The sequence below is a fragment of the Pedobacter sp. BAL39 genome (assembly GCF_000170795.1).
Classification (GTDB): Bacteria; Bacteroidota; Bacteroidia; order Sphingobacteriales; family Sphingobacteriaceae; genus Pedobacter.
In genome coordinates, this window is sequence record NZ_ABCM01000019.1 from 1 (window position 1) to 57,671 (window position 57,671).

Sequence of the window (57,671 nt, forward strand, 5' to 3'; positions counted from 1 at the left end):
GTGCCCTTCTGTAAATAATTCAATGCGCCGCTCCTTTTCTACGGCATTAAGTAATGCCAGCTGGTCGCCTGCAGGGCTCTCACCAAGATTGGCACGCCCTCTGACCGCATTTATGTCCTCACGGGCTCCGGTAATATTGTTCAACATGGCACGTGCTTCAGCACGGATCAAATACTGCTCAGATAGCCGAAACCGTGTAGAATATTCTTGTGTCGGCACATTTTCGGATCCAATTTTGTATTTGTAGGCAAAGTAGTATAAGTTGCCATTAGCGGATACTGAATTGATCCAGCTGCTTACCCGCGCATCGCCGGGCTCTGCCTTGAACGCATTTACCATTGTTTCATTGAGGAAAGTACTCTGGTCTTCCATGTAGGTAACCGGCCCACCTGCAGTTAAAACGAAATACCGGCCTTCCGCAGCATTCCTGTAAGTATTTGAATTGGTCGGTTGAATTTGCCATATCGCACCTCTACTATTCTTCAGAAACTCCCCATTTACTGGTATGAGTTCAAATCGTGATGATTGGTCAATTACTGCTGTAGCAGCGCTGTCTGCCCGCTCATAGTGCTCCGTGTATAAACTTGCCCTGGCAAGCAGGGCAAGGGCAACCCATTTAGTTGGACGTACCCGTTCTTCTGTAGCCTGGTCAAAACTTGCATTCAGAAAATTTTCGCTGCATAGTAAAGCGCTTTGCTGCAGGTCATTGATGACCAGACGCCAGACCTCTTCCTTCGGAGACCGCGGTAAAGTGGCATTCACCCTGTAGTCTGTTGTCAATGCCAGTGGCACGTCTCCAAAATAGTTTAGTAGATAGAAGTAACATAGCGCACGCATAAATCTCGCTTCACCTTCAGTTGTCTGATCACATTTGCAGATAGCGTGGTGTGCCCTCTAAGTTACTGAGCACCGAATTGCTGACATAAATGATCTCATATAGTCTGTTCCAGCTCCTTGTAAATACATTATTTGTGCTCACATAAGCATTTCGGTACACGTCATTCCGGTCTATAAGCGTTGTGCTAAATAAAACAGATTCATCCGAGAGCAGCGCCGGTATGGACGAGGACAACCCCATGATTCCCTCGCTTACCGATCCATAGCCGAGATCGGCATAAACATCCGTCATAATGGCGATTGCAGAGGCATCGTCTTTATAGGCTTTTTCAATAGTGGTGGAAGTAACTGGCGGATCGATCTCTATAAATTTCTTACAGGAATAGAACGAACAGCTGAACACGATCAGCAACATTCCCATCCGACTTCCTGCAATCATACGATTGAAAAAAAAGTAAATATTTTGGTCTAATTTCATGTCTTGTCAGATTATAAGGTTAATTGAGCGCCGATGGTGATGGTCCGCAATGGCGGTAAGCTGGTGCTGGATAATGTCTCTGGATCCAGGCCCGGGAACTTGGTGATGGTAAAGATGTTTTGTCCCTGCGTATAGATACGAAGGCCGTTCACCCTCATTTTATTCAGCCACATAGATGGCAATGACCAGGACAAGCTGATATTTTTTAGCCTCACGTACGATGCGTCTGTAACCACTCCTTCACTCACACCATAAGCACTCGAGGCCAGATACAGTTCTGAAGGGTAATATGAACTTACCTTCTGATAGTGCTTACCTTGGTCGCCGGGGGATTTCCACCTGTCCAATATCGCGACAGACTGGTTTCCGCCAGCAAACCCATTGTAGGCCGACCCTGGCGAGAACCCCGCCACATTCTGGTCTAACCCCTTCTGTTTTGTAAATTGAAAGAGTACATCCAGCTGAATCCCCTTATAACTGAAAGAGTTCTGAAATCCACCGTAAAAATCAGGCGTCAGATCTACAATTTCTACGGCATCATGGTTCTCATACCAGATATACAATGGGTTACTGGTCAGATTGCCATTCCTGTCAAAAAACTGAAAAAGGCCTGTTGTGGGATCCACACCATTATACCTGTACAGCCTCAAGAAAGACAGTGGCTGACCAACCTCATACGTTGTAGCATAACTGGATTGGCCCAGGTCGTCAAATCTGATCAGTTTGTTGCCAGCAACTGTAAAATTCAGGTTGCTCTTCCAGCTGAACTGCTGATTTTGTACAGGCACCGTATTCAATGAGATCTCCCAGCCGGAATTCTGTATCGTGGCAGGCATGTTTTGTGTCACCGAACCAAAACCGGTGGTGTAAGGAAGGTTGTAGTCCAAAAGCTGATTTGACGAGCGGTTGCGATAGTAGTTCAGGTTTAATAGAATTCTGTCCTTAAAAAATCCCAGATCAATTCCGGCTGATAGCTTTCTTGTTTCCTCCCATTGCAGGTTGCGATTGGCAAGCGTCAGGATGGACAAGGCATTCGCCTGCTGATAGGGAGTAAAATAACTGCTATTCGCCAACAACTCCATAAATTGATAATCCCCGATCTGATCGCTTCCAGTTGTACCATAACTGACTTTCAATTTACCAAAACTCAAAGCCGGCAACAGCTCATCGACAAACTTTTCATTGGAAAAAATCCATGCACCAGCTACGGAAGCAAAATTATTGAACAGATTCTCGGGGCCAAAACGGGATGATCCATCTCTTCTCGCTGTAGCATTGACGATATACTTATCATTCCAGTTATAGTTAACGCGTGAAAATATCGCACTGTACTTATAACGTGAGGCAATGGTCGCATAATCATAAGATGCCAATGCAGTAGCAGCACTCATGTTCTCCAGTACATCATCACTGGCGTATCCAACGCCTTCAGTTTCCTTTTTGTTCATATCCCGTCCCAGGAATGTCGCACCCACCAGTACACTTAATGTTCCCTTACCAATTGTTCTATGGTAGTCGAGCTGAGGTTCTACCTGCCAGGTGCTTTGGTTTCCATAGCCATAGGTTGCATACCGACTCGTTGTAGAACGGTATTCCGGACGGACTCGTGTTAAAGGCATGGTAAACAGGTCATCAGAATCCATATTGGAATATCCAAATGTACTGGACAGGTTTAAGTGCTCCAGAATCTTATAACTCATTGATAAACTGCTAATCAGACTCCCCAATGTCCTTTGGTTCTTCACCAGTAAATAAGACAGGGGATTGTCCCAGGTTGAGGTTGTGTACCCTCCCGATTCGATACCCGCCCAGTTGAGTGAACCGTCTGGCTGATACAAAGCAGGTGCATTCGGCGGAAGGCGCATGGCAATCGAGGTGAGCTCACGGGTAGGCAGTTTGGTAATGCTCCTGAGGTACTGCAGATTCAGTTGCGTCTTAAATCGTCTGTTTGCAGAAGTATTGGTGATCACACTACTGATGGACGCTTTGCTGTCCGAATAGTTGTCGCGATAAACCGTGGTCTGTCTGTTGTAACCACCGGAGATCCGGAACTGCGTCAGCTCAGTTCCTCCCGAGATTCCCAGCTGTGCGTCAGTGTACCCTGCAGTATTACCCAGCAGTTCGTCCTGCCAGTCGGTATAGCGGTTTCGGTCCCAGGTACCATTGATATCGTAATCCTGCGGCCCGGCAGTCAATCCATCATTCTTCAAAGCTTCCTCCCGCAACTCGATGTACTGTGCTGTGTTCAGTAGCTCCAGTCGCCGGTTCATCCGGGCCCAGCCGTGCTGAATGTTCGCCTCCACCTTTGTGTCTCCAGCTTTTCCCTTTTTGGTAGTGATCAGGATTGCGCCAGCCGCCGCACGGGAACCATAAATGGAAGTGGCATCCGCATCTTTCAAGATGGTGATCGACTCAATATCTGAAGGATTGATCAGGTTGATGGTGCTGCTGGCACCAGAGGGGCTCACCCCTCCATCGGCCCTGCCTGATCCTCCCTGGGGACTGTAGGAGTCGGGCAGCGTTTGTGAAGGGTAGGGTATTCCGTCGACGACATACAAGGGATCGCTCCCACGGGTTAAACTGCTCTGCCCCTGTATACGTACAGTGACACCAGTTCCCGGGAATCCCCCGGCTTGCACAACAGTCATACCCGGTACCGTTCCCTGCAATGCCAGTAAGGCATTGCTGACCGGTTGTTTCTCAATATCGTCAGCTTTCACGGTTGTGATATTCCCAGTACTTAACCTGCGACTGGTGGTTCCATAGGCGATTACTTGTATCTCATCCAGCTTAGATGTAGCCGGCTGTAAGGCAATCACTCCCATATCGGGCCTGGCCGGAATCTGAACGGTCTGATAACCGATATAGGAAAAAGACAGAATATCCCCTTCATTGATCCCTTTGATTAAAAACCTACCATTCCTATCGGTAACTGCGCCCGCATTTGAATTCTCGGCCCTTAATGTAACTCCAGAGAGTGGCCTCAACTGGATGTCTACCACTCGACCTGACACATCAAATGACTGTAGTCGGGCAACCAGTGACTCCAGGTAACCGGGTCGGCTTTTAGCTCGGATGGAGATGATTTTACCTTCAATTTTGTAAACCAATTCGACGTCTTTAAACACGGTGCGCAGCGCTTCTTCCAGACTGGCATGAGCTAAGCTGATGTCTACCCGCTGTTCCTTCGGGATGATTTTACTATCGTAAAAAACATCGTATCCACTTTGTTTCCTGATCTCCTTCAAGACGGATTCAAGAGGCATGTTTTTCCGATTGATCGTAATGCGCTGGCCAAATGTCGCTGCACTGACCTGTAAAAGAGATGCTAGTAATATAACGGCGGTGAGTCGCATAATTAGCAATAAGTTGTGGCATACCTGCCGGGATACGACAAATTTCCTGGTATATTTTTTATACATTTGCTTGGTTTGGTTGAGCAAGATGCCTCTTCTTTCCACGGACAAGGCAACTGCGGTTCTAGTTGATTTCTTTGACTGACGCCAAACTTCAACCAGATCTTTCTAAGGTCTGGTTGTTTTTTTTATAGCTATCGTAGGGTTTTCTTCATCTGTTGATGTTTAGTAAATACTTCTATTAATTATCACATTGTTATCGGAAATGATGTCTTATTTGAAAACATATAGCTTTTTTCCCTCCATCCGGAACTTCACAAATCCGGTATTTTCAATGGACTTTAAAACGGTTGATAAATTATTGCTCCTGGAAATCCAACCTCCTGACTCCAGCTCTTCTGGTACTGAGGGATCATAGATTACCTCTACGTCATACCAGCGCGCTATTTTACGCATGGCAGTTTTAAAGTTTACCCTATTCAGGTTAAAATCACCATCCTTCCAATCGGTAACGCTTTCCACGTTCACCCGGCCTACTGTAATGCCAGCTCCATTGCTCCTGCTCTGCTCTCCAGGTTGGATCACCCGCTGTGTACCATTTGCGCTTACCTTCACTGCCCCCTCCACCAGGGTAGTAGCAATTGAAGACTCATCCTGATAGCTATTGACATTAAAGTGTGTGCCCAATACCTCGACTTCCTGGTTACCTGTTTTCACAATGAATGGGTGCTTCCTATCCTTGGCCACTTCAAAATATCCTTCACCACTCAACCTGACAATTCGCTTTCCAGCCTCATTCAAGCCCATGCTATAGGTCAGACTGGAAGCAGCATTCAGGTATACCAATGAGCCATCTGGCAGACGAACGTTGTAAGTTTCCCCATTTGCGGTCGACAAAGTATTGAGCCTGGAAGGGTCAATACCAGATCCCGTAGATGCATATTCCAACTGACCGTTTGTAGATTTACGAACTACCATACCAGATTCTTCTACCAGCATTCCTTTTACTGCACCATTTAGACTGATCTTCCTGCCATCTGCTAAAGTCAGGGTCGCACCAACTTTACCTGGGGGAATGTCTTTTGTGACCACCACGCTCTGGCTGACATCGACATTTTTCCAGTGGTCATGGAAGAGCCATACGCCAGTGAGCATAGTTGCTATCACAGCTGCAACAGCAAACCACTTGTAGTTCATTCTATTTACCGGTACAGGGGCTCTGCCATCAATCACATGGATGACCTCTTTAATTTTCAGCAACACCTGGTCCCTGCGCTTTTGATCATCTTCATCAGCCGCAGCTAAATCGGCCAGCTCCATATCGGTTTCCAACAGCCTGATAAAGACTGCATCATTTTTTTCTTCCCCAATTAATTGGAACAGTGCTCTCACTTCTCCTTCAGAGGATTCATGGTGGATGAACTTTTGTAAAAGAATTTCAGAAGATAATGGTGGCTGCGACATCTCGTTATTTACGCTTCAATTGTGCTTGCTATTCAGGGATAAGAGTATGCCCAGCGAAACTATAACTATCCAATAAACAGAATAAATTACAACTTACTGTCTGTCAGCAATATAATTATTGAAAGACTGAGTATATCCGCGCGATTTTCCAGACTTTTACGCAGAAACTGCATGGCGTGGCCCAACTGGTTATTCACTGTGCTTGTCGAAATGCCCAGATGCGCAGCGATCTGTTTATGGCTAAGTCCCTGGTTCCGGCTAAGTTCCCAGATCAGACGACGCTGCTCTGGTAATTGTGCTACCGCCATCTCGATGACCCGCTTGCTTTCCTTCACCATCAGCTGTTCCTCAGTGTCATTGCTATAAGTCGCCTGGCCCATAGCCATCTTGTCGACAAGCTTATGAGTGTTCGCTATTTTTTTAAGGTAGCTCAGTGTTTTGTTTGCTGCGATATTAAACAAATATGAGGTCGGAAATTTTACGTCCAGCAGCAGATGCCGGTTGATCCAGAGCTGCACAAATATGTCCTGTATGATTTCTTCTGTCAGCGCTTTTGATCGGACCATTTTGTCAACATAGGGAAAAAGCCGCGCGGAGTAGTGATGATAAACGGCTTCAAAACAGCGTTCGTCACCTTTAGCCAATCCAGCGAACAATTCGGCTTCATTGATGAGTTTCTGTCTTCCTTGCCCCATTTCCCTTTATAAATTTGATGGTATGATTGTCTTATAGCTCAATTACGAATGCAATCTGGCGCAATATTCAAATTATTTAGCAAATTTTCCGAACGGAACAAATATTTCAGATGTTGTTGCACCAACATTTCCACTGTTCTATTAAAAATATTGCCAACTTTCCCTGGATTGGGCTGTCCAACCGCTTTCCTGTGTAATCCTGTATTCTTTAAGCCGTCATGATGCTAAAAAGTCCGGGTTAACAGATATATAAAGATCTATTCTATATTTACGATATAATTGAATGATCATACCGATGCGACAACTAAACAGACAAACTAAAATATTGACCTATTTCTTTGGAACTATAGTCATCTTCGGGCTCCTTACCTGCATCTCCTATGAAAATGGAATGGCGTATGATTCGGAGACAGCCATGGGATTTCCCCTTACATTCTATAAAATGGGCGTAGGTCAGAGTTTGAGAACGGGAGAGATGGAACAATTTACTAATTTTGATCCGGTGTCGCTGTCCATTGACCTGCTCAGTTCAATACTGATTTTTTTAAGCCTATACTTTCTGTTTAATATGTTGCTGCGAAACAAAAGAATGTTTTAATTCCTTTACATGAAAACGACTGTTTACCAGGCACTACCGTAAACCAATAAACAAAAACACCTGAAGAAACTATAGTCCTTCAGGTGTTTTACAATATTTGTCAAGCAGGGATATCTGGCGATTTAGTAAGCGTTTTCCTCGCCTCTGAATACATTGATGATGGTCATAAAGATGATCTTCACATCCAGCATACCAGTCCAGTTTTCAAGATACCAGATGTCATGCTGAACACGTTTCTCCATGGCACCATCTTCTTTAGTCTCACCCCTAAAGCCATTTACCTGTGCCCAGCCTGTAATTCCTGGTTTCATGAAGTGGCGCACCATAAACTGGCTGATCAGTGCTTTATACTCTTCGGTGTGGCTTAACATATGCGGTCTTGGACCAACAACGGTCATGCTACCAGCAAAAACATTGAAGAACTGAGGCAATTCATCGAGACTTGTCTTTCTAAGGAACTTTCCGATGGCAGTGATCCTGTCATCGTCTTTCGTTGCCTGTTTCTTGTCGCTATTGCCGTTCACCTTCATGCTTCGGAATTTCAGACACCAGAAAGGTTCATCATTACGTCCACTGCGGAGTTGTTTGAATAAAACCGGCCCCGGGCTCTGCAGTTTAATCAGCAACGCGATGATCGGATATAACCAGCTCAGTATAAAAACAATTACCAAACCGCTGAAAACAATATCAAAGGCTCTCTTCTTAAACCTATTGCTCATGAGCTCCAAAGGCTCGTTACGTAGACTGATGATGGGAAACTCACCACCCATATAAGAAATGTTATAAGGCGTAGCTAAAGATCCGGCAATATCAGGTATGAACTTCAGGCGCAGACATTGTTTATCAGCCTCACGAACCAAGGTATGGATTCCAGAGAACTTTTCCGGTGGAACAGCTACATATAGATCTTCTACCCCATGTGCAGCAGCAGTCTGCATTTCTGCAATCGCAAAATCAGACAACATCCCGGTTTGCTCACTGTAGATGTTTTTGTCAGACTTGGCAATCACTCCATAGAAGTCAACGTTCAACTGTTTGGTAAGGTAGCTGGCCAATCGGTTTCCAGTAGGATTTTCACCCATTACCGCTACTTTCTTGGTCACACTGAATTTATTGATCAACAGAAACTGAAGTGCTGTTCCGATAAAACGGTTAAGCAGGAACGACGCACTAAGTAACAGATAGAATATGATTAAAAATGTTTTCGAGAATGCCACATCTTTCTCAAATAACAGGTAAACCGAAAACAATACCGCGTGCATCAGGATACTTCTCCATGTTCCGCGATAAATGCGCTCCAGGCGACGTGCCCCATAGTCCGTATACAAACGGAAAAACAAAGTGTTGAATAACCAGATCAGGTTACATACAATCACATAATGCTGAACAAGATCATAAGAAACTTCTTTTCCAAAATACCCAGTCACATAATAAGAAAGAAAGTAAACCAGGTTCAGCATGAGTATATCTGTGATGGGCAGAATATACTTGAGGAGATACAAATAACGTGTTTGCATAATGGGTATATTTAAGTAGGATGAACGATGTAAGGCCTTGCGGCTACCCAATTGTTACAATAACTATTCCAGTTGAAAAAATACTGTGCCGAGAAGATTAAATTCATGTTAACGAAAAATGAAAATAAATCCATGATCGGCCCTCTTGCTCACAAAAAGTATCAAAAACAGGAATGTTTTTATTCGAAAAAAAATTCGTTACCTCTTTTTTGTAGTAAAACTTGGAAAATCAGCAAAATAACATCGTTTTAATCGATAAAACACTCGGAATTTTACCTAAAACGCCTCAGTATTAAAAAAAACGGCTTATTTGAAGATAAATCACCTGATCGTCAAGGAAAAACATAAAATTCAAATTAATACGGCTTGTATATTTAACAATTCACTCTGAGGCTTAGTGTCCAAAATACACACCAGTTATAACCGAGCTTAAAGGCGCCTCAGAGTGGATTTTTCAAACCTTCCTGCAGATTGTACTGAAAATGATACAAACAATTATTGCTACAAATACTATCGCTCAGGCTACAGATAATTATTTGATTAATTTCAATAAATACTGTCCATATCCGCTTTTTACTAGAGGGGTAGCTACAGCGGCCAGCTGATCCTTGTCAATATACCCCATTCTATACGCAACCTCCTCTATAGCACCTATCTTCAAACCTTGCCGTTCTTCAATTACCTGCACAAACTGTCCAGCCTGCATCAATGAATTAAAGGTTCCGGTATCCAGCCATGCAGTACCTCTGCTTAGCACGCCGACCTTTAATTTTCCTTGTTCCAGATAGACCTTATTTACGTCGGTAATTTCATATTCCCCTCTAGGAGAAGGCTTTATATTTTTCGCGATCTCGACTACGCTATTATCGTAGAAATACAGACCTGGTACGGCGTAATCAGACTTCGGGGCCACTGGTTTCTCTTCGATGGAAATGGCTTTGTTCTGCCCGTCGAATTCCACCACACCGTAACGTTCCGGGTCCGAAACTTGATAGGCAAACACGACTCCTCCTTCTGGGTTTGCACTGGCTTGCAGCAACTTAGACATACCCTCCCCGTAAAAAATATTGTCACCCAATACCAATGCTACCTTGTCCCTGCCAATGAAATCTGCCCCAATGACAAATGCCTGAGCGAGTCCATTTGGCTGCTCCTGTACAGCATAAGAAAATTTACAGCCCAGGCTACTTCCGTCACCAAGAAGTTTTTCAAAATTAGGAAGGTCATGTGGTGTGGAAATAATCAGTACTTCTTTAATCCCAGCAAGCATTAATGTAGATAAAGGGTAGTAAATCATGGGTTTATCATAAACCGGCATCATTTGTTTACTCATTGCAAGTGTCAGCGGATGCAGGCGCGTACCGCTCCCACCTGCCAGAATTATTCCTTTCATATAATATATTATAATCTTATTTAAGTGTAAATTGAATCAATACGTGAATAGATGAGCAACACCTCAATTTGAGGAGATGTGCAACACTATTTAGCGCTCTGCATACTGTTTTTCGTAATAGGATTGATAGTTAAATGAGGTTACATCATCCAGCCATTTTTCATTCTCCAGGTACCAGTCCACAGTTTTCTTTAAGCCCTCTTCAAACTGAAGACTTGGAACCCATCCGAGTTTTTGCTGCAGCTTGGACGAGTCAATGGCATAACGTAAATCATGGCCTGCCCTATCCGTCACATAAGTAATCAGTTTTTCAGAAGTTCCCGCTTCGCGGCCCAGCTTTTCATCCATGATGCCACACAGCAGTTTGATCAGGTCGATATTCTTCCACTCGTTATGACCACCGATATTATAAGTTTCGCCAGTTTTTGCTTCATGGAAAATGACATCTATCGCTCTTGCATGATCTTCAACCCATAACCAGTCGCGCACATTTTCCCCCTTACCATAAACCGGAACAGGTTTGTTGTTCTTAATATTGTTGATGGCCAATGGGATCAGCTTTTCAGGAAAATGATGAGAGCCATAATTATTGGAACAGTTGGAGATCACCACATCCAGGCCGTAGGTATCATGATATGCACGCACAAAATGATCTGAACTCGCCTTAGAAGCTGAATAAGGACTATGTGGATCGTAAGAAGTGCTTTCGGTAAACATGCCTGTTTCACCTAGTGCGCCATAAACCTCATCTGTGGATACATGATAGAAACGTTTTTTGTCATAAGCTCCTTTCCAGTATTCCCTGGCCGCATTCAGCAGGTTAACCGTACCAATCACATTGGTCATCACAAAATCCATTGGACTTGCAATGGAACGGTCTACATGAGATTCAGCTGCGAGGTGGATAACGGCGTCAAAATCATGAGTCCTGAACAAGTCATTGATAAATTCAGCTTCTACGATATCCCCTTTGACAAATTTGTAATTGGCAGCATCTTCAACATCCGTTAAATTCAGCAGATTGCCCGCATATGTCAATTTATCCAGGTTAAAAATGCTGTAATCAGGATATTTTTTTACAAACCGACGAACAACATGAGAGCCGATAAAGCCAGCTCCTCCAGTAATTAAGATTTTTTTAGTCATTATTCTTGTTTTAAATAGTTAGTGCAGCGGAAACTTATATTCTTAACATGTTTACATTCAATAATAATACCATAATCATAAGTACAATGAGGTCCTACGTCGCTAATGCTACAAATGCTGTCGGCAATTACAATAATCTTCGGAAAAACCGTTTAAATAACAGTTAGCCTCATTATTTTATCATCAAATAATTGTTAATTAATGCATTTTATCTTTTTTCATTTCACCAGACAACCGCTTTTTCAGCACTTAATTAGTTATAAATTCAGGAAACAACCGCGCGGAATAAGTTGGTATCAAATTTGACTTATAGCATTAGGTTTTATTTCCTAAAGCCACCACCTTTACCACGAAGCGCACGTTAAAATTTGCAGCACTAAAAAATGACGAATGGAGAATAACAACTTTGTACTAATTATGGCTGGCGGTGTCGGCAGCCGGTTCTGGCCTAAAAGCCGAAATGCATTCCCTAAACAATTTATAGACATCCTGGGAATAGGAAAATCATTACTTCAGCTGACTTACGAGCGTTTTTTGAAACTTTGTCCCGCAGAAAACATTTTCATTGTCACCAATAGTCAATACAAGGACATCATTTGCAAACAACTTCATGGCATTGATCCAGGCCAGTTGATTTGTGAACCCAGCAGGAAAAATACCGCTCCCTGTATTGCCTATGCTTCCTTTAAACTGAACGCCATCAATCCCGATGCGAATATTGTTGTTGCGCCGTCTGACCACTTTATACTCTATGAAGATGTTTTTATTGAGAAAATACAACAGGCATTAGATTACACCAAACAGCATGAAGCGCTGGTGACGCTTGGCGTCAATCCTACAAGGCCTGATACAGGTTATGGATATATTAAATATGCCGAAGAAAGTGAAGGTGGGATCCATAAGGTAGTCCGTTTTACTGAGAAGCCATCACTGGAGAAAGCGGAAGCTTTTCTTAGTGAAGGCAATTATGTGTGGAATGCAGGGATTTTCATCTGGAAAGCCAGCTCTATCCTGGCTAGCCTCCAACGCTATGTAGAAGAAATTCATACCTTATTTAATAAAGGAAATGAGCTCTATAATACCGCTGATGAACAAGCTTTTATTGATGAACACTACCCAACTGCGCCAAGCATATCTATAGATTATGCCATCATGGAACAGGCGGAAAATGTCTATACGATCCCGGCCGACTTCGGCTGGTCTGATCTCGGTACCTGGGCTTCCCTTTACGAAGCGGCACCGAAAAATGAGGAAAATAATGTGGTCTCTGCCACTCAAGCAAATATCAGGGACACCAGTAACAGCATCATACACATCAACAATGATAAACTAGCCATCATCAGGGGCCTGGATAACTTTATTGTTGTCGATGAAGGAAATGCATTGCTCATCTATCCAAAAACTCATGAGCAGGAAATCAAAGAGGTTGTCAACCAAATGAGCATCAGCTTTGGAGAACGGTTCACCTAAATCAGCGCTAAAACTAAATCTTCTACCTTAATCGATCCTATGAATTATAAACGCACCAAGCTAACCAGGAATAAGCGCCTCATTATCCTTTCATCCACCCTACTGTTGCTCGCAGCAGAAGCGCGGTCGCAGGGCATAAGAAACATCAGCGCCGAATTAGAACTTCAGGCCATCGGAACCACAAATAGTACCGTTCCGTTCTGGATGAGGTCTAACCAATATGGATCTATCCCGCTGTCCGGGGCCTCTGGTAGTTTCCTTGCCAGGATGCGTAAAGATTACGACACCCTGTCTACTGCAGATCTAAACTCCGGAAGAAAAAAGGCGTTCGACTGGGGATTTGGTTTTGAAGGCCGTGCAAATGGTGGTAAAGATGCCAATCTCCAATTGATTGAGGCTTATGCAAAAGTGAAAGCCAGCATCTTCCAGCTGAAAGTCGGCCGCACAAAGGACGTCATGGGACTTAATGGCGATACCACCCTGAGCTCGGGAAACTTCGCCGTATCCGGAAATGCCCTGGGCATACCGAAAGTCGAAATCTCTATTCCTGAATATTATACCATTCCTGTATTCAACGGACTATTTGCCTTCAAAGGAAACTTCGCTCATGGTTGGGTAGGCAAAGTATTTATCCTCGAGTCCGTCGGGTCCTCGACGAATGGAGGTACCGCTTTCCCCATCAACAACAGATACCCGCAAACCTACCTGCACCAGAAGTCTTTGTATGTGCGACTTGGAAAAAAGGACTGGCGACTGAAGCTTTATGGTGGGTTCAACCATCAGGTATACTGGGGTAATGAAAAAGAAGCTTACGGACCTAACTTTGATCTTTCCACACTGGAATCTTTGTTTTATGTAGCCACAGGTAAAGCTTATGGCGCCAGAGGGGTGCCCACCTCTAAAATAGGTAACCAGCTGGGCTCACTTGATGTGGGTGCTGAATATGAGTTTGATAACTTCAAGCTGATGTTATACCGACAAAACCTTTATGATGTGGGTGCGTTGTCAAAACTGGCCAACATCGCCGACGGACTGAATGGAATTAGCATAGAAAACAAACATTTTGACGACAACAACCGCGGGTTCAGATGGAAAAAGGCTCTTTTTGAAGTATTCTATTCTAAGGACCAGGCGGGTTATCCTTGGTCCAAGCCTACGAAATCGGGTGATGAGGATTATTACAACAACTTCTATTATCTTGAAGGATGGTCTTATAAAGACCTCGGCATGGGTAACCCCTTCATTACCGCCAGAAATCAGGCCCGGGAGGGTCAGGCTTACCGCTACGCAGATTACTTCATCAATAACAGGATCATCGCATTACACTTAGGCCTCTCCGGAAGTTTAAACCAGTGGAACTTTACCTCAAAAGTTTCCTACTCCTGGAACTATGGTACTTTTGGAACAAGCGAATATGGTGGCTCTACTGGTTCAATCAGAAACCCGCAAACCACCAACCTTTTTGTGCCGGTACAGCAGTTCTCTGTTTTCCTCGAAAGCATGAAACAATTTAATAAAGGCTACAGAATGGGATTTGCTACTGCCCTCGATCAGGGAAAATTACTGAACAACAGCTTCGGACTACAGCTTAAAGTCGTCAAAAGCCTTTAATAGCAGCGTTCAAAATCTGACCTGCCTACTGACAAGGCATAATACACCGCCCCCAAAGAAATCTGGGGGCTTTTTTATAGATGAATATGCTGCAGCACCATGTCAGCCAGGATTTAGATCTCGCTCATTATTTCTACCTGTTCACGACTCTAAACACCTGCTTCATGTTATTGACAAAAATGGATTGAACAAGGCTACCTATTTTCAACCAACATTAAATCAATTCGTTATGACTTCATCTAAACTTCTGACAGCGATGTGCCTGGTGTTCATGTCCTGTACAATTCTCTATTCCTGCAAGAAACAAATGGGCCTGCAGGGGGAAAAAGGAGATTCAGGTATAGCCGGGCCAGCCGGGAGTACGGTACTGAGCGGCAACGCAGTACCTGCAACCTCGATCGGTGCCGTAGGCGACTTCTACCTCGACCTGAGCACAAGTAAATTTTACGGACCTAAAAAGCCTGATGGCAGCTGGGGTACCGGCTTTTCCATGCTGGGGGCCAATGGAATCCAGGGACCCGCCGGTCAAAATGGTGCAAACGGCAGCAATGGCACGAACGGAAATAAGATCCTGAATGGATCAGGCGCCCCTGCAGCCAACATCGGGGCCGTCAACGACTACTACCTGGACAAGACCAGTTACACCCTGTATGGCCCTAAGCTGACCGCAGGCTGGGGTATCGGTGTTTCACTAAAAGGTCCTGCGGGAACCTCCGGAATCATGTATTCGGGATGGCAATATGCCAAGGCTTTCAGCGACACCACTATTGACAACTCCAAGTTAAAGGTGGGATACATTACTGCCAAGTCAATCAGTACTTCAGTTCTGAATTCTGGAACGATACTGGTATATTTCACCTATGGAGGAGGAGTCATGCCACTTCCTTACACCAGTTTTGCAGGTGGAAAAAGCAATATCATCAATTTTATGCCGCTCTTCAACCGGATCGTCATCACCAGGTTTACAGCCGACAACTCAAGTAGTGTCGCACTATCGACGTTACTGCAGTATCGCTATGTCATCATCCCAGGCGGAAGCCTGATCTCCAGCCTTCCAAAAAAAGACCTGGAAAACTACGAACTGATGAAAAAGAAACTTAATATACCCGATTAACGCGCTTTACCGCTCCCATCATCAATAAAAATCCCCTGTCAATGTTTTCATTGCAGGGGATTAATATTAAAAAGATAACCCTTTGATCTCAACCTCTCTCTTACTTCAATTCCAAAGAAGCAGACTGGGAGTGATACTATCTGTTGATGATACCTTTCACACTTTCGAAATGTGCGGCGTATTGATCCGTGATGATCTCCCAGTCGTAGATGTCATTGATTTTAGCCATGTTGTTCTTTAACATCTTTTGATAGTGTTCCTCATCATATACCACGCTCAGCAAATGCTCCCTTACTTCTTGCGCAGTTTGAAAGTAGATTGCATCCCCTTCCAGAATATACTTGTTAAAAGGGTTGTCATTTGCACAGATCAGGCTGTTGGACGCCATAGCCTCCAGTAAAGAAGGATTCGTACCGCCAACAGTATGTCCATGAAAATAGATGTTGGAGTAATACCTCAGGTTGTTCAATATGTTGATGTTATAAATCCCACCTATAAAACGAATCTGAGTATATGCTGCGTATTTCTGTTTCAGGTATTCACCATATGCTGTCTCATGTTTGCCCACAACCAGAAAAGGCCGATCGAGACCTGCCAGGGATACCCCCTCGAGGATTACGTCAATGCTATTTTCAGGCTCGAGCCTGGCAATGAGCATGTCATACTGCTGAGGGATCAGCCCATATGCATCCAGGTCGCTCACATCAGGCTTCTCAAAAGCTGTGGCACCATAGGCAATAAAAGTGGAATCCTTCTGATACTTCTCTTTGAGATAATCCTGGATGCCAATAGAATCCGAGATCAGGTGGTCACTGTACTTGACGCCCAGGCTTTCGGCATACCGGAGAAACTTCTTCACTTTCTCCGAATACTTGGTACGCTTCCATTCCAATCCGTCCATATTGGTGGTGACCACAACCTTTTTCGGCAACATCCATCCCCAGATAGAGCTGCTGGTATATCCCAGCTGGAGGATGATGTCACAATTCCTTTTTCTCACATCAACGATGCAATTGAGGTCATAAATGAACTGCCCGGCAGTACCTATCTTATTTTCAGGATCATAACAATGGATCAGCTTCACGCCGTTCCATTCTTTCTCCTGATATGGATGGTTATGAGAATTATAAACAATCACTTCATATCCCCGTTTGACTAAACCCAGTGCCAGATATTCTGCACACTGTTCAAAGCCACCATAATAGTTGGGTATCCCTCTAGTTCCGATTATCGCTATGCGCATATGTGGTTAAATTAATTGTGGTCGTTAATGATGAGATGATAAAAATTTTCTGCAATAACCTGCCAGTTGTACTTATTCGTGATGGCCTCTTTAATTTCCTCAAAAGGATAATTGTCATCTGCCAGCACGGCCGCCAGTTGGTTTTCAAATGCAGTCTGGTCATTGGGATCAAACAGGTACTTGAAAAAGCTGAACTCGGACATCGCCGTCTGGTTTGAACTCAACACCTTACAGCCATTCATCGCTGCTTCTATCGGCGGAATACCGAAACCTTCAGCAAGCGACGGGAATACAAAACAGTCTGCCTGCTGGTAGAATGCATTCAGGTCCGGCCAGCTCAGCTTTTCCTTGAAATGAATAAAAGGACGGGCATCTGCGTGGATCAGCTTCTGAAGTTCCTCATAAGCGTTCAGCTCTATTTGTTCTTTTTTGCTGCCTATAAATACCAGATGGTAACCCTGCTCGTACAGCTTCAGCTTTAAATAAGCCTGCAATAAACCGATGTGGTTCTTACGGGGCTCAAAGCGGCTGACATAAAGAAGGTATTTCTTAAGCCCATATTTTTCGAGGATGTTTACATCAGAGGGCTCCGCCGGACTTACGGCATTTGGCGTCACATGGATATCGGATATTTTGATGCCAAATTTTTTGGCCACGTCGATCCTCGAATAATCAGAAACTGTTAGTATAAGGTCTGATCGTTTTGCCGAAGCATAAAACATCAGTTTCCTGCTGACGCGGTATGACCATGGGAAATACTGTTTGAACTCCAGAAAGAGCAGGTCGTGGACTGTATTGATGAATTTGCAGTTTTTAACAAAGGGGACGATGTATTGAAAATGTGCGTAATCATAACCTCCTTCTTTTATGATCCTCGGGTACTCTGTCATCAGCCTTTTCATACGACCAGCGGCATTGAGCTGAACAAACTTAAACCTCGGGTCCGGGAACAACTGTTTGAGGTTGTCAACATCATGGGCACAGAGCGTAATCTCCAGTCGCTCGAAAGCAACCAGCGCAGTGTACAAACCATAGATATAAGTCGCCGTTCCCTGAAAGGAATGGTCAAAAATATGTGCATCCAAAAGGATCTTTATGGGTTTTGGTGTTGCATTCATTTATTTTTCTTTTAAAGCTTTTTGTACGCCGCGTAACAGGTTATCATCTCCCTCCTGAGAAGGGGTCAGATAGGCTCCCTCCCCGTTTTCATTCCATGCATATAACAGGCCGATCCTTTCCTTGGGAGTCTCCCACTTGTTTTTATTAATCCAGTCAATTAATGATGAAACCGACTTATAGACCGATTTCTCAGAATATCCCACGAAATAAGGAGCCTTATCATACCCGTTACCCGCATTGGCCCATGGCCGTGGGTCCCAGTTTAGGGTGGCTACAGGAATGAATTTTAATGGGCTAACGTAAGCAATGTTGTTCCACATCTGGTTTTCTGCTGCCTGCATATTGGAGATCGGGATCTCTGTAGAACCGGCTTTAAACCCAGAACTGTGGTAGTTATAACCTGTAAGGATATCAAAGCCGCAGTTTTGGGCTTCTACAATGCTGCTCCGGTATCCTGAAACGCATGCGGCAATCGTCACCCCTGGTAATCCATTTTTGATGGCGTCATTGCGAAGTGACTGCAATGCTCTTTTCACATTGACCTCCGAACCAAATTTGTTCACCAGGCTGGGTACCGAAAACAAAATCACCAGCGGCTTTCCGTCAACCTTCAGGTAATTGCTTTTCTTGAACTGAAGGATCCATTCTGCCTTCGCATCCACCCATTCGTTTGGGCCAATGAAAAACCCCTCATGATTGGCAACCATCAGGCAAAACTTCAGCTTCGACTTATATTTCGAAGAGTTGTAATAACGCAGGGCATTGTTGAGTGGCTCAGATTGAAACTTCTTCTTACCGCTATAGTACCAGCAGAAGCTGAAGAACGACAGTCCGGCATCCGAGGCCATCATGATCTGCTCGTCTACAATCTCCTGCGAACTGGTTACCCAGCCCCATTTCGGCTTTCTGTTGGCAAAAGATTCTTTCAAGTGCGAGGTGATGTGCTGGGGGTACTCCCCTGTCCAGCCATCAAAGTAGTAGGCGCCGAGTTGTATTTTGTTGTTTGCAGGCACATCATCTTCATCATTTTTTGCGGTTGTTGAAAAGAGCGCTGTTACGGATAGTATAAACATTAAAATAAAACGGTACGGCATAGCTAAAATTTATTGGTAAATTATTGAAAAACAGTATAGTCTTCACTGAAGTACTCCTTCAGGCGACTGTAGATATAGTCGAATCTTTTCTTTTCTTTTTGTTTAAGTAAGTCAATCACGCCCGGTGTCAGCAGAGAGATCCCTTTTACGCCGAAAAATTCGTTGGCATAAATGATGGTATTGGAATAGATCCCCACCACCTCTTTGAATTTTCCGCTGAGCAGCATAGACTCCGCAGGGATGCCATAGTCTTCAAAAAACTGGACATGCTGGGAAGTCAGCGTCGTAAGGGCCTGGATCTTCTCAGGATAAGACCTCGGGTGTGGTTTGATGATCACACTAAGATTAAGATCATTGCAACGCTGAATGAACTTCTCATACAGTTTCATCTCTTCTTCGAGAGACATCACCTTATCCTCCGAAAGCGATTGTGTGATGAGGAGCACATCTTTATCTTTAAAGCCAACCTCTGCTCCTCCAAGGGCGTATGCCTCTTTTAATACAGTAAGAAACTCCTTCTTCAGGCTGGTTAAGGGCACATACTGGTCACCGCTCACTTCCGTCATTTTACGGAACATGATCACCTTACGGAAAATGGGAAAATAACTTTTGTACACGTAGTACTTGGTTTTTGCCCCCATCAGCAGATAACCGGCAATCTTCTTCGTCACGCCATGGTGTTTCAGCTTAGAAAGATAGTCGAGGATGCCATCTTCAGATTTCAGATAAGTTTTTGTATCGCCAAAAACATCATAAAAGATTTTGAAAAACACCGTTTGCTCGGAAAAGACAAGTACCGTCTCTACTTTCTGAAAGTACTCCTCCTTTAGGTTAGTGAGGATCTCGTCGATATAAGCGGAAGCCTTCTTCGCTTTGTCAAAAGACAACACCGAAAGCCTGCCCCACTCGATGGTGATGCGGATGTCCGCCTCCCCTACATTGAGGATTTTGATAATCTCAGCGTAGGATTTTGGAGAAGACTTCTCAATCACATACTGCGGATGCTCAATTTTTTCTTTAAGAATATAGCTCTTAGCTAAGAGCGCCTGCCATGGGCTGCCTACGATGATCAACATATATAGTTCTGTCTTTATTTAATGCTTCAATGCATATTAAAATTAAAAATGATAGCTCCACATAGTGGACCAGGGGTAAGAGAAAGGACACTGCCAGGTAAACCAACAGGATCACCGTGGATATAGATCCTTTCTTGAAATGCATCAGTGGATAGGCCAGGAATACAAATACCGCCGACAACAAGCCAAGTTCAATGATGACCGACAGGAAGCCGGATTCAATCACCAGTGCCTCGTTAGAGAATGCTGCCGTCTGTGAACCTACAGTCCCGAGCCCGAGACCGGTGCCGATGTTCTCCCAGGCAATGCGTAACCCGCGCTCCAGACTTTCAAAGTGGCCCGCAGAGCTACTGTCCTCCAGCGAAGTACTATTGCTCCAGAAAGTATCCAGTGTACCCATTTCCATCTCCTGTATGGAGGCTGGTACTATGAAAAACTGGACAATCATGATCCCTACAAAAGCAATGAGGATCTTTAACGTTTTAAAAGTGAAAATCTTGGTATAAGGTAAGATGAAAAACAAGAGGTAACTTGCAATGGTCGACCTGGTAAATGTCAGCACCAGACTGATGTTGAGCACCATACCTATGATGCGGTAATGTTTAGCATCAAAGATGTCCCTATATTTAAAAAGCAGCACCAACGCCAGGATCAGGTAAACACTATAAGGAATCGGTGCGATAAATCCACCAGCTCCACGCTGCAACAGTCCGAAGCCAATGTAAAAGGTAAAGTTCAGCTTGTCCTCGCTAAAGGTATTTGTCGGATAACCCGCATTCAGGTAGATGGCTTCACCGAGGAACAGCTGTTGTACAATGGTGAACACGGCCATCGCAAAAGCAGAGATCACAAACCAACGGACAAGTTTCTCCCAGTCGATCAGCTCCCCCAGTTTAAAGAGGGAGATGCTAAGAAATATCGGGAACATATAAATCCGGTAACTGGGCAATGCCTGCAGCCCGACGCTGTTAAACAGCAAATGGGCCGTCAGCAGGAAAACCGTAGCAATAATGATCAACCATCGCCCGCTGTTGATTTTCGCCCCCTTGTAGGTAAAGGCGATGATGAGCAACGACACCACCACCAGCTCCTTCCACAACACAATTGGCGGAATGAACTTCCGGATATATCCGTTGATGATCAGTGAATGCCATGGCAGCAATACGATCAGGGCGAGAAATAACCTATTGACTAATGTTTTCAATTGACTTCTTTTTAAAAATGTGATAATAGGAACAGATGGAAATCAGCAGCTCTGCAACCAGTAACGATAAAATAGAACTATAGGCCAGATAGCCAAAGGCATAACTCAGCAGGTTGAGCACCACTACAATGATGAGCCCGTAGATGGTCAGACGGTTAAAAATAGCCCCTCCTTCAAATGCCTGAAGAAATGTAATGGTGAAAAAGGACATACAAACTGTCCCGATCAAGGCTACGCCTACATTAAAATTAAACCTGGTGATCTCGGAGATCACATTTTCACTCGGCACAATGATGTGGATGATCTGATCAGAAAAATTAAGGTAGATGATCAGGAAAATCACAAAACAGGCAGTTGCGAATAGATTCAGGTACATCGCCAGCTTAAGCGCTTTATGCCGTTCCAGCTTACAGAAGTAAGGATAAACGGAGGTGATCAGGATCGACCTGCCCATGCTGAAGATATTGTAAAAAGTAAAGGCGTAAGAGATGAGGCCAAGCGTCACTTTATCAGTCAGAAACCCAACTAAGATCAGACCAATGGAATTGTATGCACGCGCGCAGAAGCTCCCGGTGGTAAACAGCATGGTTTCCTTGAAATGCGCTTTGGGCCAGGTCTTTTGTACCGGCTGAAACACCAGGTTGGTCTTGGTCATTGAACGTAGCACCAGGATGGAGATGATACCTGAGGCCAATAAAGGGGCGATTTTCCCCAGCGTAATCAATGCATCAGTACTCAGGTGTGATTTATTAAGGATCAGCACGTAAAGCACCAGCACCCCCAGTCCGTTGGTGATCATGTTGATCAGCGCCTGACTGGAAATCTTTCCCACACCCTTCAGTATCCAGTCGCAGTAATAAAGATAAATGAGTCCCCACACAATCAACAACACCGCAAATGAAAATGCATCCTCAATGAACAATGAGTATACAATGGAGAAGACCACCCAAAGCACAAAACCAATAAACCTGAACGTACTGACCGTACGTACCAGCGTTTTGATATCGGTGATGTCTTTCAGTTTGATCAGCTCCTTTACTCCAAAATTCTGAGATCCAAAGTCGATCACCGTCTGCCCGATGGAGGTAATGGTAATGAAAAGCGTAAAGTAACCGTAGGTAGCAACTGAGAAGTTCCTCGACACCAGCAATACAACCGCAAGTGTAAAGAAACGGGTTAAACCCTCAAAAATCACGGTCTTAAAGATGCTTAATCTCATTTGGAAACCTTGATGTTAAACTGTTCTATATAGTTCTCAGAGATAGTTTTCAGCGATTCTTCATTATACCCGGCAAAGGAGATCTGGTTGAACTGTGCCGCTTCATAATCATTGATGGAATCCCCGATCAGGATGACTTCATCCCTGGGATACTGGTATTCTTCGAGGATGTTGGCTACCAGTTCTTTCTTGGGTGTAGGTGATCCGTTGATGGTCCTGAAGTATGGTGACAGCCCCAGCGCATCATTGATCTGGCGCAGCTCCTTTCCATCCGAGCCCGAAACGATGTGCATCTCGTAGTTTTGATAATTGCTTTTGATAAACGACACGCTGTCCGTTATCAGCAACTTCTCATCCATCAGCAGGCCAAGCATGATCTTTGAAAAATCATCAGCCAGTGCCAGCACCTGATCTTCAGTAACCGGCTCCTTCCTGATTTCCTCAAAAAAATACCGGAACTTAAAATACCGGGACAGTCCCCCGTTGATCTTATGGAAAGTCAAAAGCTCTTCAACCTGTTCTTTGGGATATTGCTCCAGCACCACTTCAAAGCCCTTGGACCTGATGGGCATAGAATCCATAATCACGCCATCAAAATCCCACAACAACACCTTGTAATTTTCCAGTATGTTCATTCGTTATGTTTATTTAGTTTGGCAGCCACAATGGCGCGGCTGCCTGTTTTTTATTAAGTTTACTCTACTTCATTCAGCCTGGCCAATACCTCACCGAGGTCTTCCGGGTTATCTACTGCCACGGACTCACTCGACAATTCCAGCATCCTTACTTCGTAGCCTAGTTCCAGGAAACGCAGGATCTCAATGTCTTCTTCAGCTTCCAATGGCGTTTTTCCATTTGAAGCAGCAAAGGCTTTCAATGCCTCAAACGGGAAAGCGTAGATGCAGACCTGGCGCCATGCCTTCACAAAAGCAACGGCCTTATTGCCGGGAATGGCGCTTCTCGACATGTAAAGCAACCTGCCATCGGGCCTGAACACCACCTTCGGTACCGATACACTGCGGTACTGATGGTCGTTATCAATGGCACAATAACCATTTAAAATGTCACCGGAATAGGTATCCAGCAACGAGATCACCTTGCTGATGTCCTCCGGATTGAACAATGGTTCATCCCCCTGGACATTGATGTAATAATCAGCTTTTACCAGATCAGCCACCTCAGCAATGCGGTCCGTACCTGTCAGGCAGTCGTCGGAGGTCAACAACACCTGGATGCCAAACGATTCACAATGGTCTACAATCCGCTGGTCTTCTGTAGCTACATAAACCAGGCTGGGATCAACCGCTTTCATACACTGTTCATAGGTACGGAGCAACATGCTCTTGCCATTGATGTCCGTAAGCGGTTTACCCGGAAAACGGGTAGATTTATATCGGGCGGGTATTACAACGATGTAACTCATTAGCAGATAAAACTATAGACAGAACCAGACTGTAATGCTTTGTAACGTGTTGGCGTAAGGGAGATCAGGTCTTTCTCAAAAGCTTTTTCAAACGCATCAAAAAGGAATTCATTTTCTTCTACCAGCGTACGCTCCAGCTGGGAGATGGACGCCTCCTGATAGCCGTCAAATCCTGCGACATAGATTTCCGATGCTTTAAGCTCCAATGCAGTCTGCAGAGCAAGAACACTGTGCGATTCCTTCAGCTCATCGGTAAAGGTGATCTTCTCCAGCTCAAAACACTGGTCATGGATCTTTGCAGGCACATAAGTACCCATCTTACGCGGATATGGCGGAAGGATACACACCCCAGTAAAATCACCAAGGTCGTGGAACACTTTCTCCAGACGGTGACCTTCGTTACCTACCAGGCAATAGAACTGATCAGCGTTAACACCTTTGTAATAAAGGGCATTCTTCGAACTCGCATGGACTACGGCCAGATTATCCTGCTGGTTGATAAACTCAATGATCGCCTTGGAATGTTCAACAGAGTTTGGTCCACCACCAATGATCAGGACCTTGTCATACGACTTTTCAGGTTTGAAAGTCGGCAGTTCTTCATTGTCCTTGATGTTGTTCTTCTGATTCTGCAGTGCACGTACCATACTGTTCAATGAATATACCCGCGTTGTGTACCAATCCATCACATCCTTTTGCGGAAGTGAGTTCGATCCGGAGATCATATAAGGTACATTGGTACCCCATTCATATTTTTTCAACAGGCCATCAAAAGCATCAACCGCATTACCGATTGCATTGAAATCGATGTCCCAATCGTATTTTGTGTTCAGTACTGCCAGCAACAGTTCTGTTTTCAGGTTTCCGGCACCCCTACCCATTCCGAGAATGGTCGCATCAATCATATCCGCACCATATTCAATGGCCGTCAATGAATTGATCAGGGCCATCTCCAGGTTATTATGACCATGGAATCCAATTTTACAGTCCGTGTTGGCGCGAACCAGGTCCATGGTTTCTTTCACATCATCCGGAAACACACCACCGTAGCTGTCGACCATATAGAAATAATCAGCCAGGCCATTCAGTTCTTTCAGGCCTGCAACAAAATCACCATATTGTTTCCATTTAGACATGTACATTACGTTAAAACCGACCTCGAAACCATGTTTCTTAATTTCGGCAGCCAGCTTCAGCGCACGTCCCAGGTGCTGCGGATCAATGGCAATTCTCACCATGTCCACAATTCCTTTGATCGGGCCGAGGAGCTCTTCCACATGTTCTACGCGGATGTCTTTTTCATTGAAAATGATGACCAGCTTTTTATTGGTGATCTTTTTCATTTCCTCCAGCTCATACACTGGCGAGTAAAAATACTTACCAAAATATTCTTTGATAGGAATACTGCGATAGCCAACTTCGATGTATTCAATTGGCAGGTTATTCAAAGAATTTAAGTAAGTATGGACTAAAGTTTTGTCGAAGTCCCAGTTGGTGTAATAACCACCATCGCGCAAGGTGCAATCAAGTATTTTAAACATAATTATTAAGATTTGAATAACTTTTTAAACCAATTTTTTTCTGCGGCATCTTCTCCGTAAGAGCCATAACCGTAGCCATAACCATATCCTTTACCGTAGCCATATCCGCGACCAGTAATGTCGTTGACCACAATACCCAGTCCTTTAATTTTTTCGCTTGCGCGCAGTTCCTCCAGGATATTCAGCTGGTGTTTCGAGGTTACGTTCTGCCTTACCAGATAGATACATACGTCTGCATGTGCAGATAACATTTGAGCATCCGCAACCACACCGATCGGCGGCGCATCGATGATCACATAGTCGAATTGTAACTTCAGCTCTTCGATCAACTCTTTGGTGCGGTCACTGAGCAACATCTCCGCCGGGTTCGGCGGCACAGGACCTGAGCTTACCAGCGACAGGTTCTTATGAATACTCAATGGCTTGATGATGTCTTTTGCCGTCAGCTCATCATTGATGATGTAGTTGGTAAAACCGGTATCATTCGGAGTTTTCAGTTTGATGGACAAGCCTGGTTTTCTTAAATCCAGCTCCATCAGGACTACTTTCTTGTTGGATAAGGCAAGGATATTGGCCAGGTTGACCGCAACAAAGGACTTTCCTTCGCCAGACATGCTTGAGGTCATCAGGATTACCCTGGCATCCGAGGACTTCATGTAGAATGATAAGTTCGTTCGCAATGCCCTGAATTGCTCAGATACTGCAGAACGGGAGCTATTGGCAACGGCAAGACTGTCGCTGTCTTCATGACGGCTGATCTCCCCGATCACCGGTACGTTGGTGATCCTTTCAATATCTTCTTTCGTCTGGATCTTATCATTGGTGATCTCCATCAAGTAAATGAAGGAAACAGGAATGAGTAAACCCAGGAACATACCGAGTACATATACCATTGGCTTTTTAGGGCTGAATGGCTGTACTTCAGACTTCGGTGGATCAATCGTTTTAGAGATGGCTATATTTGAAGTTTTAGAGATGGCAGTCTCCTCGCTCTTCTGCATCAGGAAGATGTACAGCTCCTGTTTGATTTGTTGCTGTCTGGCCAGGTTCAGGTAATTGCGTTCAATTGCTGGTACGTCGCGCACCTTCGATTCCGCCTGATTGATCTGGCTGTTCAACTTATTCCTGGTAATTACAAAACCATCCAGTGTTGTAGAAAGGTTGGCCTGGATGTCCGCCCTGGCATTTGCGATCTCCTTATCGATCAACACAATAGAAGGATTCGCCTCTGTCATACCGATTAACCGGCGCGCACGTTCCAGCGTCAGCTCATTATATTTTTCTACCGCACCGCTAAACACCAGGTCCGCGGGGATCAGCGAGCTTGGCAATACCCTTTTATTTTTAGAGTCGTCTTTCATGTATTGCTGAAGACTTTTCAGGATGCTGATCTGGGTCTCTATCTTGCTGAGCTCGGAAACGTATTCTGAACTTGTTTGTACCAGCAGCTTAGACTGTTCCGTCATATCTGCAAGGTTATTTTTCTGTTTGAAGCCCTGGATGTTTCCCTCAAGGTCTCCCAGCTCTCCGCCGATATAGGCCAGTCTGTTCTGAATAAATTTGACCGTGCTGTCGGCAATTTCATTTTTATCTCTCAGGTTGGCTTTCACATAGGTATCAATAAGTTTTGCCAGAATATCCTCTCCTTTTTTAGGAATCGGATGGATCATGGATACATCAATGATGGTGATGAGTTTATTTCTGACTTCCACACTAAGCACCTCCATCAGGTCGGCTACCTTGGCATCAATAGAAACAATGTTCACATCATAATCGTTGCCTGCTTCAGGCACCCCCGCATTTCTGGAAAATTCAACCACACCTACCTTAGGCAACCTGAAAGGCTTATTGAAGTTTACCACCGTATCGATGTCTTCCGTACTGATCGCCAGCTGGTTGCTTTTGTTCAGCTTCACCTCCATTTCCGTTGCGGAGATGGTATCCAAGGGGGTAACGATTTTCAGGTTGAATGGTGACTTATAAAGTTCTGTGCTTTTGAAACTCTGTTTTGTGAAATAGGTGATATTGAGGTTCATGTCCTTCACCACCTGCTCCATTAAAAAGCGTGTTTTAAGGATCTCCGCCTCATTGTCGACCGTACTTTTAGCTCCCAGGAGGCCGCTGAGGTCACCCAGCATTTCCGCACCAGCCATCAGGCCACCGGCAGCACCTTTCTTTTCATCATTCACCAATACACGTGCGGAGATTTTATAACTCGGTGATTTAAATTTCAGGTATAGGTAAGAGATGCTGAGACATACGATGATGGACAGCAAAATCCAGTACCAGTTGTGTGATAAACGAAGTAAAATTTGTTTAAAATCCAATCCGTCATCCTTTTTGACGATTCTTTCTTCGGCAGTTGTATTCATAGGAATATGCTAAGGTTAACGAATTAAAGTCTTGTGAAAAGTACGATGAGTACCGAAAGTGCAGTACCAATAACCGCAAAGGTTTGTGTCCTGGCCTGGTTTAAAGAGGCTGCTTTACCTTTATTTGGTTCCACATAGATCACATCATTTTGCTTCAGGTAATAAAAAGGACTGTTGAACATCTGCGCTGAATTCAGGTTCAGACGTGCAAATTCCTTTTTGCCATCATTATCGCGGATCAGCAGCACATTCTCACGGCGACCGAAGATGGTGAGGTCACCGGCAAGTCCCAGCGCATCCAACACACTTACACGCTCATTTGGAAGCACATAAGATGCAGGTCGCCCTACTTCACCAAGAACAGTAACCTTAAAGTTGGCATACCTGACCTGTACATTCGGATTTTTATAAACCAGGGAAGCCTTCAATTTGATCAGATCTCTCGCCTGATAGGTGGTCAGCCCTCCGATTTTTACCCTTCCGATTACCGAAAGATCAATCTCCCCGTTTTTATCGACCAGGAATCCAGCCGTTGGAGGAGTTGCGTTTACACCTGCTATTGGCGAAGGCACCGTACTGATGGCCTGCGTTCCTACCTGGTTAACTACCATAGACGTCGTTGGATCAATCGTGAAAACAGAAATGGAAATGATGTCATCAGGTTGGATAACCGGCTCGGTATAAGCAGCGGTGCTTGACAACAGGGACTTCTCATCAGCGGAGATATCCTGAAAGTATGGAACTTTCTTGGTGGTTGAACATGAGGCGAAAAGTAAAGCACAAAATATAAATGTATATTTTCTGAGTTCACTTGTATTAAAACTTCTCTTCATAGGGATAGATAAGGCGTTTTTAAATTTATTCGGTAATTAGGTTATCTTTTAATGGTTATATACTACATCTATTATTTACTAAGCTCTTTAATACCAGTTTGCTAAAACGTTTTATTTATTTATATATTCCTGTAACATCCGACCTTCGTCTGTCACCCTTTTTCACTAATGTATATTTGGCTAAACTCAGGAAAAAAGCTCCTTGTTTTTAAAATTATAGTTACCCAGCTTGTTATAAAGGTAACCACTGGTCACTGCGGATGTCAATGTCTTCAAATGTTTGTCGTGATGAAGATCAGTTGCAGCAAGATCATACATTTGCTGTTCCAGTAAATAATCCGCTGCTGCTTTCACATCCTTCCCGTAATACCCGTATACAGACAGCAAATTCAGCTGCAACATTACCCCAAGATCCTTATAGCGATGGTAACGCTCAAGACTCTTATGATTGAAATTATAACGTTCAGGATGTGCAAGTATTACTTTGTAGCCGCTCAATTGTAATTTAAATATTACATCTTCGATGTTAGGCGTCTCAGAAAGATAGGACATCTCAATTAAAATATGCTTTCCAGGCAAACACAAAAGGTCATCACTGATTTTAAATGTTTCATCAACCATATATTCTGCTGCTGCGCCGATTTCGACATTAAAATCGGACGAATTCATCGCATTTTTTACATCAGTCAACGCTGATGTAATGGTATCGGAGTTATTTGGGTACAACTCCGTAAAAATATGAGGTGTACACAGAAATTTGTAAAAGCCTAATTCATTTAACTGCCTGATCAAACTCAAAGATTTATCCAAATCAGGGGATCCGTCATCAATTCCAGGTAACAAATGAGAATGAACATCAATCCCCAACCATTCTATATCTGAAACCTGTGCTTTTTTCTTGAAAAATGATATCATTCGTTACAAATAGGGATTTCGTTTAAACAAATAGCTTTTTAAAGCTTAGCATGTACTCCTAATAAGCATATTTTATGCCAAAACCATAATATATTCGTTACAAAGCACTCGTTTCTCTAAAAAACAGCATCAGAAAAGAGGTGTTTGAAATGCAAAAAATCGCAGTTTAAACATATCTGAGACAGGAAAAGGGACTTATTGTCAATTTTACATGAAGTTATGATCATGAATACACACTTTGATCATTTCAAATGCTCAATAGCTCAAAGAGGAATATGTGTTGGAACGTACGACTTATTTTCAGTTCAGTGACCTAAATATCGAAACAACAAATCCAGGGATGCCTAAGTTTGAGCTGGAACGGTCAAAAAAAATCTGCGGACACCTAAACGATCTCCGCAGATGATTAAACTGTTCAATTATTTAGCGATACAACAAGTCTGACGAATTCCTGTTTTGGGAATAATCAATTTTAATCGTCGACAACAGTTCATTAGGACGGCAACTTACCTGGATAACGGCGTATAACCTGTTTTTTCGATGATTTCTTTTCCTTCGTCCGATAAGATAAACGCTAGCAGTTTTTTTATTGATGTCTTTTTTTCTGATGAACTGGAATCATTTCTGGTCACCGCATAGAAATCTGTACTTAAAGGGTAACTTCGGTTTGCGATGTTTGCCCTAGTGGCTGCGACGCCGTCAATGCCCAGAATTTTTATCTCCTTGTTTTTCACCATTTCCGTGGCAAAATACAAAAAGGAATATCCAAGCGCACTTTTGAAATTCTTATACTCAGCCGTTTCCCTAATGATTCCACCCATCATTTGTACACGCTGATTTCCGGGAGGGTTCATCAGTCGGTAGCCTCCCATATTGTGCTCTAACATGGTCTGACTGCCGCTGCCCTCCGGACGCTGAAAAGCTTTAATGTCGGACGATGAACCACCGACGGTTTTCCAATTGGTGATTTCCCCGGCATAAATCCTTCTGATCTGCGCTATACTGAGCGATGACACCTCGTTCTTTGAATTGACAAAAAATACAAAAGCTTCCCTACCAATGGCCGTCAGGAACAGCTCCACTCCTCTCTCTTTCGCGTAGTCAAGCTGCTCCTGGGAAGGACGGGCGACAAAAATGACATCAACCGTTCCATCGACCAATGACTGGTAGGCACTGATGGTATTAGTACACATGACCTCGCTTTTGTCAACATCATAGTGTTTCTGTGGATAGGTTGCCTTAGCAAAAGCGGAATACAGCGGGTAAAGTGCGGTGGCGCCATCAAGTACAGGTAAATCACCGGCTATCTTAACTTCGCTTGCCTTATTTAAGGAGACGGCTTTAGTTGGACGTGCAAAAGGTCCGTACTGTTCCAAATTGATGGTATCCTTCACCACGGCAATCTTCGATTCCAAGTAATCATTGGCCCATTGTCCGAGATAGATTGATGCGCAGATACCATATATCACAGCTGTAACTTTATAAAGCAGCTTCCTGTCTTCCACGTTGAAAATGATCAGCATGACCATGATCTCAGTAAGTATCGCCAACGCAATTGCGGTGCCCTTAGACAACTCGGAGGCTCCGTCTAATGACATGACGATGGTGATAGCAATACCAGCGAAAAGGATGATAAAGAAGATAAAAAGAGCCAGGATTATTTTTAGAAAAATATTCATTGAGCAGCGTATCTGAGTTTTAGAATGTACGAGTTGTTTATTTACTATTTAGTGTGTTTTTTTTCCTTTATAATTCCGTTCGCCTGCCAGTATGCACAGCTGAAGTTGATTTTCTGCCGGTGGTTTGGGGCATTGGTAACCGTCGCTATAAGCACAGTATGGATTGTAAGCCTTATTGAAATCAATTTTCGCATTACCGCCTTCCAGGTCGCCTGTTTTCAAATCCAGGTAACGGCCTCCGCTGTAACTTTCTTTTCCGTTGGTAAAGTCTGTAAATGGCAAAAACAGGTAATCCCGGTACTCCAATTGTTTAGATAACGCGATATTTTTGTAAACTGTCAGATTTGTAGGTACGTCACCGATTTTGCAATGGAGAACTGCATACCTGATGTATTCTTTTGAAGTACCACTAAAGGTGGGTATCATAAAGGATTGCTCTCCCATCAACATCTCTACCCTTACATCAATCCGATAGTTGCTGTCAGGAGCAAAAAAATCGAGATCTTTCAATTGATCTCCCTTAAGCGGCGAGCGCTTATCTTCGAGAAACTCTTTTTTATAATGCTCGCGATGCGAAATGATATCAGCATTAAAGTTTTGCGCAGAAGTGCTCATGCTAATGATGAAAAGAAGAACGAATAAATATCTCATTGATAACTATAATGGTTTTAAAAATTTCCTGTGACTACGATGAGGCATGAGTATGCTGTCTGATCGTCGATTCCTATTCGAAGTAAAGCATATTCCGGCAGACTCAGGCAGAAATAGGCAATAAAAAATTAGGATGTTCCTTTTAACCTCAATTTAAGGCAGATTTTTTTTCTTTAGTAATCAATTGGTTAGAGTTTTTAATCAATATTTTTCGCTTTTTTTAAGCATCAATTATTGAAATTAGGCAATAATTTATATCTTTGCACTCCTTCAAACAAGAAGATGATTCCGTAGCTCAGCTGGTAGAGCATTACACTTTTAATGTAGTGGTCCTGGGTTCGAATCCCAGCGGGATCACAGAAAGCCTCACAGAAATGTGGGGCTTTTGTGTTTTAATCTAAAATCATTAAAGTCCGGATCAGGCGGCTTTCTTTAGGGAGATAAAAATGACAGATCTATAAGATTATCACACAGCTGAACGATATAACAACAATGACCACAACGTTCATCCGATATGTATAAAAAAAGCCACCCTCAAAAATGAAGTGGCATGTATGTTTATGGTAAACTCCTACCATTAAATGGTGGAATATTGATATTCCACTAAGGAAATTACTTAGCTCATTGGGTGTCTTCAGCTTTAAGTAAAGGAAAATTAAATTAGCAAAGTGTCTTTAGTTCAATATTCTTCAGGTAGCTACTTCTGACTTTACCAATTTCTAAGCAACCAGGCATTTCAGGAATTAATAAATAGCAGGTTTTAAAATAAAATGCCTAGTCTTAAAGCATTCTATTGAAATTTCAGCTCGAAATCTCTCCAATAATTATGATATTTAGGCCGCAAGATGGCTGAAGATTTCTAACCAAAAAGCGTTCGATTTCAAATTTCTAAGTTTGCGAAATTAATATCAACTCCAGTTTAGGAGTTCTATTATATTTCCGTCCGGGTCTGAGATGTAAATAAACCTAAATACACCGCTATTATCAAAATGATGTTCGCTTAGCTCTCCAATTTTCGATGCTCCATTCTTTAATGCTATTGCTAAAACCCCCGCAATATCCTCTACCTTAAATGCGATATGTCCAAATCCTTTTTGATTAGCTAAGTGTCTTTCAGCATTAATCATTTCTGAATACTGATAGATTTCTAATGTCGGTCCATTATCCCCATAGCCAGGTAGCCGTAATTGTACCCCTTGTAAATTCGCGTTAAAGACGCCGGTGCCTTTTTCAAGCCACTCCCCTTGATAGTTTCGTATAGGTGGAATCGCTATGCAATTAAACACGATTTCATAGAAACGTGCAAGTTCCTTCCAATCCTTTGTTATAATGTTGGTATGCGCATACTTTATGTTCATGATGTAAATTTTGACTTGATTGTACCTAGAGGTATTAAAGGTAAGATTTTTTGCAATTTGTCCTTCTCTGGTGTGATAAAATTTTTTGTTCTTTAAGCCATTTAAAAGTATTGTTTTGCCTTCAAATTTCCTGCAATAAACCAACAAGAAATATCAAGTTTATTGCCTGTTGTGTTCTCCTGAAATTGCCATTTACAATAAAAACACGGTGAAGGAAACACAACCGTTTCCGTAAGCGACTTTGGCAAAGGCATCGCGGCCGCAGACCGAGCTCATCTATTTGACCGGTATTTCAGACTAGCAAAAGACAACAATACTACATCTGGCCTTGGCTTGGGGCTCTACATTTAAGCAGAGTTCATCAGCTTCACAACAGAGAAATGGGGATTAAAAGCGAAATTGGTAAAGGAACGACCTTTTGGTTCAGTATCCCTGATCAAGAGCAAGCAGGAGCCCCTGACTATCCAGAAAAGGAAAATATATTCCCCCAATTTAAAATTACATTATGACATTAACCAACGCATTCAAGGAGCTGATCGAAGCAAATTCGGACTGGTCTAAGCCAAGCAATTCACCTGTCCCGCAAAGCCCACCTAAAACGGGAATTGTAACCGGTGATTTTAATGGAATCATTTGATAGAGCGATCAAAAACACTTTCATCTGCCGGAAATTACATGTAAATGCTGCTTTTACAAGGATCTTGTCAGTGAAAGTTCTAATTTTTGGAGTATATAAACCGCTTTACTAACCGTCTTCTAATCGGCAAATCGTATAGTTTCAATGATACATAAGCTATGACAATTGACAGTAATATCAATAAAACGCCAACTGGAGCACCTTGTGTGACGGCTATTTTGTTGTTTGTAACCCAAGCATAATACACGCAAACAAAAGGGAAATGCGTGATATAAAGTGGATAAGATATGTCACCCAGAAATCTGCAAAGCATTTGACTTGATTTCCCTTGAACTTCTCCAATAGCGCCGAGGTATATTATTATAGGAAAGACGATTACAATGATTAAAGATTCATATAATCCATTTAACCAGACATCTTCTTGGCCGCCGACTCTTGGGAAACTTAATACTAAAACTAATAATAATGTGGTGAACAAAAATGTTCGTTTTCCCTTCTTAATAGCAACAATCCTACGAAGTAGCATGCCGGCCATATAAGGGAACAAAAGACGTGTGAAACCTATTTGTAGTTGTTCAGGCTCAAGTGACCACCCGCCAATCAAATCACCTGACGGTCTGGTCATTGCTAAGTAAAACAACCCTGCCGCCGCTACGAATACGAATAAGGATAGTACTAAATTAGGTAGTCTTCTTAAGATAAATACGTGTAAGATGTTTGCCACATATTCGAAAAACAGTGACCACGCGGGGCCATTAAGCGGATGCATTTCATTCCAACCCCTCACATCCATCGATGGCGATATCGGAATCAATGTATATCCAATAACCATTACCAGGAGCAACTGCCCAAAAGAAGTATCGGCTACTTTCGGGAATACGGATGATTCCTGAAAATAGAAAAGTAAGGCACCCAAAGTCATTCCCAAAATAATGAGTGGATGTAATCGTATTAACCTTCGTTTAAAAAAATCAAGAACATTCATTTTGTCCCAGCGATCATCATAAGCATGAGCCATGACATAGCCAGAAAGCATAAAGAAAAAGTCAACAGCTAAATAGCCATGATTGATAAATAATTTATGGTAATTGCCTTCGCAGAATAACTCAAATGTGTGCATTGTAATAACCATGACAGCAGCTACCCCCCGTAAAGCATCTAATATGAGGAGATGTTTTTTCGAGTCTGTGAAAACTAATGTAGAAGTTTGTATCATAGCTTATTGGGGTATTTGGTGAATTGCGTCAACAGGGTCTAACGAGTAACAAAAACTAATGTACTATTTATTCAAACAAAATAAGGGACGAAAACAGGGTTCTACTTGTGTAGCAGGACGTCCATTATTCCAATGGGCAGTCCGTCGGAGCACAGCAGTAAACTCTACATCGCTGAACGCATTAACAAACTCTGCGCTGAGATAAAAACGCCTTCTCTGCATAAAAATGAGATCACAAATCTCGACATTCAGCTCCGCAGCAAACATAATCCCTAAAGAAGTGCCATCAAAAATTGATTACTGATACACCACAAAGAGAGCAGTACGAGCGAACAACGGAGTTGATATCAAATCAAAGAGTCAATATGCAAAAAGCAAAAACTAATTCCTGCCGTACAGCAAAGCTACAACCATTAAGAACCGACGAAATGTCTGTGACCTATGGCTAATACCCAAGCCAGCCAAATGAAGTTTAATAAAAACACAAAGCCAATTTTCTTGTTTAAAATCCAATTGAATCCTCAGATCATCTACCGAATAAAAATAAAAATCACAACACATGAATCTCTTGAAAACTATTTTCCTGATCCTAATCGCAGCGTTGATCCTCTCCTGCAAGAAAAAACACAATGAACCAGAACCACCAGCACGATCTACTTTACCGGTTTCAGGTAAGTTATATGGAAAAAGTTATACGATAGCTTCCTGCAAGGCCAATAAACGCGTAGATTATTATCAGGAAGAAGGCTATGAGATCTTTTTATCCTCCGGAAAAAACTACGGATGCGGAACTGCTGATGAGAATTTTCACATCATCATCCGAACGCCAAGAAAAATTGGAAAATTTTCTGAACATTATGCCATTTTATCCGACCCAGCGAACAGCGATTACATCATGTTTACCGATGGGAATCTCTTTGAGATTACCTCCATTTCCGGAAATACCATCAAAGGTTATATGAAAGTAAGCTCGCCAACGACCAACAGCGACCTTGAAGGTGTATTTGAAGCCACCATTTGCAATTAGTCGACAGGAGTCATCGCACAGCATGATAATTCGCCAGGCTTTACTTCCTGCTACTCATTGTTCATACTCAATCGCAAATTAATCCGCAGCCCCCAAATATAAGCTGGCTGTATGCTAATATCCATACAGGCGAAATGTATTCCTCTTAAGTTGTTAAATTCATTAAAATTTAAATCTATGAAATCAATTGACAACTTATCGAAATTCGCTTTGGATCAAGGCGAAGCACAGGGTGTTGCTGGCGGCTTCAACCCACTAGGCCCTATCACATTTACTTTCGAACCCGTACAGGGTGGCGAAACTGGTGGTACCTTCCACTGGTATATCGCAGGAACACATTATGCATCTACCTATATTTTGCCAGAGCATAACTGGGTGTACACAAGCAGCTATTTGTAGTATTTGCTGATCCTGTCCTGTCAGATGTATACATCTGACAGGACATTTTATTTGACACGCTTTTTATCAGTTCTGCTGATATCTGAACGCACTTCTCAATTGATTCATGATCCTTGCTGCCAGGCTCATTTTTTCTGTCACAATAGATGCTTGTCCCGTCAATTCTTTATCAAAGGATATCTGCTTCCCATAGGAAGTTTTTAAACCGGCCTGCAGCGTAACTTCCAAATAATACTTGCCATCTTCGTCCGGGGTAAAGGACAGCGACTTCACAACCCCTTTAGCCATACCGAACTCCTGATACCTGTAGTTATCCAGTTTAATCAGCACATTCTGATCAGGCTTTATCTTTCCCTGGTTCTGTGCAGCAATATGCATCTGACCGACGATTCTGGACCTGTCATCTGGCAGGATACTCAAAAGTACCGTTCCAGCCTTCACAAACTGATTGGCAGCAAGGAACTTCAGATAACTCACTTTTCCATTTATGGATGATTTGATAAGATATGCCCGCTCCCACTGGTGAATGGACTTACGTAACTTTTCAAGCATCAGCAGGCTTCCGGTTGAAAAGTTTGTCCGGTCCTTGGATTTATTGATCGTTACGTTCGTCTGCTGGTTTTTGAAAGTCAAAATACTTTCTTCCAGCTGGGCCAGTGACAGCTGGATGTTCTTGTAATTTTTTCTTTGCTCCAGCAGTTTCATTTTCTCATTTTCCAGTTCCAGCGTGGAGATCACCCCCTTTGTTTTGAGAAGTTCAGAACGTTTATAATTTGTTTCAGTCAACTCGAGTTTGTTTCCTTCCAGCGCATATTGTTGCTTCATGATCACGATCCTATGCTGATAATCACGGATATTCCGTCCGGCTAAAACTCCTTCCGCATCGTAAGGCTTTAAGGTAGAAAAAAGCAATTCATCCTGTATCGCTTTTGCGAAAGCAGTATAATCGTCCTGAACCTCTCCCAACTTAAACCTAGTGGCTGCCTCTAGCGGAAAATGAAGCAACTTATCCTCAGTCAGGTCATCCACCATCGCCTTCAGCTGCATTACATCTTTATAATCTGCGTTGGACTCCAGCAGCAGTATCACCTGATCTTTCTTTACCGCAGCCTGATCTGAAACAAATATCTTTTCAATTTTGGAGTTGATCGTCGCTTCCAGTTTCTCCGGCGGATTTTGTGAGCTGATCACAATAGGCGCATCCACAAACTCCGGGTACCTGATCAGGCAGGCCATAACAAACAACATCACGATGAGCAAACAAATGACCGTGCTTCCCCAGCGTATCAGCCAGCGTGGCGGGCTTTCCAATACTTCATTCACCTGCTCTGATCGCAGATGAATATGATCAAGTTTATTCCTTTTAGTTTCCAAGTTCCAATTGATTTTTTACCAAACGATAGTATTCTCCCTTGCGCGCAACAAGCGCATCGTGGGTCCCCTCCTCAACCACCTTTCCCTTCTCCAAAACAATTATTTTATCTGCATTTTTAACCGTTGAAAGACGGTGAGCGATGATTACAGCAGTTTTTCCTACCAAAAATTGGTTCAGGTTATCTGTAATTTTTTTCTCGGTATTGGCATCCAGGGCACTGGTAGCCTCATCAAAAAACAAAAAGCCAGGCGATTTATAAATGGCCCTGGCGATCAGCATGCGCTGACGTTGCCCACCGCTTAAGCCCATCCCCTCATAACCGATCTTCGTATTATAACTGAGTGGCAGCGATTCTATAAAATCCTTGATGTCCGCAAGCTCAACGGCCTGCCTGAGCTTATCCCTGTCAACATAGTCCTCTCCAAACGCAATATTGCCGGCCACACTTTCATTAAAGATATAACCGTCCTGCATCACCACCCCAAAGTTTTTTCTCCAGGTGTGAACGGATACATTTTTGAGGTCGACAGATCCAATCTTCACACTACCACCTTCCGAATCGTAAAACTTCGTCAGCAGCTTAAGGAGTGTGGTCTTCCCGCTGCCACTCGCCCCTACAATGGCCGTTGTCTTTTGATAAGGGATGGTTAAGTTCAGGTGCTCAAATACGGGCAATTCAGCACCTGTATAACGGAAAGACACGTCAGTCAGCTGCATGTCACCTGAAGGCAGCTCAGTCAACAGCGCGCTGTCGAAACTTTCCTCGTCTTCTTTTTCATGGATTTCATTTAATCTCTCCAGTGCTATCTTGGCGTCCTGCGACTGCCGTATGAAGTTGACCAGCTGTATAAGCGGGGAATTCAACTGACCTATAATATATTGAACGGACAGCATCATCCCCAGGGTAAGGCTGCCATCCACCACCAGGCTTGCCGCAACAAAACTGATCAGGATGTCTTTAAACTGGCTGATGACATTCCCACCAATCGTCTGTACCTGTTCCAGCTTCAGCGCCTTGATCTTGATGCGGAATACCTTGATCTGAGTGCCTTCCCATTGCCATCTTTTGTAGTTTTCAGCATTGTTAACCTTTATTTCCTGCATGCCGTTGATCAGTTCCATCACCTGCCCCTGTTCTTCGGCAAGCTGGGAAAACTGCTTGTAGTCGAGAGTCCTTCTTTTCTTCAGGAAAAATATGATCCAGGCAACATAACAAAGTGCGCCGACAAAAAAGATCAGAAATAACTTATAGTTATAAAAAAGAAGTACGGCACCAAAAACTACGAAATTGATCAGGGAAAATAACGTCTGCAGCGAGTTTGTGGTCAGTAACTGTTCGATACGGGAATGGTCAGAAATGCGCTGCATGATATCAGCCGTTACCCTGGTATCAAAAAAGCGTATCGGCAGACGCATCAGCTTGATAAAAAAGTCAGATACAATTGATATGTTGATGCGGGATGAAAGATGCAGCAGAATCCAGGCGCGTATAACTTCAATACCTGTTTGGCCTAAGTACAACATGATCTGAGCGAAAAGTATCAGGTAGATGAACTGCAAGTCCTGGTTTTGAATGCCGATGTCGACGATGCTCTGCGTCAGAAAGGGAAAAACCAAGGCCAGCAAACTACCGCCCAGCAAACCAGCGATCAATTGCAGTACAAACTTCCTGTACTTGCCCAGGTAATGCCGTAAATAATTATAAATAGAGTATTTATTTTCTGCATCATCCTCCTGCTGATGAAAATTGGGAGTGGTTTCCAGCAGCATCACGATGCCTTCACGGGTATCCTGACTTGCTCCTTTACCAATCCAGCAGTCCAGAAACTCCTGTTTGCTGTAGGTCAGCAAGCCAAAACTAGGGTCTGAAATATAGATCTTATAGTCGTCTCCCCGTTTGGTGATCTTATACAGTACAACGTAATGTTGGTTCATCCAGAAGAGGATGCAGGGCATTGGGGCATCCTCAAAAAGCGTCTTGAAATCAATTTTTACCGAAAGTGCTTTAAAGCCAACAGATTCCGCCGCCCGGCTCAGCCCTGTTAACCTTGATCCTTCCCTTGTAGTCTCGGTCAGATGACGCAGACTTTGCAGGGATATCACCTTACCATAATATTTGCTGATGATACGGAGACAGGTAGGGCCACAATCCTTTGAATCGGGCTGTATATAAGATGGGAATTTAGTCATCAGTCGTTTCGTTTATAAAATCAGCACAATCCATCTATGAATTGAAGGATGGTCTCACGCTTACGGCTCGACACTGGAATCATCTTACCATCCTTCATTTCAATCTGTCCATCTTTATAATATTTATGGATATATTGTGAATTGATCAGATAAGACTGATGACATCGGATAAACTGCGTATCAGGGAGCATAGCCTCGTAATGTTTGATGACTTTGGACACCATCAGACTGACATCATCCTTCAGAAAGAAGGTCGTATATCCCCTGTCGCTAAAGCAATACAGGATGTCATCAACATCCACAATCTGCGTAAACTCAAAAGTCTTGAGTGCAATCCTCCGCACTTTTGAAGGATGCCTGATGTGTTCGCCGGCAATCTGCAGCTGCGTTTGGTTGATTTTAAAGTCGCTGGATTTACGATAGCATTTTTCAATAACTTCTGTAAGCTGCTGGGGTTCTATCGGCTTCACCAAATACCCTATAGCCCCGAGGTTAAGGGCCTCTATGGCATACTGATCATAGGCGGTAATGAATATGATGCTGACATCGATCTTCAGGTTGGACAGCAATTCAAGACTTAAGCCATCTTTCAACTGAATATCTGCCAGGATCACATCGGGCATCATCTGCTCGATGTCATGTCTACCCTTTTCGATTTCTACAGAATGGCCAAGAGGTGTAACATAGGGAATGTTCTCCAGGATTGACCATAAATAACGGGCGATATTCAGCTCGTCTTCAAGAATATATACTTTCAGCATGCTCTATTTAATCAAAATTCAACTGCAATGGAATAAATACCTCGACTTTGTAACCGCTGCCGTCGGGATTAATGTTTGGTTGTATGCGCATGCCGGCTGGCTTAGCTTCATCGGTGAACAACAGCGCTATTCTTTCTTCGGTCAGCTGCTGGGAGATCGATACTTTATTTTTGTTCATGTGGTTTGCTTCTTTATATCCTGTTCCATTGTCAGTCACCTCAATATGCAGCAATTGCTCTTTTTCCCAGAATGAGATTTCCAGTTTCCCCTTATGGCTGATGTTCTTAAGCCCATGTTCGATGGCATTCTCCACGAAGGGCTGTATCAGCATTGGCGGGATCAGTACGTTTTCCAGATCCAGAACCCCGGTATCAATATTTACATCAAAGGTACCGTTATAACGCATCTGCTGCAGGGCAACATAATTCTCGAGGCTTTTAACCTCCTGATCCAGCGTGATGAAATCATTCCTGTTTAACTCCAGCATATCTCTGATCACCCTGGTCATCCGGACCAAATACCGATTGGCCTCCTCCTTTTTATTGTCGCTGATGAGCCCTTGAAGATTGGATATCGTATTGTAAATAAAATGCGGATTGAGCTGATTCTGACGGAATTTCTGTTCCAATAAAAGCTGTTTGTTCTTCATCAGAAGCTGATCATTTTCCGCCTTCAGCAGCTTTTGTTTTGTCATTTTTAACACCACGATCAGAACGAAAACTGCAAATAAAATAAGAATTACAAAGATCCAGCGCTGTTGGACCATCAGCTTTTCATTCAGGGCATTGTTTGCCTTTAAGGTCCCGATAAACTGGTCCTTCTTCTTAGCTTCATATTTTTTCTCCAGGTCTGCAATGGTTTCTTTCTGCATCATTTCCATCCCCAGCCTGTAGGACTCAAGCTGCCCGTCCTTCGCCTTATAAGCATTCCTGTAATCGCCTTTGAGCACATAGGCATCACTTAAATTGTCAAAAAGCCGGGTACGGTCGATCGCCCTTTTAGCTTTGGCGTCCTCCCATTTCAGCCCTTCCTGCAAGTAGGCAATTGCCGAATCCGGCTGTTTGTTTTTAATGAACACCTGAGCCATATTATTGAATAAATCGAACTGAAGGTGATCATGGTGCTTCTGGTAATTAAAGTACATGCGTTGTTTTTCCACTGCCTCAGCCGTCTGACCATTTTCAATAAGCCACTGTGCTTCAAACTCATAGGAGCGCATGATGGCGAGCGTATCTTTGATGCTTACTGCCAGCGTTTGACAGCTGTCCAGATACCTTTTAGTATATGCCTTTGCCCCCATCTTAAGTGCAAGCATAAAACGTATGTCATAATACAATTGCTTAAAGCGGACATGACCAGCATACGGGTAGTGCATCTTAAACTGCTCTGTATACCTGAGTGAATTTTCCGGATCACCGTTCCGGTAATAGATCATCGCCAGTTTATCGTCATACAGGTATATGAATGAGGAGTTTAGACGCTCCACCTCATTTCTGACTCTGATGAAATCTTGTAGTACGCCTCCGGTATTGATATCTGCAAACTGAATCTTTGCCTTTAAGATTAAAAATTGCTGTAAAGACCACTCTTCCTTTTGTGTTTTTGAAACCTTGAATCCCTGAAGGTTAACCCCGGGATCAGCCTTTTTATCGCCCCCTTTGAAAACCTTCAGCACGCAGTAACTAAAGTTATCTTTATAATCAGGTTGCAGCTCGTATTTAGCCAGCAGCTGATCAGCTTTTTCAGACCATAATTTTGCAGATTGAATCGGCCTCAACCGAATGATGTTTGTAACCGCAGTATCCAGCAGTATTTTCCCTTGACGCTGTGTGTGCTGCTCGGGTTCAGTCTGGCAGGACTGGCAGAGCATAAAAAAAACAAAGCAAATAATTATTTGCCAACAAATCTTCGTATCCAGTAATCTTCTATAGTTCATTAAAGTTTCTAAATCAGCCGGTATTCCAGTTCACAAAAGTAGCTTTTTATCCAAAACACATCAGCCAAATGCATTAAACGTATAGATTACCCAAAACATTCGGCGATCAACACACGTGCCCGAACTGGGTGACAATCATACACAGTGCCTAAGATAACCATCTTCCAGGTCAGCTTCCGGCAGGATCCATATTCGCCTGCTACGCACAACTATTCGCGGGAATATGCCAAACATTTTCAGGGCGATGCCATTATTATGATGAATTGCCCGACAATCTAAAAAAATAAGGCAGCAGTCTGACTCACTCAGAAAAAATGTGATCATTAAACTTAAATCGTATATTCACGTACTGGTCAATTTATAACTTTTGGACTGAATTGTAGCTTAGGATAAAAGCGCTTTCGGATGTTTTGACACGATATGTATATAATCCCACAGACTTAAATACCATCATATGAAATTTGGACAATTACTTATCGGACTTATTGCTGGAGCCATGTTATGCTTGGGTCTGACAACTTATTTGGGCAGGACTAAGCAACAGAAAAGCAAAACGCAATCGACAAAGACTGACAGCTCTTCTTCTTCTGAAAATTGGCTTTGGCCAGATAGCCTGGATGCATTAAAAGCCGCGCCGGATCATCACAAGGTGGTTTATGAAGACGACAACATCAGAATTTTAGCTGTAATTCTCGACGGGAAAAGTTCAGAACCAGTTCATACCCACAAATGGAAAAGCATAATGTGGATTGCAAAGCCAATTGTTCCCTGTCAGATAAATAACTATGTAAGAGACAAGAATGATAACCTGATAAAATCAGATAGCATTTTAATTAAAGAGATGCCTGTAAATATTGGCCAGTTCGTTAATCCTGAAGGCCCTACGTCCATTACGAATTTAGGCTCTGAAAATGGTGTTGCCTATCGGGTAGAATTTAAAAAAGACTTTAAATCATAAATACATATGCTTTCTCCTAAGGACCCTAGCAATCCTGCAAATCACATCACCCAGTTAGATCTTTTTATTGCTCAACATAAAGGTGTCAACTTTTCATCAGCCCTTATAAATGCCATTTCAAACTCTGAAAAGCTCAGAAAACAAGATAAAGATACTTTCAAAACCATTTGGGAGATGGCAACGGCATTTGAAAACTGGAATCATAGCGACCTGACCATTGGTTGTCAGATCACCCGTGAAAAACTCCGGCAATCTTTTGCACTATCAGATTTAAGCCTGGAATTGATCGTAAGGCTTGCATCTTATGAATGGAAATGAGTTTTGAAGTTTCTTCAAGAAATGGTTAAAGATCTATGTATATTTTCCATGTCAGGTTTAATTTACAGAAAACAACACGCTATTGGGATGATGAGTTGCCCGGAAATGTTTTTAATACGCCTGCCCCAAGCCCGACAATATTTCCCACCAGTCGGCTTTTCCTTGACTTTTACCAAGCCTTACGATGATCAGGTTTTTATGGGGATGCACATAAATGTATTGTCCTAAAATACCCTGCGCCATAAAATCGCCTGTTTGTGTGGGTAGTCACCATTGGTATTGATAGTAGCTTGCACTTCCGTTTGTGGTATCTATTTTGGTCGATTTTGTTACCCATTCTTCCGAAACGATTTGCTTGCCGTTCCATTTTCCTTTGTTCAGATAGAGCCTTCCTATCTTAGCATAATCCCTTGCTCTTGCATTGATACAGCAAAAGGTTTTTTCTAATCCGTCTTTCTTCCTGTCCAGGCTCCAGCTACCATCATATTCCATTTCAAGTGGCTTCCATATTCGCTCTTCAAGATAGGCCGTAATCGTTTTGTCTTTTAACGCTCGTTCCAAAACCAAGCCGAGCAGTTGCGTGTTCCCACTTAAGTATTCAAACTTTTCTCCGGGTTCTGATTTCAGCTTCATTTTCTTGATTGCCTTCCGCAGATTGGTGACGTAATAGAACGTGGCCGGTTATAGACTTTGCCATAGAAAATGACGGCACTGTCGAGCTTGCATCGTATTTGTCCCAATATTTCTCGTATTGTACGGTATCGTTCTTGATAATAAGGAATGCTACCGTTTTATTGTCTTCTAAGTATTGCTCAAAAGGATGACTCTTGTCCTTCAGATGCAGCTCCTTAGGCTCTTTGCCGGTTTCAGCAACAGGAAAGATGAATTTAGTCGTTCCTGTTTCGATGTTTCTTGCAGGGAATTTTTTATGGTCGTCGATGTCGGCATAATTGTACACTACGAATCTTCCTACTTTGCAGGAATTTTGGGTAAACAGCGCAATTAATGCCAATGTGATAAGTTTAAGAGCGTTCAGGCGCTTCATTTAGTATTGCTATTGTTTGTTTTAGACCTATATTCTTCATTTGCCGGCAACTATTGAATCAGTTCGCGCCTTCACCACCATCGATTTCCATACATAAGGTACTCTCCCACAACCGATAAAATTTGTTACCGTAAACCCTTTCTCCGCTAACAGGGAGGTAATTGTTGCTCTTGACCACAATTTGATGTGTCCCCCATCCCAGAGCGGATTGGCATGTGCATCCCATTTTCCAGCTAGCGCAAGCAGTAGATTTTTCAGGTAACCATGATAAGGAGTACTTAGAATTAACTCGCCACCGCCGTTATTAGTTAGAATTTTCCTGCAAAAGTCTATAAACTGCCTTGGGTCGTATAAGTGCTCAATCACCTCTGTTGAGACAATGGTATCGAAAGCAATGTTTGAAAATTTTTCTGGAAGATCATCTCTTGATAAATCCTGCAGCGCAAAACGATCTGGGTGCCGCCTAGACGCGATTTCAATTCCACTGGCGGAAGCATCTGTGCCATATGCATTAAACCCCCTGGATAACAGCTGATTTACAAAGGCACCATTGCCACACCCCAAATCCAGGATAAAGCGATTGTTTTGTGGATTCAATAGCCCGATCGTCGGTTCAGCAATATAGGTATGCGCATGGGTGGATGTGGCATCGAAGAAATTGTAATCTTTATAGTCGGACATTATAAAACCATATGCTTTATGTTTACATTTCTCGTAAATGTACAAGTTTTCATTTTAACACCTGAATAAATAGGTGTAAACACTACATTTACTGCTGTCATACTTAGGCTTGCAGGTATCTGAGCATGTAAAAGGTTGAAATTTAAAAAATAGAAACAGCAAAATCAAAGATGGGTACTTGTAGTCTGTTTGAATATGTTCAGGAAAATCAAATCCCGAGGAGCAAAATTCTGCTTTCCTATAATCTCATTTCTTTTCTTGAACAAGGGGAAAAGGTCGTCTATTATGCAGGTGATAAGACCAGTATTGGCAATGACTCCTGCGCAATCCTCTGTTCAGGTAAATACCTGATGACAGAAAAACTTCCATTAAATGGCAGTTACCAAAGCACAATGTTGCTTTTTGACAATTCGCTATTTAACCAGTTTTCTACAAAATATGCTGCTGTAATTGATGAAATCCCACGCTCCGGAGTCAAGCCCAACGCTCCTTTTGCTGTATTTCAAAAAGATCCCTTCATCACCGCTTTCATCACTTCCCTAAAGCTGATAAAAGTCAGGCAAACAGCATTTGCAGAGAAGATGCTGGAGCTCAAATTTGAAGAATTGATGCTTCATCTTCTTGAAAAATATCCAAACAAAATCCTCGCGCTAAAATATAACAACCAGGAAACACCTGCTGACCTGGAAATAAGAAAAGCTGTTGAACAGAACATCACCGACAACCTGAGCCTGACAGAACTCTCTTTTCTGTGTAATCAAAGTCTTTCAACCTTCAAAAGAAACTTCGTTAAGCTCTACGGTGAAAATCCAAGCTCTTATTTTTTGAAACGAAGGATGGAGATGGCCAAAACACTCCTGATCCATGAGCATCCCAGTGAAGTGTATTTGAAATTGGGTTATGAAAATCACTCGAGTTTCTCAAAATCGTTCAAGCAAATCCACGGCGTCAGTCCCAGCCAATTCAAGTCAGAAATCTGACCACTTAAGTGTAATTATTGAACGATCAGCAATAATGCTGATTACGACTGCCCTATAACTTTGCATTGAATTAATAAACTTAAAGAAATGACAAAGGAATATTTTACAGCATTAGCAAAATACAGCAATTGGACAGACAACATCATGATGGACTGGTTGAGTCAACTCAAGGAAGCACAATGGGAACAACAAATCACCAGTAGTTTCAACAGCATCAGGGACACTGTTGTTCACATGGTCAGCGCGAAGAAAATCTGGTTGGACTTCTGGACAAATAGACCGGCCCCGGCATACCTATCTACATATTTTAGCGGAAGCAAAGACGAATTGCTGGAGATCTGGAAAAATGCATCCTGCGACCTGGAAAATTTTGTAAATGAATACCCGGAAGAGAGCTATGATCAAATGATCGCTGTTACCTATCCTGATGGAAGGCAGGCAGAAATGGAATTTTGGAAAACACTGCCCCATTTTGTAAACCACGCCACCTATCACCGCGGCCAGGTAGTTACAATGCTGCGCCAGGCAGGGTTCGCTGAGTTTAAGAATACTGATTTATTTACTTATTTTATCCTGAATACCTAGCGCAGCTACTTCAATATTTTGGGGGCTTCATTATGGAAATGGAAAAGATAACGCGGTGCTAAATTTCAGAATATCCAACTGCATTTTTTTATGCGCGGCCTTCCGGAACACTTGCGACCTCCGTTTTCTAAAATCTCCAGGTTCGCGTTTTTCAGATGTCAATGCAAAATTGCGCGTCTTCGCATCTGCAGACTGCTCAACGCTGAAAAGAATCGAATGGCTTCCATTCGCGTTCACAAGGACGTTACCAACAATCACCGAATGCGTACCGTTTGGATTGACAACAACGTTACCCGCCACAACCGAATGAGTTCCATCCTGGTTTACAATGACATTTCCTGTTACTACGGAATGGCTGCCATCCGGATTTACAACTACCTGTGACCTCCCCACTTGATGGGCCAGGAATAGTACCAGAGCGGTACATAAAATTGACTTGATCATAACATGAATATTTGTGTGTATCATAAAAATACCGCAAAATCTCCTGTATATCAAACAGTTTAGGTCACAAATAAGAGACGCTGATACCTTTTCGCTACTGCAATCAGCAGCAGGGTTATCCGCTCTTGTCAGGAATCAAAACGTAGGCAATCAGCAGCCCTAAGCTAACTCCAATGGTATAGGCAATCAAGTCCGTCCAGAGAAAGCCCCTTCCAAGCACTAACGCCCCGAGGGTGTTGGCCCTGATCTTATCGATCCAGGCTGCGTGATACAACTGGCTCAGCTCAACAAGGTAACACACCAGCAGAGCAACAAAGGCTACAAATTTTAGGCTGCTGCCCACAAAGAGGAATCTAATGATTAAAAACATCATTATCGCCCATAGTACATCGCCCGTGGCCAAAGGAACAAATGACATCTGCCTGGAAAGAAGTCCCAGGATAATTGTGAGCACAATGAGCAAACCATAATAAAGCCTCAACCTTGTCATCTTATATTCTCTAATTGCCAATAATAACAAAATTGAATGAGAACCCGGTTTTTGTCAGGCTCAATTCGGAAAGACGAACTAATCCCGCCGTTTCAATCTCCTATCCCTTCAGCTGCAACACTTGAAATATTAATAATTTACGGTAAGATTTTGGATCAATTTGCCGGCTCAATTCTGATTTTTAACATCAATGCCGCAATATCACCAACCACTTTTGTTGGTGAATTACAGTCACAATTACTCAATCCCACGACATAGATATCTTCTTCCGGAATATAAATTACCATAGTTTTGAAACCGAAAATGCTACCACCATGCTCCAGAGTTTTTACGTCATCGATCGCTCTGACGTGCCAGCCGTAACCATAGCCAAACTCCTGCCCATTGTTGAGCTTATGTTTACTGAATGCGCTTTCCTTTTCTTTTTCATTAAGCAAGAGGTTGTGGTTTATGGCATTTTGCCATTTCAACAGATCGTCAGTGGTCGACATCAGCGACCCTGACGAAAAAGGCACGCTGAAACTGATTGCAGTCTTATTCACGTATCCCGACGATTTCTTATGGTATCCATATGCTCTTTTGCTAATGACCTTTCGATCGCTGGCATAATATGACTGACCCATGCCAATCTTATCAAATATATGTTTTACAATAAAATCCTCGTACCGTTCACCGGATATCAACTCTATGAGGTAACCTAAAAGCACATAACCGGAATTATTATAGTCAAACTTTTCTCCGGGAAGAAAATCAACAGGCTCATTTTTGAAGAAATCGACCATCATTTTTGGTGTCATCTCCTTTTGTGCAATATCAGCCAGCGATTTCATTTTGGTAAAGTCCTTAATTCCGGAGGTATGGGTCAACAATTGATGTATCGTGATTTTCTGCCCCTTAGGATAGTCCGGGATATATTTGGAAACAGGATCATTGACGTCCAATTTGCCTTCTTGCTCCAACATCAATATCGCTACGGCCGTAAACTGTTTTGTCATTGATCCCAATTGGAATACATTTTCTGACGTCAGGGCAATACCTAGCTCCATGTTCGCCTTACCGAAAGCTTTTTTATAAATTGCTCTTCCCTGATGGGCGACCATAAATACACCACCCGGTCCACTGGCGTCGGCAAAATCACGAAGAATCAAAGTCTCAATTTGTTTGTCGAGGCTTTTAGCACCGACAGTAGATCTCTGAGCATGGACAGTGAATGGTAAATAAATGGCATAAGCTGTTAAAAATAAAAGCCTGCAGATCTTCTTCATTTTTGTCATTTCATATAGTTTGTGTTTAAGACGCAGCAGAAAATGATCGGGTTACATACTGGTTGCCACGTTGACTTAAATAAAATTAATACTTTTACGCTAAACCATCGCCTATGCTCAGGTCATCAGATCAGGAATATAAAATCACCCGACAAATTAAGTTGGGCAAGTTGGTGATGGATGAAAGGTTTATGCCTCTGGCAGACTGGATCAATAAAAAGTATCATGTTGAACTACTGAATGTGATCACCGATACCATCAATGACGGTACTACAAGGGTTCAGTTGATCTTTGAACACCAAAAAGCTGTCGACGTATTTTTATTAAAGAACCAACTGAGCCAGTCCTCCCGTAAAGAGAAGACGATAATAAAAAAATATAACGAGCTTTATCGGGATGACACTGAGGGTTCAATTTTTATATTGTTCTATGCTTTTGAGCCATTGGCAAGGGAAGAAGCGGTCGGAAATATCCCTGTAAAAACTAAAGATGCGTTTAAAGTGCGGTATAATGAGCTGCTCTGGGAGGTTGCAATCTTCGGGGAGCATGTGACATTTTTCTTCTTCAGCAACCAGGCGCTGAAAAAAGCTGAACTGGAAAAACAGACTATAGCTATAAAAGAAGCGTACTATGCTCTTTTAAAACCTTATGATACGTTTGACTATTTCTCATTTGAAAATTTCCATGCCATTTTTGATAGCAAGGAAAACTTTGACCGCAACTACGACAGTAATTGGAGATCGTATTATGGCTAGCCTCTTCTAATCTGATGTAGATCCCTGAAAAAACTACCCTTTGAGAAATTATTTGGAAGATGTATAGCTGATGCAGGACTATACCACTGTATCGCTATTTCAGATCGGGAACACTATACGACCGTTAATATAAATCCACGTTGAGTCCACCTTTAGTTCACGTTAAGAGCAGGTTTACCGGGAAAAACGTGGACTCAACCCTTATTTATAATCTATTTACTATTGATTTATTGACTTGAGTGTGTATATTTACCCCGGAGATTATACATCGTTAATATTAATCATATGGGAATTGTAAAAGGTAAAGTCATTACCGGAGCAGTAGGTCCGGTAACATTTAGCTCCTGGAGGGACATCCAGGTGGTTAAACAGCGCGTATTCGAGGTAAGGCAAAGCAATGCGACTAAAAATGTTTCTACCGTATTTGGTCTGGGCAGCAGGTTCAGCGCCATCCTTAGGAGACGGATGTATCCGATTCACTTTATTCATGACGGTGCCCTGGTCAACAGGATGAATAAGGCGATGACCGCAATCCTGCTCAAACACCGTGATAAAGTCACCGGGAACTTTGATTTTCCTGAAGACAGCTTCAAACCAATGAACGGATTTGAACTCAATGAATCCTCCCCTTTGAAAGAAAATCTACATGTAATGCCACAGGTTAACCTTAAGGATGGGAAGCTTACCGTAAACATCCCTGAATTCGACATCAAAAAGGCGCTAAAATTTCCTACCGAGGCTGATTCCTGCACCATCATTGTCTCCGTATACATTGCATCCCTGAAAACAAAAGACCACTGCCGCATGAACGCAGAGATGACCAAAACCTTCGCTGTGGATTGGAGCGACAAGACATCCACTGCAATGGAATGGTCCTATGATGTTCCTGAAGGCTGTTATTGCGTAACCAGCATGGCGCTGCATTTCCACAAACAATGGTCTAACCTCCAGGTATCCTTAAACAGTAAATCTTTCTGCCCGGCAATGATCTGCGACTTCAGCATTAATCCCGGAGTATTCAAAGATAAACCTAAAGATTGGTTGAAGACCTCTTTTGCATTTGTGGACGATGAATATCCCCTGATTAAAAAGAAGACCAAAACTAAAAACACGGTTGTAAACAAAAAAACTAAAGATAGCCCCGTAAAAGCGGAGAAAAAGAAATCGGCGAAGAAGAGCTCCAGGGAGGAAAAGGAGGATAAAACCGGGCTGGAACAGTTGCAATTGCAGCAACAGGAAAACGAGACACTGAAGTCAGAACTTCATGAACTGAAGGCCAGGATGGCCGCACTGGAGCAATTGCTCACAGCAAATACAGCCATACAAGAAAAGGAAAATCAGCATCAGAAAGAGGAAATTATTGCTGACAAAAAACCAATTGTATTGTCCGACAAAAAGCTGTCAGCAGCATCAGATCAGGAGCCGACATTCTGGAAAGACGCATTGAAAAAGGTACTCACTGGCAACCACAGCCCCTCCCTACTTGCTACACATCCAAAAACAAGAGGAAAACCGGCAGCATAACTGCCCCTTTCTGGCACCACTAACCATTTTCTGGATAAACCTGCGTTCTGTTGCTATTGGTTCGTCAAACAGGATTTGTTATTTTTAGGACACACAAGATTTTAGGACACACAGGTCAAATTTGTAAAATGCCTATGAAAAACTTTCTCTCACGTTCGCTAGGATGCTGTATTTTATTTTTATACCCCTTGCTCCTGTTCAGTCAGCAACGCAGCTATACCGTCAAAGGCAAAATTGACGCATTGAAAGATGGGGACAAGCTTTACCTGGTCTATCAGACCGGTGATCAGCAAATTACCGATTCCGCCTTAGTGAAACAGGCACAATTCATCTTCCATGGGCCATTGACAGATCCTGTTTATGCAAGTATATTTCTAAACCGCAATCCATATGTAAAGCGCATGGGACAAGGAGAGCTATTGGATTACCTCAAATTTTACCTTGAGCCATCAGCGATACAGATCAAGGCCCCTGATTCATTAAAACATGCACTTGTAACGGGGTCAAAAACTGATCAGCTGAACCGGCAGCTTCAAAGCAGACTTAAGCAGAATGACGAGCAGTTCAGTGCCCTTAATAAAGAGTACGAGGCACTTTCTACTGAAAAGAAAAATGATTCTGCCGTGTATAAAAGCTTCATCAGGCGGGAACAGCAGCTACAGGAGCACTCTTTTGAAATACATTTGGCCTTTGCCAATGAGCACCCAAATGACTACCTGAGTGTCATTAGCCTTTCACACATCGCTGCGCAGCCAACCATGACCCAACGTGCCGCAACAGCGTATGCCCGATTGTCGCCGGACTTAAAGCAGACTCCGATCGGTCAGGGTATTGTGGTTCAATTGGCGGCATTTGAAAATACACGTATTGGGAGTACTGCACCCAATTTTGCACAACTTAACCCACAGGGAAAAGAAATCAGGCTTGCTGATTTCAGAAAAAAATATCTGTTGCTCGACTTTTGGGCCAGTTGGTGTGGTCCCTGCCGGGAAGAGAACCCAAATGTACGAAAGGCGTATGATCGCTGGAAAGACAAAGGTTTCATGGTCCTTGGGGTATCCCTTGACGGGCCCGGACAAAAGGATGCATGGCTAAAGGCAATTGAAACTGATGGGCTGATGTGGCCACAGGTTGCAGACATGAAAGGTTGGGAAAATAGCGCGGCCAAAATATACGGGGTACGCAGTATCCCCACCAACTTCCTGATCAGCCCGGATGGAAAGATTATTGCTAAAAACCTGCGCGGAGAGGCCTTAACAGATGAATTAGAGAAAATTTTTGCCAGGTAACATCTAAATCCTATATTTGCATAACCAGTTATATAATTAGTTTATGTGTTATGGATTTATTTGAAAAGACAGGAAAGATGGCATTGGGAAGTCGCCTGCGACTTTTTACGGCAAGGATTACCGACGATGCAGCGCGAATTTATGAACAGTATCAAATTGATTTTACACCGAAGTGGTTTCCGGTATTCTTTGTCCTGGCAGCGGGTAAAGAAAAAACGATTACGGAAATTGCCGGTGAAATTGGTCACTCGCAACCTTCTGTAAGTAAGATTGTCAAAGAAATGATCGTTGCCGGTTTGCTGAAGGAAAATCAAAAATCCTCCGATAAACGTCGCAATGTGATTGCCCTATCCAAAAAAGGTAAATCCATTGCTGATCGGTTAAACCAACAATGTGCTGATGTGGATGCCGCCATTGAAGGCGTCATTGCAGAGGCCCGTCATAATCTATGGGAAGCGCTCGCAGAATGGGAATATTTGCTGGACCAGAAGCCACTATTGAAACGCGTTCAGGAGCAGCGCAAGCAAAGGGAAAGTAAAGAGGTACAAATTGTGGATTATACCGACGAGTATCAGCAAGCATTCAAGGCGCTCAATGAACAGTGGATCTCTACCTATTTTGAAATCGAAGAGACAGATAGAAAGGCATTGGACAATCCCAAATCATACATCCTCGACAAGGGTGGAAAAATCTTTGTGGCGCTTTACCAGGCTGAACCAGTCGGCGTCTGTTCTTTAATAAAAATGGAAGATTCAGACTACCAGTATGAAATGGCAAAGATGGCTGTCTCTCCTGAGGTTCAGGGCAAAAGTATCGGCTGGTTACTTGGCCTGGCTGTAGTAGATGCCGCAAAGCAGCTTGGTGCCTCAAAGTTATACCTGGAAAGCAATACCCTGCTGAAACCAGCCATCAATCTTTATCACAAACTGGGTTTCCAAAAAGTGGTTGGACGCTCCACCCCTTATGCCCGTTGCAATATCCAAATGGAATTGGTATTATGATCACCTGGTTTACTATGCCATGCAAAAGATTGATTAAGGATTTGCTGCAAGGAGGAATATCCTTAAATTTGCCGGCGACACATGAAGGTGACGTAATTGATATTGCATTACCTTCGGTTAAAGACTGTATTACCTTCGATTAAAGAATAAATTAATAAAACAGAATGGAAGAAAACGATTTTGTATCCATCTGGCTGGAAGAAAGTGGCAACCCGGCTATAGAGGAACTCACGCGTATAAATATGGAAGTTGTTGGCAATACGACAAAAGTTTTAGCAGATAAAGGTTTGACTGAAGATGACCTTTCTGTCCTTGTAGACATCAACCCTGAAGAGATCAAAAGATGGATGACGGGCAGACATGCTTTTAGCATCAATACCTTGAAGATGATCTCCGGCAAGCTCCATGAAAACTAAGACCTCATGATTTTATAAATTGGATTTACACCCGGGAGTTTAAAAAATGAACACTCCCGGGTGTAAATCCAGGGTCAGCGACTTACCATCTGACTTTAAAAATAAGTACCTTCCTGCAGGTCGCTGATCAACCCTTTTTCTACAGGGGTCCATCCCAGCTGTTCTTTTGTAAATTCGCTCGTTGCAGGACAATCCAGCCCGGCAAAATGACCAATCCATCCAAAGTGGACGCCGGCCTCTTCTGCTGTTTTCGAAACTACAGGCAGACGAAGCTTAGCTCCAATCACTTCAGCGATCTCTTTCATCGGTATGCCAGTGTCGGCAACACCATGATACTTTGCTCCTGCTTTTCCTTTCTCCAGCGCCAGTCTGAACAACCTTGCTGCATCCAGCCGGTGTACTGCGGGCCAGTGATTGCTACCGTCGCCGATGTATGCAGCCACCCCCTTCTCGCGGGCAATATTGATCAGTACTGGTACAAAACCATGGTCATCGTCGCCATGTACCGATGGTGGAAGGCGAACAATGGCGGCGCGGACACCTTTTTCCGCAAAGGAGAGCAATACTTCTTCCGACTTACCGCGGGGAATGGCGGCATTGTCGCTCGCCACTTCATCAGCTTCAGTGCCTACATTTCCGGGATTCAGCAAACCGATTCCTGACGTTACGATCAGTGGCTTTCCTGTACCTTCCAATACAGAGCCCATTGCAGCAATGGCAAGCCTGTCCGTTTCGCATGCGGCTACGTAATCCGTAAAGTCGTGTATAAAACCAGCATGAATTACCCCGTCTACAGACGCAGCAGCACTTTTCAGGCTGTCCAGATCATTTAAAGATCCTGCATGCACTTCCGCACCCGCCGCGATCAGCGCATTTGATGAGGCTTCGGAGCGGGCCAGCCCCAGTACCTGATGTCCAGCCTGTATAAGTTCTTTGACAATTGCGGAGCCGATAAAACCGGTGGCTCCAGTTAAAAATACGCGCATAATTTTGTGATTATAATGATGATTAAACCATACAAAATTGCTCAGGATTTCTTTGTAAAAAGAGGACATTTGTCCCATTTTAATCATCGCCCCAACTGCGCCCGCCTGATCCTTGTAATGGTCTTACGGGATACACCCAGATACGAGGCGACCATGTGCAGCGGTACACGCGCAAAAATTTCAGGGTGGCTCTTCACAAAAGCATCATACTTTTCTTCGGCGGTAGCGCTCAGCGACTGGAAAACACGTTCCCGGGTAATGCTCAGGTTTCTGGAAACCAACTGGTCCGAAAAGGTCTTCAGCTCAGGAATCCGTGCCAGCAGTTCATCAAAAGCATCTTTGGTCCACAAAATGACATCACATTCTTCCAGCGCATCAATGATATAATCAGAAGGAGTCTGGTTGTGGTAGCTGTCGGGCTCCAATGTCCACCAGTATCTTGAGGAAAACCAGATCAGGTGTTCAGTACCGTCTTCAGTGACGCGGTACCCACGCAACAATCCCCTGGCTACAAAAGCCTTGTGCCTGCAAATCTCACCCTGGTGCAGCAACACCTCATTTTTGCGAAGTGTTCGCTTAACTGCAGTGGATAACATCAACTGAATCTGCCCCTCGTTCAGCCGGGTATTTTTCTGAATATAAGCATGGAAGTCTGAAAACATAGCGGAGGTAAAAGTAAAGAAAATGTGCAACTAAATTACTTTAACTTACTTTAACCAAATCACATCGCAGATCACAATTCTATTTTCTATTTTTGGCAAGTCCTGAAAAGCATAGATCCCGATGCCGGACACACCTTAATCTCTGAACACATACATGATAAAGAAAAGTCTATTTTCAGCAACAATTCGCAATTTTGCCTGCGCTCTATTGTTATGCTGCTTTGCTATCAATACTTACGGCCAGAAAAACCAGCATTCTCAGGATCAGGACCTTTCCATCCTATCCGATTCTACGACGCTGACAAAGGGCGATTACCTTGCGCATCTAGAAAAGGTATTTGAGGCTGTCAATAAAGTTCCGGTAACGGTATCCTCATTTAAGAAACTGGATCCCATCACGGCACACCTGACACAGGATGAGGCTGCGCTCGCACTCCTTAAAAGCCGGCTGACTGCTGCAGAACGTACACCCAATCTGCAGAACCTTCAGATGGACGAAACCCTGCTTGAAGAACTACAGAGTAACAACAAAGATTGCCTGGCAGACCTGGACGAATATGAAAAACAGCTTAGGGAACTGAAAACTGAAATCCTCAACCTTCGTAAGGATACCGTGCTCATCAAAATGTTCACACTTCCTTCACTCCGCGTGATGTTTAAAGAGCAGTTTTCTGAGTTACAAAAGAAACATCTGGTAATGGATAGCTTACTGAAGGTCACTACCTTATCGATCAACAATCTGCAAGCAAGAACTTCTGCAAACCTCATCAATATCAAAGAGCTCATGTACCTTACCGACAAACAGCTGGAGGCGGTAAGCATCAAGGCTTTCGGAAAAGAACGTCGTTACCTCTGGGAATCCGTCAATGCAAAAGCAAACAGAAGCATCGGGTTCCGAAAATTCATCAATGGAGAACAGGAGATCTCCGGTTATTACTTTGTATATACCCGAAGCAGCCGCGTTTTGCTGCTTTTCACCTGCCTCACTTTTTTCCTTTGGGTGTTTTTCAATTTCAGGAGTATGAAACAAAGGGAACGCATGGAGACCATCAATGACTTCTCATTGGTTAATCCTCAACCCTACCTGATTACCTTCATGATGCTGTTTACCCTCGCCCCGATCTTTGACCTGCGTGCACCAGCACTTTACATTGAGTCCGTACAGGTCATTCTCGCCGTGCTCCTCACCGTATTTTTCCGTAAGAAGCTGGATTCCAGGTTATTTTTATACTGGTGCATCTTTGTAATCTTCCTTCTTGCACCGGTATTCCTGCGCTTGCTCGGCATGCCCCCAAGATACCAGCGCTGGCTATTGCTGGCCATGA

Annotated in this window: 53 protein-coding genes, 1 tRNA gene and 1 pseudogene (1 of these 55 running past the window's edge); 19 read left to right on the forward strand and 36 right to left on the reverse strand. The window is 43.2% G+C overall.

The window, feature by feature from the left end; translation table 11 throughout:
- The 5 genes from PBAL39_RS19625 to PBAL39_RS19650 all read right to left on the reverse strand — a co-directional run.
- Window positions 1-879: RagB/SusD family nutrient uptake outer membrane protein (locus PBAL39_RS19625; protein ID WP_255348739.1), on the reverse strand; the 879-nt coding region annotated here is incomplete at its 3' end.
- Complete coding sequence (locus PBAL39_RS19630) at window positions 866-1,315, reverse strand: hypothetical protein (protein WP_008244811.1); 450 nt, start codon at window positions 1,313-1,315, stop codon at window positions 866-868. The genes PBAL39_RS19630 and PBAL39_RS19625, both read right to left, overlap by 14 nt.
- Window positions 1,316-1,326: 11 nt before the next feature.
- Window positions 1,327-4,581, reverse strand: coding sequence for a SusC/RagA family TonB-linked outer membrane protein (locus PBAL39_RS19635; RefSeq protein ID WP_008244813.1), 3,255 nt, complete (start codon window positions 4,579-4,581; stop codon window positions 1,327-1,329).
- A gap of 363 nt (window positions 4,582-4,944) precedes the next feature.
- Window positions 4,945-6,135: a FecR family protein gene (locus PBAL39_RS19645; protein ID WP_008244816.1), complete on the reverse strand. Its 1,191-nt coding sequence runs from the start codon at window positions 6,133-6,135 to the stop codon at window positions 4,945-4,947.
- An 86-nt stretch (window positions 6,136-6,221) separates the two neighbouring features.
- Window positions 6,222-6,830, reverse strand: coding sequence for an RNA polymerase sigma-70 factor (locus tag PBAL39_RS19650; RefSeq protein ID WP_008244817.1), 609 nt, complete (start codon window positions 6,828-6,830; stop codon window positions 6,222-6,224).
- A 295-nt stretch (window positions 6,831-7,125) separates the two neighbouring features.
- On the opposite strand from PBAL39_RS19650, the gene PBAL39_RS19655 reads away from it, so the two are divergent.
- Window positions 7,126-7,428: a hypothetical protein gene (locus PBAL39_RS19655; protein WP_157274121.1), complete on the forward strand. Its 303-nt coding sequence runs from the start codon at window positions 7,126-7,128 to the stop codon at window positions 7,426-7,428.
- 122 nt (window positions 7,429-7,550) lie between these two features.
- Here the strand turns inward: PBAL39_RS19655 and PBAL39_RS19660 are convergent, their stop codons facing one another.
- From PBAL39_RS19660 to rfbB, 3 genes are all read right to left on the reverse strand, one after another.
- Window positions 7,551-8,945, reverse strand: coding sequence for an undecaprenyl-phosphate glucose phosphotransferase (locus PBAL39_RS19660; protein WP_008244821.1), 1,395 nt, complete (start codon window positions 8,943-8,945; stop codon window positions 7,551-7,553).
- A 532-nt stretch (window positions 8,946-9,477) separates the two neighbouring features.
- Window positions 9,478-10,338, reverse strand: a complete 861-nt coding sequence (gene rfbA, locus PBAL39_RS19665) for a glucose-1-phosphate thymidylyltransferase RfbA (RefSeq protein WP_008244824.1) — start codon at window positions 10,336-10,338, stop codon at window positions 9,478-9,480.
- A 90-nt stretch (window positions 10,339-10,428) separates the two neighbouring features.
- The gene (gene rfbB / locus PBAL39_RS19670; RefSeq protein WP_008244826.1) at window positions 10,429-11,484 is read right to left on the reverse strand and encodes a dTDP-glucose 4,6-dehydratase; all 1,056 of its coding nucleotides are present in this window, start codon (window positions 11,482-11,484) and stop codon (window positions 10,429-10,431) included.
- Between the two features lie 390 nt (window positions 11,485-11,874).
- Here rfbB and PBAL39_RS19675 point away from each other — a divergent pair, with 390 nt between their 5' ends.
- The 3 genes from PBAL39_RS19675 to PBAL39_RS19685 all read left to right on the forward strand — a co-directional run bounded on the left by PBAL39_RS19675 (window position 11,875) and on the right by PBAL39_RS19685 (window position 15,679).
- Entirely contained in the window at window positions 11,875-12,954 is a 1,080-nt protein-coding gene (locus PBAL39_RS19675; protein ID WP_008244835.1) for a mannose-1-phosphate guanylyltransferase, read from the forward strand.
- 39 nt (window positions 12,955-12,993) lie between these two features.
- The gene (locus PBAL39_RS19680) at window positions 12,994-14,565 is read left to right on the forward strand and encodes a capsule assembly Wzi family protein (RefSeq protein WP_008244837.1); all 1,572 of its coding nucleotides are present in this window, start codon (window positions 12,994-12,996) and stop codon (window positions 14,563-14,565) included.
- A gap of 229 nt (window positions 14,566-14,794) precedes the next feature.
- Window positions 14,795-15,679, forward strand: coding sequence for a hypothetical protein (locus tag PBAL39_RS19685; RefSeq protein ID WP_039867209.1), 885 nt, complete (start codon window positions 14,795-14,797; stop codon window positions 15,677-15,679).
- Between the two features lie 136 nt (window positions 15,680-15,815).
- Here PBAL39_RS19685 and PBAL39_RS19690 read toward each other — a convergent pair whose 3' ends face one another.
- From PBAL39_RS19690 to PBAL39_RS19755, 14 genes are all read right to left on the reverse strand, one after another.
- Window positions 15,816-16,922 carry a DUF1972 domain-containing protein gene (locus tag PBAL39_RS19690; RefSeq protein ID WP_008244840.1) on the reverse strand — a complete coding sequence of 369 codons (1,107 nt, stop codon included), beginning with the start codon at window positions 16,920-16,922 and terminating at the stop codon, window positions 15,816-15,818.
- 11 nt (window positions 16,923-16,933) lie between these two features.
- A complete protein-coding gene (locus PBAL39_RS19695; RefSeq protein ID WP_008244842.1) occupies window positions 16,934-18,040 on the reverse strand; it encodes a glycosyltransferase family 1 protein in 1,107 nt (368 codons plus the stop codon).
- On the reverse strand, window positions 18,041-19,114 hold the full coding sequence (locus PBAL39_RS19700) for a glycoside hydrolase family 99-like domain-containing protein (protein WP_008244850.1): 1,074 nt from the start codon (window positions 19,112-19,114) through the stop codon (window positions 18,041-18,043).
- A 41-nt stretch (window positions 19,115-19,155) separates the two neighbouring features.
- On the reverse strand, window positions 19,156-20,211 hold the full coding sequence (locus PBAL39_RS19705; RefSeq protein WP_008244861.1) for an alpha-2,8-polysialyltransferase family protein: 1,056 nt from the start codon (window positions 20,209-20,211) through the stop codon (window positions 19,156-19,158).
- Window positions 20,168-21,415 (reverse strand): hypothetical protein, encoded by a 1,248-nt coding sequence (locus PBAL39_RS19710; protein WP_008244863.1) that lies wholly within the window; start codon window positions 21,413-21,415, stop codon window positions 20,168-20,170. Before PBAL39_RS19710 ends, PBAL39_RS19705 begins: the two co-directional genes overlap by 44 nt.
- Window positions 21,396-22,634: an RfbX protein gene (locus tag PBAL39_RS19715; protein ID WP_008244864.1), complete on the reverse strand. Its 1,239-nt coding sequence runs from the start codon at window positions 22,632-22,634 to the stop codon at window positions 21,396-21,398. Before PBAL39_RS19715 ends, PBAL39_RS19710 begins: the two co-directional genes overlap by 20 nt.
- Window positions 22,631-23,269, reverse strand: a complete 639-nt coding sequence (locus PBAL39_RS19720; protein WP_008244865.1) for an HAD family hydrolase — start codon at window positions 23,267-23,269, stop codon at window positions 22,631-22,633. Before PBAL39_RS19720 ends, PBAL39_RS19715 begins: the two co-directional genes overlap by 4 nt.
- 59 nt (window positions 23,270-23,328) lie before the next feature.
- Window positions 23,329-24,057: a 3-deoxy-manno-octulosonate cytidylyltransferase gene (locus PBAL39_RS19725; protein WP_008244866.1), complete on the reverse strand. Its 729-nt coding sequence runs from the start codon at window positions 24,055-24,057 to the stop codon at window positions 23,329-23,331.
- Window positions 24,057-25,598 (reverse strand): aldolase catalytic domain-containing protein, encoded by a 1,542-nt coding sequence (locus PBAL39_RS19730; RefSeq protein WP_008244867.1) that lies wholly within the window; start codon window positions 25,596-25,598, stop codon window positions 24,057-24,059. Before PBAL39_RS19730 ends, PBAL39_RS19725 begins: the two co-directional genes overlap by 1 nt.
- Window positions 25,599-25,603: 5 nt before the next feature.
- Window positions 25,604-27,970: a tyrosine-protein kinase gene (locus PBAL39_RS19735; RefSeq protein ID WP_008244868.1), complete on the reverse strand. Its 2,367-nt coding sequence runs from the start codon at window positions 27,968-27,970 to the stop codon at window positions 25,604-25,606.
- A gap of 23 nt (window positions 27,971-27,993) precedes the next feature.
- On the reverse strand, window positions 27,994-28,803 hold the full coding sequence (locus tag PBAL39_RS19740; RefSeq protein ID WP_008244869.1) for a polysaccharide biosynthesis/export family protein: 810 nt from the start codon (window positions 28,801-28,803) through the stop codon (window positions 27,994-27,996).
- A 186-nt stretch (window positions 28,804-28,989) separates the two neighbouring features.
- Window positions 28,990-29,718, reverse strand: coding sequence for a tyrosine-protein phosphatase (locus PBAL39_RS19745; RefSeq protein ID WP_008244871.1), 729 nt, complete (start codon window positions 29,716-29,718; stop codon window positions 28,990-28,992).
- Between the two features lie 506 nt (window positions 29,719-30,224).
- Complete coding sequence (locus PBAL39_RS19750) at window positions 30,225-31,316, reverse strand: PstS family phosphate ABC transporter substrate-binding protein (RefSeq protein ID WP_157274123.1); 1,092 nt, start codon at window positions 31,314-31,316, stop codon at window positions 30,225-30,227.
- Between the two features lie 129 nt (window positions 31,317-31,445).
- Window positions 31,446-32,048, reverse strand: a complete 603-nt coding sequence (locus PBAL39_RS19755) for a DUF1684 domain-containing protein (RefSeq protein ID WP_039867213.1) — start codon at window positions 32,046-32,048, stop codon at window positions 31,446-31,448.
- 284 nt (window positions 32,049-32,332) lie between these two features.
- On the opposite strand from PBAL39_RS19755, the gene PBAL39_RS19760 reads away from it, so the two are divergent.
- Window positions 32,333-32,405: transfer RNA gene (locus PBAL39_RS19760), tRNA-Lys, on the forward strand.
- A 551-nt stretch (window positions 32,406-32,956) separates the two neighbouring features.
- Here PBAL39_RS19760 and PBAL39_RS19765 read toward each other — a convergent pair.
- A complete protein-coding gene (locus tag PBAL39_RS19765; protein ID WP_039867237.1) occupies window positions 32,957-33,406 on the reverse strand; it encodes a VOC family protein in 450 nt (149 codons plus the stop codon).
- 222 nt (window positions 33,407-33,628) lie between these two features.
- Between PBAL39_RS19765 and PBAL39_RS25940 the strand changes: the two are divergent.
- Window positions 33,629-33,757, forward strand: a pseudogene (locus PBAL39_RS25940) (ATP-binding protein); the annotation flags it as partial.
- 154 nt (window positions 33,758-33,911) lie between these two features.
- Window positions 33,912-34,043, forward strand: coding sequence for a hypothetical protein (locus tag PBAL39_RS25855; RefSeq protein ID WP_008244884.1), 132 nt, complete (start codon window positions 33,912-33,914; stop codon window positions 34,041-34,043).
- 79 nt (window positions 34,044-34,122) lie between these two features.
- Here PBAL39_RS25855 and PBAL39_RS19770 read toward each other — a convergent pair whose 3' ends face one another.
- A complete protein-coding gene (locus tag PBAL39_RS19770; RefSeq protein ID WP_008244886.1) occupies window positions 34,123-35,259 on the reverse strand; it encodes an acyltransferase in 1,137 nt (378 codons plus the stop codon).
- Between the two features lie 559 nt (window positions 35,260-35,818).
- On the opposite strand from PBAL39_RS19770, the gene PBAL39_RS19775 reads away from it, so the two are divergent.
- Together PBAL39_RS19775 and PBAL39_RS19780 are read left to right on the forward strand one after the other, a co-directional pair.
- Window positions 35,819-36,286 (forward strand): hypothetical protein, encoded by a 468-nt coding sequence (locus PBAL39_RS19775; RefSeq protein WP_008244889.1) that lies wholly within the window; start codon window positions 35,819-35,821, stop codon window positions 36,284-36,286.
- A gap of 177 nt (window positions 36,287-36,463) precedes the next feature.
- On the forward strand, window positions 36,464-36,685 hold the full coding sequence (locus PBAL39_RS19780; protein ID WP_008244891.1) for a hypothetical protein: 222 nt from the start codon (window positions 36,464-36,466) through the stop codon (window positions 36,683-36,685).
- Between the two features lie 66 nt (window positions 36,686-36,751).
- Here the strand turns inward: PBAL39_RS19780 and PBAL39_RS19785 are convergent, their stop codons facing one another.
- The 4 genes from PBAL39_RS19785 to PBAL39_RS19800 are packed head-to-tail and all read right to left on the reverse strand — an operon-like array spanning window position 36,752 to window position 42,788.
- Window positions 36,752-38,059 (reverse strand): HlyD family efflux transporter periplasmic adaptor subunit, encoded by a 1,308-nt coding sequence (locus PBAL39_RS19785; RefSeq protein ID WP_008244893.1) that lies wholly within the window; start codon window positions 38,057-38,059, stop codon window positions 36,752-36,754.
- Complete coding sequence (locus PBAL39_RS19790) at window positions 38,049-40,250, reverse strand: peptidase domain-containing ABC transporter (RefSeq protein ID WP_008244894.1); 2,202 nt, start codon at window positions 40,248-40,250, stop codon at window positions 38,049-38,051. Before PBAL39_RS19790 ends, PBAL39_RS19785 begins: the two co-directional genes overlap by 11 nt.
- A gap of 20 nt (window positions 40,251-40,270) precedes the next feature.
- A complete protein-coding gene (locus tag PBAL39_RS19795) occupies window positions 40,271-41,011 on the reverse strand; it encodes a LytTR family DNA-binding domain-containing protein (RefSeq protein WP_008244895.1) in 741 nt (246 codons plus the stop codon).
- Window positions 41,012-41,018: 7 nt separating this feature from the next.
- Window positions 41,019-42,788, reverse strand: coding sequence for a histidine kinase (locus PBAL39_RS19800; RefSeq protein WP_157274124.1), 1,770 nt, complete (start codon window positions 42,786-42,788; stop codon window positions 41,019-41,021).
- Between the two features lie 613 nt (window positions 42,789-43,401).
- On the opposite strand from PBAL39_RS19800, the gene PBAL39_RS19805 reads away from it, so the two are divergent.
- Together PBAL39_RS19805 and PBAL39_RS19810 are read left to right on the forward strand one after the other, a co-directional pair.
- The gene (locus PBAL39_RS19805; RefSeq protein ID WP_008244897.1) at window positions 43,402-43,905 is read left to right on the forward strand and encodes a hypothetical protein; all 504 of its coding nucleotides are present in this window, start codon (window positions 43,402-43,404) and stop codon (window positions 43,903-43,905) included.
- Window positions 43,906-43,911: 6 nt separating this feature from the next.
- Window positions 43,912-44,223: a hypothetical protein gene (locus tag PBAL39_RS19810; RefSeq protein ID WP_008244898.1), complete on the forward strand. Its 312-nt coding sequence runs from the start codon at window positions 43,912-43,914 to the stop codon at window positions 44,221-44,223.
- 267 nt (window positions 44,224-44,490) lie between these two features.
- On the opposite strand, the gene PBAL39_RS25620 is transcribed toward PBAL39_RS19810, so the two are convergent.
- From PBAL39_RS25620 to PBAL39_RS19825, 3 genes are all read right to left on the reverse strand, one after another.
- Complete coding sequence (locus PBAL39_RS25620) at window positions 44,491-44,856, reverse strand: serine hydrolase (RefSeq protein WP_008244900.1); 366 nt, start codon at window positions 44,854-44,856, stop codon at window positions 44,491-44,493.
- Window positions 44,822-45,235 carry a hypothetical protein gene (locus tag PBAL39_RS25625; RefSeq protein WP_198139859.1) on the reverse strand — a complete coding sequence of 138 codons (414 nt, stop codon included), beginning with the start codon at window positions 45,233-45,235 and terminating at the stop codon, window positions 44,822-44,824. Before PBAL39_RS25625 ends, PBAL39_RS25620 begins: the two co-directional genes overlap by 35 nt.
- Window positions 45,236-45,304: 69 nt before the next feature.
- A complete protein-coding gene (locus PBAL39_RS19825; protein ID WP_008244902.1) occupies window positions 45,305-45,949 on the reverse strand; it encodes a bifunctional 2-polyprenyl-6-hydroxyphenol methylase/3-demethylubiquinol 3-O-methyltransferase UbiG in 645 nt (214 codons plus the stop codon).
- A 170-nt stretch (window positions 45,950-46,119) separates the two neighbouring features.
- Between PBAL39_RS19825 and PBAL39_RS19830 the strand changes: the two genes are divergently transcribed.
- Window positions 46,120-46,929 carry an AraC family transcriptional regulator gene (locus PBAL39_RS19830; RefSeq protein WP_008244903.1) on the forward strand — a complete coding sequence of 270 codons (810 nt, stop codon included), beginning with the start codon at window positions 46,120-46,122 and terminating at the stop codon, window positions 46,927-46,929.
- Window positions 46,930-47,016: 87 nt separating this feature from the next.
- The gene (locus tag PBAL39_RS19835; RefSeq protein ID WP_008244904.1) at window positions 47,017-47,514 is read left to right on the forward strand and encodes a DinB family protein; all 498 of its coding nucleotides are present in this window, start codon (window positions 47,017-47,019) and stop codon (window positions 47,512-47,514) included.
- A gap of 30 nt (window positions 47,515-47,544) precedes the next feature.
- On the opposite strand, the gene PBAL39_RS24845 is transcribed toward PBAL39_RS19835, so the two are convergent.
- The 3 genes from PBAL39_RS24845 to PBAL39_RS19850 form a co-directional block, all read right to left on the reverse strand.
- Entirely contained in the window at window positions 47,545-47,958 is a 414-nt protein-coding gene (locus tag PBAL39_RS24845; protein ID WP_008244905.1) for a hypothetical protein, read from the reverse strand.
- Between the two features lie 115 nt (window positions 47,959-48,073).
- On the reverse strand, window positions 48,074-48,469 hold the full coding sequence (locus PBAL39_RS19845; protein WP_232282985.1) for a DUF2809 domain-containing protein: 396 nt from the start codon (window positions 48,467-48,469) through the stop codon (window positions 48,074-48,076).
- 134 nt (window positions 48,470-48,603) lie between these two features.
- Window positions 48,604-49,722: a serine hydrolase gene (locus tag PBAL39_RS19850; RefSeq protein WP_008244907.1), complete on the reverse strand. Its 1,119-nt coding sequence runs from the start codon at window positions 49,720-49,722 to the stop codon at window positions 48,604-48,606.
- A 104-nt stretch (window positions 49,723-49,826) separates the two neighbouring features.
- Here PBAL39_RS19850 and PBAL39_RS19855 point away from each other — a divergent pair, with 104 nt between their 5' ends.
- From PBAL39_RS19855 to PBAL39_RS19875, 5 genes are all read left to right on the forward strand, one after another.
- Window positions 49,827-50,468, forward strand: a complete 642-nt coding sequence (locus PBAL39_RS19855; RefSeq protein WP_008244908.1) for a hypothetical protein — start codon at window positions 49,827-49,829, stop codon at window positions 50,466-50,468.
- Window positions 50,469-50,753: 285 nt separating this feature from the next.
- Window positions 50,754-51,992, forward strand: coding sequence for a hypothetical protein (locus tag PBAL39_RS19860; RefSeq protein ID WP_008244909.1), 1,239 nt, complete (start codon window positions 50,754-50,756; stop codon window positions 51,990-51,992).
- Window positions 51,993-52,126: 134 nt separating this feature from the next.
- The gene (locus PBAL39_RS19865) at window positions 52,127-53,281 is read left to right on the forward strand and encodes a TlpA disulfide reductase family protein (RefSeq protein WP_039867246.1); all 1,155 of its coding nucleotides are present in this window, start codon (window positions 52,127-52,129) and stop codon (window positions 53,279-53,281) included.
- A 50-nt stretch (window positions 53,282-53,331) separates the two neighbouring features.
- A complete protein-coding gene (locus tag PBAL39_RS19870; protein ID WP_008244912.1) occupies window positions 53,332-54,282 on the forward strand; it encodes a GNAT family N-acetyltransferase in 951 nt (316 codons plus the stop codon).
- Between the two features lie 164 nt (window positions 54,283-54,446).
- A complete protein-coding gene (locus tag PBAL39_RS19875; RefSeq protein ID WP_008244924.1) occupies window positions 54,447-54,698 on the forward strand; it encodes a hypothetical protein in 252 nt (83 codons plus the stop codon).
- 95 nt (window positions 54,699-54,793) lie between these two features.
- Here PBAL39_RS19875 and PBAL39_RS19880 read toward each other — a convergent pair whose 3' ends face one another.
- Both PBAL39_RS19880 and PBAL39_RS19885 read right to left on the reverse strand, forming a co-directional pair.
- On the reverse strand, window positions 54,794-55,684 hold the full coding sequence (locus PBAL39_RS19880) for an SDR family oxidoreductase (RefSeq protein WP_039867248.1): 891 nt from the start codon (window positions 55,682-55,684) through the stop codon (window positions 54,794-54,796).
- Between the two features lie 83 nt (window positions 55,685-55,767).
- Window positions 55,768-56,346, reverse strand: a complete 579-nt coding sequence (locus tag PBAL39_RS19885; protein ID WP_008244926.1) for a Crp/Fnr family transcriptional regulator — start codon at window positions 56,344-56,346, stop codon at window positions 55,768-55,770.
- 154 nt (window positions 56,347-56,500) lie between these two features.
- Between PBAL39_RS19885 and PBAL39_RS19890 the strand changes: the two genes are divergently transcribed.
- Window positions 56,501-57,671, forward strand: partial view of a mechanosensitive ion channel family protein gene (locus PBAL39_RS19890; protein WP_157274125.1) — the 5' portion only. 1,187 nt of this gene lie beyond the right edge of the window; the window shows 1,171 of its 2,358 coding nt (coding positions 1-1,171); the start codon lies at window positions 56,501-56,503; its stop codon lies beyond the right edge, outside the window.

Coding starts and splice junctions, on each gene's coding strand:
- PBAL39_RS19630 (WP_008244811.1), bottom strand. CDS start 1,315: ATGAAATTAGACCAAAATATTTACTTTTTTTTCAATCGTATGATTGCA.
- PBAL39_RS19635 (WP_008244813.1), bottom strand. CDS start 4,581: ATGCCTCTTGAATCCGTCTTGAAGGAGATCAGGAAACAAAGTGGATAC.
- PBAL39_RS19645 (WP_008244816.1), bottom strand. CDS start 6,135: ATGTCGCAGCCACCATTATCTTCTGAAATTCTTTTACAAAAGTTCATC.
- PBAL39_RS19650 (WP_008244817.1), bottom strand. CDS start 6,830: ATGGGGCAAGGAAGACAGAAACTCATCAATGAAGCCGAATTGTTCGCT.
- PBAL39_RS19655 (WP_157274121.1), top strand. CDS start 7,126: ATGCGACAACTAAACAGACAAACTAAAATATTGACCTATTTCTTTGGA.
- PBAL39_RS19660 (WP_008244821.1), bottom strand. CDS start 8,945: ATGCAAACACGTTATTTGTATCTCCTCAAGTATATTCTGCCCATCACA.
- rfbA (WP_008244824.1), bottom strand. CDS start 10,338: ATGAAAGGAATAATTCTGGCAGGTGGGAGCGGTACGCGCCTGCATCCG.
- rfbB (WP_008244826.1), bottom strand. CDS start 11,484: ATGACTAAAAAAATCTTAATTACTGGAGGAGCTGGCTTTATCGGCTCT.
- PBAL39_RS19675 (WP_008244835.1), top strand. CDS start 11,875: ATGGAGAATAACAACTTTGTACTAATTATGGCTGGCGGTGTCGGCAGC.
- PBAL39_RS19680 (WP_008244837.1), top strand. CDS start 12,994: ATGAATTATAAACGCACCAAGCTAACCAGGAATAAGCGCCTCATTATC.
- PBAL39_RS19685 (WP_039867209.1), top strand. CDS start 14,795: ATGACTTCATCTAAACTTCTGACAGCGATGTGCCTGGTGTTCATGTCC.
- PBAL39_RS19690 (WP_008244840.1), bottom strand. CDS start 16,922: ATGCGCATAGCGATAATCGGAACTAGAGGGATACCCAACTATTATGGT.
- PBAL39_RS19695 (WP_008244842.1), bottom strand. CDS start 18,040: ATGAATGCAACACCAAAACCCATAAAGATCCTTTTGGATGCACATATT.
- PBAL39_RS19700 (WP_008244850.1), bottom strand. CDS start 19,114: ATGTTTATACTATCCGTAACAGCGCTCTTTTCAACAACCGCAAAAAAT.
- PBAL39_RS19705 (WP_008244861.1), bottom strand. CDS start 20,211: ATGTTGATCATCGTAGGCAGCCCATGGCAGGCGCTCTTAGCTAAGAGC.
- PBAL39_RS19715 (WP_008244864.1), bottom strand. CDS start 22,634: ATGAGATTAAGCATCTTTAAGACCGTGATTTTTGAGGGTTTAACCCGT.
- PBAL39_RS19720 (WP_008244865.1), bottom strand. CDS start 23,269: ATGAACATACTGGAAAATTACAAGGTGTTGTTGTGGGATTTTGATGGC.
- PBAL39_RS19725 (WP_008244866.1), bottom strand. CDS start 24,057: ATGAGTTACATCGTTGTAATACCCGCCCGATATAAATCTACCCGTTTT.
- PBAL39_RS19730 (WP_008244867.1), bottom strand. CDS start 25,598: ATGTTTAAAATACTTGATTGCACCTTGCGCGATGGTGGTTATTACACC.
- PBAL39_RS19735 (WP_008244868.1), bottom strand. CDS start 27,970: ATGAATACAACTGCCGAAGAAAGAATCGTCAAAAAGGATGACGGATTG.
- PBAL39_RS19740 (WP_008244869.1), bottom strand. CDS start 28,803: ATGAAGAGAAGTTTTAATACAAGTGAACTCAGAAAATATACATTTATA.
- PBAL39_RS19745 (WP_008244871.1), bottom strand. CDS start 29,718: ATGATATCATTTTTCAAGAAAAAAGCACAGGTTTCAGATATAGAATGG.
- PBAL39_RS19750 (WP_157274123.1), bottom strand. CDS start 31,316: ATGTCATTAGACGGAGCCTCCGAGTTGTCTAAGGGCACCGCAATTGCG.
- PBAL39_RS19755 (WP_039867213.1), bottom strand. CDS start 32,048: ATGAGATATTTATTCGTTCTTCTTTTCATCATTAGCATGAGCACTTCT.
- PBAL39_RS19765 (WP_039867237.1), bottom strand. CDS start 33,406: ATGAACATAAAGTATGCGCATACCAACATTATAACAAAGGATTGGAAG.
- PBAL39_RS25855 (WP_008244884.1), top strand. CDS start 33,912: ATGACATTAACCAACGCATTCAAGGAGCTGATCGAAGCAAATTCGGAC.
- PBAL39_RS19770 (WP_008244886.1), bottom strand. CDS start 35,259: ATGATACAAACTTCTACATTAGTTTTCACAGACTCGAAAAAACATCTC.
- PBAL39_RS19775 (WP_008244889.1), top strand. CDS start 35,819: ATGAATCTCTTGAAAACTATTTTCCTGATCCTAATCGCAGCGTTGATC.
- PBAL39_RS19780 (WP_008244891.1), top strand. CDS start 36,464: ATGAAATCAATTGACAACTTATCGAAATTCGCTTTGGATCAAGGCGAA.
- PBAL39_RS19790 (WP_008244894.1), bottom strand. CDS start 40,250: ATGACTAAATTCCCATCTTATATACAGCCCGATTCAAAGGATTGTGGC.
- PBAL39_RS19795 (WP_008244895.1), bottom strand. CDS start 41,011: ATGCTGAAAGTATATATTCTTGAAGACGAGCTGAATATCGCCCGTTAT.
- PBAL39_RS19805 (WP_008244897.1), top strand. CDS start 43,402: ATGAAATTTGGACAATTACTTATCGGACTTATTGCTGGAGCCATGTTA.
- PBAL39_RS19810 (WP_008244898.1), top strand. CDS start 43,912: ATGCTTTCTCCTAAGGACCCTAGCAATCCTGCAAATCACATCACCCAG.
- PBAL39_RS25620 (WP_008244900.1), bottom strand. CDS start 44,856: ATGAAGCTGAAATCAGAACCCGGAGAAAAGTTTGAATACTTAAGTGGG.
- PBAL39_RS19825 (WP_008244902.1), bottom strand. CDS start 45,949: ATGTCCGACTATAAAGATTACAATTTCTTCGATGCCACATCCACCCAT.
- PBAL39_RS19830 (WP_008244903.1), top strand. CDS start 46,120: ATGGGTACTTGTAGTCTGTTTGAATATGTTCAGGAAAATCAAATCCCG.
- PBAL39_RS19835 (WP_008244904.1), top strand. CDS start 47,017: ATGACAAAGGAATATTTTACAGCATTAGCAAAATACAGCAATTGGACA.
- PBAL39_RS24845 (WP_008244905.1), bottom strand. CDS start 47,958: ATGATCAAGTCAATTTTATGTACCGCTCTGGTACTATTCCTGGCCCAT.
- PBAL39_RS19850 (WP_008244907.1), bottom strand. CDS start 49,722: ATGACAAAAATGAAGAAGATCTGCAGGCTTTTATTTTTAACAGCTTAT.
- PBAL39_RS19855 (WP_008244908.1), top strand. CDS start 49,827: ATGCTCAGGTCATCAGATCAGGAATATAAAATCACCCGACAAATTAAG.
- PBAL39_RS19860 (WP_008244909.1), top strand. CDS start 50,754: ATGGGAATTGTAAAAGGTAAAGTCATTACCGGAGCAGTAGGTCCGGTA.
- PBAL39_RS19865 (WP_039867246.1), top strand. CDS start 52,127: ATGAAAAACTTTCTCTCACGTTCGCTAGGATGCTGTATTTTATTTTTA.
- PBAL39_RS19870 (WP_008244912.1), top strand. CDS start 53,332: ATGGATTTATTTGAAAAGACAGGAAAGATGGCATTGGGAAGTCGCCTG.
- PBAL39_RS19875 (WP_008244924.1), top strand. CDS start 54,447: ATGGAAGAAAACGATTTTGTATCCATCTGGCTGGAAGAAAGTGGCAAC.
- PBAL39_RS19880 (WP_039867248.1), bottom strand. CDS start 55,684: ATGCGCGTATTTTTAACTGGAGCCACCGGTTTTATCGGCTCCGCAATT.
- PBAL39_RS19885 (WP_008244926.1), bottom strand. CDS start 56,346: ATGTTTTCAGACTTCCATGCTTATATTCAGAAAAATACCCGGCTGAAC.